At 58.8% G+C, this 57,309-nt stretch carries 53 protein-coding genes, 1 tRNA gene, 1 other RNA gene and 3 pseudogenes (1 of these 58 only partly in view); 29 read left to right on the plus strand and 29 right to left on the minus strand.

Features of this window, described 5'->3' with window-relative positions; all coding sequences use genetic code 11:
* Positions 1-108 precede the first annotated feature (108 nt).
* The 7 genes from pssA to K2Q04_RS14140 form a co-directional block, all read right to left on the minus strand.
* Entirely contained in the window at positions 109-1,041 is a 933-nt protein-coding gene (pssA, locus tag K2Q04_RS14110) for a CDP-diacylglycerol--serine O-phosphatidyltransferase (protein ID WP_291164959.1), read from the minus strand.
* 32 nt (positions 1,042-1,073) lie between these two features.
* Positions 1,074-1,787 (minus strand): phosphatidylserine decarboxylase, encoded by a 714-nt coding sequence (locus K2Q04_RS14115; protein WP_291164961.1) that lies wholly within the window; start codon positions 1,785-1,787, stop codon positions 1,074-1,076.
* 44 nt (positions 1,788-1,831) lie between these two features.
* Positions 1,832-3,298 carry a Do family serine endopeptidase gene (locus tag K2Q04_RS14120; protein ID WP_291164963.1) on the minus strand — a complete coding sequence of 489 codons (1,467 nt, stop codon included), beginning with the start codon at positions 3,296-3,298 and terminating at the stop codon, positions 1,832-1,834.
* Between the two features lie 198 nt (positions 3,299-3,496).
* On the minus strand, positions 3,497-3,682 hold the full coding sequence (locus K2Q04_RS14125) for a DUF2065 domain-containing protein (protein ID WP_291164965.1): 186 nt from the start codon (positions 3,680-3,682) through the stop codon (positions 3,497-3,499).
* Positions 3,679-4,578 carry a protease modulator HflC gene (locus tag K2Q04_RS14130; RefSeq protein ID WP_291164967.1) on the minus strand — a complete coding sequence of 300 codons (900 nt, stop codon included), beginning with the start codon at positions 4,576-4,578 and terminating at the stop codon, positions 3,679-3,681. Before K2Q04_RS14130 ends, K2Q04_RS14125 begins: the two co-directional genes overlap by 4 nt.
* A 1-nt stretch (position 4,579) precedes the next feature.
* Positions 4,580-5,776, minus strand: coding sequence for an FtsH protease activity modulator HflK (hflK, locus tag K2Q04_RS14135; RefSeq protein WP_291164969.1), 1,197 nt, complete (start codon positions 5,774-5,776; stop codon positions 4,580-4,582).
* 241 nt (positions 5,777-6,017) lie between these two features.
* The gene (locus K2Q04_RS14140; protein ID WP_291164971.1) at positions 6,018-6,533 is read right to left on the minus strand and encodes a dihydrofolate reductase; all 516 of its coding nucleotides are present in this window, start codon (positions 6,531-6,533) and stop codon (positions 6,018-6,020) included.
* Positions 6,534-6,677: 144 nt separating this feature from the next.
* Here K2Q04_RS14140 and K2Q04_RS14145 point away from each other — a divergent pair, with 144 nt between their 5' ends.
* Complete coding sequence (locus tag K2Q04_RS14145) at positions 6,678-7,061, plus strand: hypothetical protein (RefSeq protein ID WP_291164973.1); 384 nt, start codon at positions 6,678-6,680, stop codon at positions 7,059-7,061.
* Between the two features lie 7 nt (positions 7,062-7,068).
* Here K2Q04_RS14145 and K2Q04_RS14150 read toward each other — a convergent pair whose 3' ends face one another.
* Together K2Q04_RS14150 and K2Q04_RS14155 are read right to left on the minus strand one after the other, a co-directional pair.
* On the minus strand, positions 7,069-7,863 hold the full coding sequence (locus K2Q04_RS14150) for a thymidylate synthase (protein ID WP_291164975.1): 795 nt from the start codon (positions 7,861-7,863) through the stop codon (positions 7,069-7,071).
* A 57-nt stretch (positions 7,864-7,920) separates the two neighbouring features.
* A complete protein-coding gene (locus K2Q04_RS14155; protein ID WP_291164977.1) occupies positions 7,921-8,673 on the minus strand; it encodes a CPBP family intramembrane metalloprotease in 753 nt (250 codons plus the stop codon).
* A gap of 266 nt (positions 8,674-8,939) precedes the next feature.
* Between K2Q04_RS14155 and ssrA the strand changes: the two genes are divergently transcribed.
* Together ssrA and K2Q04_RS14165 are read left to right on the plus strand one after the other, a co-directional pair.
* Positions 8,940-9,318, plus strand: a transfer-messenger RNA (tmRNA) gene (ssrA, locus tag K2Q04_RS14160).
* A gap of 118 nt (positions 9,319-9,436) precedes the next feature.
* On the plus strand, positions 9,437-10,120 hold the full coding sequence (locus tag K2Q04_RS14165; RefSeq protein WP_291164979.1) for a ClpXP protease specificity-enhancing factor SspB: 684 nt from the start codon (positions 9,437-9,439) through the stop codon (positions 10,118-10,120).
* 93 nt (positions 10,121-10,213) lie between these two features.
* Here K2Q04_RS14165 and K2Q04_RS14170 read toward each other — a convergent pair whose 3' ends face one another.
* A complete protein-coding gene (locus tag K2Q04_RS14170) occupies positions 10,214-11,932 on the minus strand; it encodes a Na/Pi symporter (protein ID WP_291164981.1) in 1,719 nt (572 codons plus the stop codon).
* 220 nt (positions 11,933-12,152) lie between these two features.
* A complete protein-coding gene (locus tag K2Q04_RS14175; protein ID WP_291164983.1) occupies positions 12,153-13,055 on the minus strand; it encodes a LysR family transcriptional regulator in 903 nt (300 codons plus the stop codon).
* Positions 13,056-13,189: 134 nt separating this feature from the next.
* On the opposite strand from K2Q04_RS14175, the gene K2Q04_RS14180 reads away from it, so the two are divergent.
* Positions 13,190-13,963 carry an SDR family oxidoreductase gene (locus K2Q04_RS14180; RefSeq protein ID WP_291164985.1) on the plus strand — a complete coding sequence of 258 codons (774 nt, stop codon included), beginning with the start codon at positions 13,190-13,192 and terminating at the stop codon, positions 13,961-13,963.
* Positions 13,964-14,037: 74 nt separating this feature from the next.
* Here the strand turns inward: K2Q04_RS14180 and K2Q04_RS14185 are convergent, their stop codons facing one another.
* On the minus strand, positions 14,038-14,841 hold the full coding sequence (locus K2Q04_RS14185) for an outer membrane beta-barrel protein (RefSeq protein WP_291164987.1): 804 nt from the start codon (positions 14,839-14,841) through the stop codon (positions 14,038-14,040).
* Between the two features lie 341 nt (positions 14,842-15,182).
* Entirely contained in the window at positions 15,183-15,500 is a 318-nt protein-coding gene (locus K2Q04_RS14190; RefSeq protein ID WP_291164989.1) for a GYD domain-containing protein, read from the minus strand.
* 391 nt (positions 15,501-15,891) lie between these two features.
* On the opposite strand from K2Q04_RS14190, the gene fumC reads away from it, so the two are divergent.
* From fumC to K2Q04_RS14205, 3 genes are all read left to right on the plus strand, one after another.
* Positions 15,892-17,283, plus strand: coding sequence for a class II fumarate hydratase (gene fumC, locus K2Q04_RS14195; protein ID WP_291164992.1), 1,392 nt, complete (start codon positions 15,892-15,894; stop codon positions 17,281-17,283).
* Between the two features lie 188 nt (positions 17,284-17,471).
* Positions 17,472-17,699, plus strand: coding sequence for a DUF4169 family protein (locus K2Q04_RS14200; RefSeq protein ID WP_092869082.1), 228 nt, complete (start codon positions 17,472-17,474; stop codon positions 17,697-17,699).
* Positions 17,700-17,930, plus strand: coding sequence for a ribbon-helix-helix domain-containing protein (locus K2Q04_RS14205; protein WP_291164996.1), 231 nt, complete (start codon positions 17,700-17,702; stop codon positions 17,928-17,930).
* A gap of 31 nt (positions 17,931-17,961) precedes the next feature.
* Here K2Q04_RS14205 and K2Q04_RS14210 read toward each other — a convergent pair whose 3' ends face one another.
* Together K2Q04_RS14210 and K2Q04_RS14215 are read right to left on the minus strand one after the other, a co-directional pair.
* Positions 17,962-18,201, minus strand: a complete 240-nt coding sequence (locus K2Q04_RS14210; protein WP_291164999.1) for a hypothetical protein — start codon at positions 18,199-18,201, stop codon at positions 17,962-17,964.
* A 274-nt stretch (positions 18,202-18,475) separates the two neighbouring features.
* A complete protein-coding gene (locus tag K2Q04_RS14215) occupies positions 18,476-18,931 on the minus strand; it encodes a hypothetical protein (RefSeq protein ID WP_291165002.1) in 456 nt (151 codons plus the stop codon).
* A gap of 411 nt (positions 18,932-19,342) precedes the next feature.
* Here K2Q04_RS14215 and K2Q04_RS14220 point away from each other — a divergent pair, with 411 nt between their 5' ends.
* The 3 genes from K2Q04_RS14220 to infA all read left to right on the plus strand — a co-directional run bounded on the left by K2Q04_RS14220 (position 19,343) and on the right by infA (position 20,681).
* Complete coding sequence (locus K2Q04_RS14220; protein ID WP_291165005.1) at positions 19,343-19,795, plus strand: DUF882 domain-containing protein; 453 nt, start codon at positions 19,343-19,345, stop codon at positions 19,793-19,795.
* Positions 19,796-20,079: 284 nt separating this feature from the next.
* Complete coding sequence (locus tag K2Q04_RS14225) at positions 20,080-20,286, plus strand: cold-shock protein (protein WP_013214405.1); 207 nt, start codon at positions 20,080-20,082, stop codon at positions 20,284-20,286.
* Positions 20,287-20,378: 92 nt separating this feature from the next.
* Positions 20,379-20,681 carry a translation initiation factor IF-1 gene (gene infA / locus K2Q04_RS14230; protein ID WP_092868259.1) on the plus strand — a complete coding sequence of 101 codons (303 nt, stop codon included), beginning with the start codon at positions 20,379-20,381 and terminating at the stop codon, positions 20,679-20,681.
* A 57-nt stretch (positions 20,682-20,738) separates the two neighbouring features.
* Here the strand turns inward: infA and K2Q04_RS14235 are convergent, their stop codons facing one another.
* Complete coding sequence (locus tag K2Q04_RS14235) at positions 20,739-21,950, minus strand: NTP/NDP exchange transporter (protein ID WP_291165010.1); 1,212 nt, start codon at positions 21,948-21,950, stop codon at positions 20,739-20,741.
* Positions 21,951-22,327: 377 nt separating this feature from the next.
* Here K2Q04_RS14235 and phaZ point away from each other — a divergent pair, with 377 nt between their 5' ends.
* Entirely contained in the window at positions 22,328-23,710 is a 1,383-nt protein-coding gene (phaZ, locus tag K2Q04_RS14240; protein ID WP_291165531.1) for a polyhydroxyalkanoate depolymerase, read from the plus strand.
* A gap of 98 nt (positions 23,711-23,808) precedes the next feature.
* On the opposite strand, the gene polA is transcribed toward phaZ, so the two are convergent.
* Positions 23,809-26,793: a DNA polymerase I gene (polA, locus tag K2Q04_RS14245; protein WP_291165013.1), complete on the minus strand. Its 2,985-nt coding sequence runs from the start codon at positions 26,791-26,793 to the stop codon at positions 23,809-23,811.
* Between the two features lie 255 nt (positions 26,794-27,048).
* On the opposite strand from polA, the gene K2Q04_RS14250 reads away from it, so the two are divergent.
* The 3 genes from K2Q04_RS14250 (at position 27,049) to K2Q04_RS14260 (ending at position 29,081) form a co-directional block, all read left to right on the plus strand.
* A complete protein-coding gene (locus K2Q04_RS14250) occupies positions 27,049-27,366 on the plus strand; it encodes a hypothetical protein (RefSeq protein ID WP_291165016.1) in 318 nt (105 codons plus the stop codon).
* A gap of 167 nt (positions 27,367-27,533) precedes the next feature.
* Positions 27,534-27,610, plus strand: a tRNA-Arg gene (locus K2Q04_RS14255).
* Between the two features lie 139 nt (positions 27,611-27,749).
* Complete coding sequence (locus K2Q04_RS14260; protein ID WP_291165019.1) at positions 27,750-29,081, plus strand: tyrosine-type recombinase/integrase; 1,332 nt, start codon at positions 27,750-27,752, stop codon at positions 29,079-29,081.
* Positions 29,082-29,674: 593 nt separating this feature from the next.
* Here the strand turns inward: K2Q04_RS14260 and K2Q04_RS14265 are convergent.
* Positions 29,675-30,352: a hypothetical protein gene (locus K2Q04_RS14265; protein WP_291165022.1), complete on the minus strand. Its 678-nt coding sequence runs from the start codon at positions 30,350-30,352 to the stop codon at positions 29,675-29,677.
* A gap of 1,074 nt (positions 30,353-31,426) precedes the next feature.
* Between K2Q04_RS14265 and K2Q04_RS14270 the strand changes: the two genes are divergently transcribed.
* From K2Q04_RS14270 to K2Q04_RS14300, 7 genes are all read left to right on the plus strand, one after another.
* Entirely contained in the window at positions 31,427-31,876 is a 450-nt protein-coding gene (locus K2Q04_RS14270) for a recombinase family protein (protein WP_366935756.1), read from the plus strand.
* A gap of 309 nt (positions 31,877-32,185) precedes the next feature.
* Positions 32,186-32,497, plus strand: a complete 312-nt coding sequence (locus K2Q04_RS14275) for a hypothetical protein (RefSeq protein ID WP_291165025.1) — start codon at positions 32,186-32,188, stop codon at positions 32,495-32,497.
* Positions 32,494-32,868 (plus strand): helix-turn-helix transcriptional regulator, encoded by a 375-nt coding sequence (locus K2Q04_RS14280; protein ID WP_291165028.1) that lies wholly within the window; start codon positions 32,494-32,496, stop codon positions 32,866-32,868. Before K2Q04_RS14275 ends, K2Q04_RS14280 begins: the two co-directional genes overlap by 4 nt.
* Entirely contained in the window at positions 32,865-33,749 is an 885-nt protein-coding gene (locus tag K2Q04_RS14285) for an ImmA/IrrE family metallo-endopeptidase (protein ID WP_291165031.1), read from the plus strand. Before K2Q04_RS14280 ends, K2Q04_RS14285 begins: the two co-directional genes overlap by 4 nt.
* Positions 33,742-34,539: a thymidylate synthase gene (locus K2Q04_RS14290; RefSeq protein WP_291165033.1), complete on the plus strand. Its 798-nt coding sequence runs from the start codon at positions 33,742-33,744 to the stop codon at positions 34,537-34,539. The genes K2Q04_RS14285 and K2Q04_RS14290 overlap by 8 nt, the downstream gene beginning before the upstream one ends.
* Positions 34,536-36,311: a nucleotide kinase domain-containing protein gene (locus K2Q04_RS14295; protein ID WP_291165036.1), complete on the plus strand. Its 1,776-nt coding sequence runs from the start codon at positions 34,536-34,538 to the stop codon at positions 36,309-36,311. Before K2Q04_RS14290 ends, K2Q04_RS14295 begins: the two co-directional genes overlap by 4 nt.
* 18 nt (positions 36,312-36,329) lie before the next feature.
* On the plus strand, positions 36,330-37,226 hold the full coding sequence (locus K2Q04_RS14300) for a nucleoside triphosphate pyrophosphohydrolase family protein (RefSeq protein ID WP_291165039.1): 897 nt from the start codon (positions 36,330-36,332) through the stop codon (positions 37,224-37,226).
* Here K2Q04_RS14300 and acpS read toward each other — a convergent pair.
* Complete coding sequence (gene acpS / locus K2Q04_RS14305; protein ID WP_291165042.1) at positions 37,210-37,614, minus strand: holo-ACP synthase; 405 nt, start codon at positions 37,612-37,614, stop codon at positions 37,210-37,212. The two genes, K2Q04_RS14300 and acpS, sit on opposite strands and share 17 nt — an antisense overlap.
* Positions 37,615-37,984: 370 nt before the next feature.
* Between acpS and K2Q04_RS14310 the strand changes: the two genes are divergently transcribed.
* Positions 37,985-38,662 carry a hypothetical protein gene (locus K2Q04_RS14310; RefSeq protein WP_291165045.1) on the plus strand — a complete coding sequence of 226 codons (678 nt, stop codon included), beginning with the start codon at positions 37,985-37,987 and terminating at the stop codon, positions 38,660-38,662.
* Positions 38,663-38,890: 228 nt separating this feature from the next.
* Here the strand turns inward: K2Q04_RS14310 and K2Q04_RS14315 are convergent.
* Positions 38,891-38,980, minus strand: a pseudogene (locus K2Q04_RS14315) (recombinase family protein); the annotation flags it as partial.
* A 197-nt stretch (positions 38,981-39,177) separates the two neighbouring features.
* Here K2Q04_RS14315 and K2Q04_RS14320 point away from each other — a divergent pair.
* Positions 39,178-40,122 carry a DUF4365 domain-containing protein gene (locus K2Q04_RS14320; RefSeq protein ID WP_291165048.1) on the plus strand — a complete coding sequence of 315 codons (945 nt, stop codon included), beginning with the start codon at positions 39,178-39,180 and terminating at the stop codon, positions 40,120-40,122.
* Positions 40,123-40,273: 151 nt separating this feature from the next.
* Here the strand turns inward: K2Q04_RS14320 and K2Q04_RS14325 are convergent, their stop codons facing one another.
* The 8 genes from K2Q04_RS14325 to K2Q04_RS14360 all read right to left on the minus strand — a co-directional run bounded on the left by K2Q04_RS14325 (position 40,274) and on the right by K2Q04_RS14360 (position 49,206).
* Positions 40,274-41,032, minus strand: a complete 759-nt coding sequence (locus K2Q04_RS14325; protein ID WP_291165051.1) for an FRG domain-containing protein — start codon at positions 41,030-41,032, stop codon at positions 40,274-40,276.
* Positions 41,033-41,065: 33 nt separating this feature from the next.
* Positions 41,066-42,157 (minus strand): hypothetical protein, encoded by a 1,092-nt coding sequence (locus K2Q04_RS14330; RefSeq protein WP_291165054.1) that lies wholly within the window; start codon positions 42,155-42,157, stop codon positions 41,066-41,068.
* Positions 42,158-42,372: 215 nt separating this feature from the next.
* A complete protein-coding gene (locus K2Q04_RS14335) occupies positions 42,373-44,016 on the minus strand; it encodes an ATP-binding protein (protein WP_291165057.1) in 1,644 nt (547 codons plus the stop codon).
* A 222-nt stretch (positions 44,017-44,238) separates the two neighbouring features.
* Entirely contained in the window at positions 44,239-44,499 is a 261-nt protein-coding gene (locus K2Q04_RS14340; protein WP_291165060.1) for a hypothetical protein, read from the minus strand.
* A gap of 550 nt (positions 44,500-45,049) precedes the next feature.
* Entirely contained in the window at positions 45,050-46,360 is a 1,311-nt protein-coding gene (locus K2Q04_RS14345; RefSeq protein ID WP_291165063.1) for an efflux RND transporter periplasmic adaptor subunit, read from the minus strand.
* A gap of 1 nt (position 46,361) precedes the next feature.
* Entirely contained in the window at positions 46,362-48,029 is a 1,668-nt protein-coding gene (locus tag K2Q04_RS14350) for an efflux RND transporter permease subunit (protein WP_291165066.1), read from the minus strand.
* A 227-nt stretch (positions 48,030-48,256) separates the two neighbouring features.
* Complete coding sequence (locus K2Q04_RS14355) at positions 48,257-48,709, minus strand: nuclear transport factor 2 family protein (protein ID WP_291165069.1); 453 nt, start codon at positions 48,707-48,709, stop codon at positions 48,257-48,259.
* Positions 48,710-48,747: 38 nt separating this feature from the next.
* The gene (locus K2Q04_RS14360; protein ID WP_291165072.1) at positions 48,748-49,206 is read right to left on the minus strand and encodes a hypothetical protein; all 459 of its coding nucleotides are present in this window, start codon (positions 49,204-49,206) and stop codon (positions 48,748-48,750) included.
* A gap of 446 nt (positions 49,207-49,652) precedes the next feature.
* On the opposite strand from K2Q04_RS14360, the gene K2Q04_RS14365 reads away from it, so the two are divergent.
* Positions 49,653-50,483 carry an AraC family transcriptional regulator gene (locus K2Q04_RS14365; protein WP_291165075.1) on the plus strand — a complete coding sequence of 277 codons (831 nt, stop codon included), beginning with the start codon at positions 49,653-49,655 and terminating at the stop codon, positions 50,481-50,483.
* A 165-nt stretch (positions 50,484-50,648) separates the two neighbouring features.
* Here K2Q04_RS14365 and K2Q04_RS14370 read toward each other — a convergent pair whose 3' ends face one another.
* Complete coding sequence (locus K2Q04_RS14370; protein ID WP_291165076.1) at positions 50,649-52,100, minus strand: coniferyl aldehyde dehydrogenase; 1,452 nt, start codon at positions 52,098-52,100, stop codon at positions 50,649-50,651.
* Positions 52,101-52,212: 112 nt separating this feature from the next.
* Here K2Q04_RS14370 and K2Q04_RS14375 point away from each other — a divergent pair, with 112 nt between their 5' ends.
* The 5 genes and pseudogenes from K2Q04_RS14375 to K2Q04_RS14395 form a co-directional block, all read left to right on the plus strand.
* Complete coding sequence (locus tag K2Q04_RS14375; protein ID WP_291165079.1) at positions 52,213-52,815, plus strand: TetR/AcrR family transcriptional regulator; 603 nt, start codon at positions 52,213-52,215, stop codon at positions 52,813-52,815.
* A 461-nt stretch (positions 52,816-53,276) separates the two neighbouring features.
* Positions 53,277-53,519, plus strand: a pseudogene (locus tag K2Q04_RS22235) (LLM class flavin-dependent oxidoreductase); the annotation flags it as partial.
* A gap of 103 nt (positions 53,520-53,622) precedes the next feature.
* Positions 53,623-54,399 (plus strand): LLM class flavin-dependent oxidoreductase, encoded by a 777-nt coding sequence (locus tag K2Q04_RS14385; protein ID WP_291165085.1) that lies wholly within the window; start codon positions 53,623-53,625, stop codon positions 54,397-54,399.
* A 159-nt stretch (positions 54,400-54,558) separates the two neighbouring features.
* On the plus strand, positions 54,559-54,855 hold the full coding sequence (locus tag K2Q04_RS14390; RefSeq protein WP_291165088.1) for an antibiotic biosynthesis monooxygenase: 297 nt from the start codon (positions 54,559-54,561) through the stop codon (positions 54,853-54,855).
* A 418-nt stretch (positions 54,856-55,273) separates the two neighbouring features.
* Positions 55,274-57,309, plus strand: a pseudogene (locus tag K2Q04_RS14395) (catalase) (its annotated part continues 16 nt past the right edge of the window); the annotation flags it as partial.

Below are 57,309 nucleotides of genomic sequence, written 5' to 3' on the forward strand. Positions count from 1 at the left end.
CGGCGAGGACGACATCATGCGCACCGACGACATCTATCATCGCCAGCCCGAAGAGACGAAGTGAGGGGCGCTGGCGGCCGGCGCGCGGAACACGCGTCGCCAGCGCATTTATTTCGTCGGATCAGTCGGGCGGAAGGTGAAGATGCGCCCCGTGCCTTGCTGTGGCGCGGGCGTTTCGCTCGGTTGAGGAGAAGCCGCCTGCGCAGCGGCGGCGGCTGCGTCGCCCTCGCTCCTGTCGCGGAAGTTCCGCCAGCTCACGGGAATGAAGCCGAGATAAATCAGCGTCAGCACGGTCAGCGTTTCGTAGGGGTAGGTGAACAGGAACGCGACGACGCCGATCGCGACGACGAATATCGGCAGCACCCATTCCCGTCCGACGCGCTCGCCGACCAGCTTCCCGGAGTATGTCGGGATCGACGACACCATCATGAACGCGACGAACACCGTGTAGACGAGCACGACCTTCAACGCCCACTGCGTTTTGATGTCGGCTAGGCCGAGCTGGTCGAGATAGACCGGCAGCAGCAGGACAATGGCCGCTGCGGGCGTCGGCATGCCCATGAAGTAGTTCGATTGCCACTTCGGCTTCTCATCGTCGAGCGCCGCATTGAAGCGCGCAAGGCGAAGGGCGGATGCAAGCGCGAAGATCATTACGCAGATCCAACCCGCGCTTTTCAGGTCGCCGAGACCCCAATTGAAAAGCAGAAATGCCGGGGCAACGCCGAAGTTCACAAAATCGGCGAGGCTATCGAGCTCGGCGCCGAAACGGGATGAGGCCTTCAGGAGCCGGGCGATGCGGCCATCGATGCCATCGAGACAGGCGGCGAAAACAATCGCCGCCAGCGCCAGATCGTAACGGCCTTCGATCCCCATGCGGATCGATGTCAGGCCTGCGCACAAACCGAGGAGCGTAAAGAAATTCGGCACCAGCATCCGCACCGGCACGCGCCGGTGACGGAACAGAGACCGGCGCCGTCGCCGGCGCGTTTCGGTCTCGATGAATGGCTCGTCCGCATCCATGGCAGGCTCCTTATGGTCCATGCCTCAAGTTTCAACTGCGGCGCGCGACGACCTCAGGCGTTACGCGCTTCGCGTTCCGGCTCGATCGATTGAAGATCTGCCAAAACCGTCTCGCCTGCAACCGCACGCTGACCAACGCTGACGAGGGCGTTTTTGCCGGGGGGCAGATAAACGTCCACACGCGACCCAAAACGGATCAAACCGAAGCGTTGGCCGGTTCCGAGTGTGTCACCGACCTCGCAAAAGGTCACGATGCGGCGCGCCACAAGTCCTGCGATTTGCACCACGCCGACGTCGCCTTCGGCTGGGGTCTCGATGACGATAAGCCGGCGTTCGTTGTCTTCGCTCGCCTTGTCGAGAGCTGCGTTCAGAAACGCGCCCGGTACGTAGATGGAGCGGACGACGCGGCCTGCGATGGGCGCGCGGTTGATGTGAACGTCGAACACCGAGAGGAATGTCGAAATGCGGGTGCGCGGCTCCGGCCCAAGGCCCATCTCGGCGGGCGGCACGACTTTCTCGATGCCCGAGATCTTGCCGTCGGCGGCGGAGACGACGAGGCCCGGTCTCAACGGTGTGACGCGCGGCGGATCACGGAAGAAGTAGATGACCCATGCCGTGATGCCGGCGCAGATCCATCCGAGCGGCGGATAGAGGAAGAAGAACAGCAACGTTACCGCGGCGGCGATGCCGATGAACTTGTGTCCATCGGGATGCACGGGCGATAGCTGGTCGAAAATCGTATCGAGAATGCCGTGACCTTTGGACACGAATTACCTCCCTCCGAGAATTTCCGCTTCCGATAGCACGCGGGTTACGACAACGGCACTGCGACGAAGCGGAGATCGCCCTTACCGTCCTCGACGCGCAGAAGCACGGCCTTGCGGCCAGCCTTCTTTACCTTTTCGACGCTTTTCGCGACGTCGTCGGGCTCGGAGACGCTGTCCTGCGCCGCTTCGACGATGACGTCACCCGGCTTCAGGCCTTTGCTCGCGGCGGGGCTTTGCGGATCGACCTGCTCGACGACGACGCCTTTGATCTTGTCGTCCAGATTGTACTTCTTGCGAAGGTCGTCGCTCAGAGGCGAGAGCGTCAAACCGATGATGGCCGAGCCCTTGGGATCGGCGTCTTTGCCGAGGTCGTTCTTGAGATCGCTGGCGTTGTCGTCGTCGTCTTCGAGACGGCCGACAGTGACTTGCGCGTTCTGCTTCTGACCTTTGCGAAGAAGCTCGAGGTCGACGGCCTGGCCGACCTCAGCCTGGGCGACCATCTTCGGCAGGCCACGCATCGTCGTCACGTCCTTGCCGTCGAACCGCAAAATGACGTCGCCCGCTTCGAGCCCGGCTTTGGAGGCCGGGCTGCCGGGCGTTACGGCCGCAACGAGCGCGCCTGTGTTTTCGGGCAATCCCAGTGTCTCGGCGATGTCCTCGGTGACGGTCTGGATTTTGACGCCGAGCCAGCCGCGCCGCACTTCGCCGTACTGCTTCAGCTGGTCGATGACTTTCGCGACGGTGTCGGAAGGGACCGCAAAACCGATGCCGATGGATCCGCCGGTCGGCGAGATGATCGCGGTGTTCACGCCGATGACTTCGCCGTTCATGTTGAACAGCGGACCGCCGGAGTTGCCCTTGTTGATCGCCGCGTCGGTCTGCAGATAGTCGTCATAGGGCCCGGAATTGATGTCGCGGCTTTTCGCCGAGATGATGCCGAGCGAAACCGATCCGCCGAGGCCGAACGGGTTGCCGATGGCCATGACCCAATCGCCGACGTCGATGCCGGAGGACGGGCCGAATTTCACGTCCGCAAGCGGCTTCTTCGGCGAGACCTTCAAAAGCGCGAGGTCGGCTTTGGTATCGCGGCCGATGATCTTCTCGACGACGAGCTTCGAGCCGTCATGGAAGTTGATGTCGATCTCCTCGGCACCTTCGATGACATGGTTGTTGGTGACGATCAGGCCTTCCTTGCCGTCGATCACGAAGCCAGAGCCCAGAGACGAGACCTTGCGATCGCCGTGGGGCACGCCGCCGCGTTTGTTGAAGAAGTCATCGAAAAAGTCTTCGAAGGGTGCGCCCTTCGGAACCTTCGGCAGCGGGTTGCCGGCCGGGCCTTTGACGGTTTGAGACGTCGCGATGTTGACGACCGCATCCTCGAGACGCTTGGCGAGGGGAGCGACGGACGTCGGTCCGTTCGTGAAATCTGCCAGAGCGGGTCCCGCCGCAGCTGAGCCCCACAACGCGGCGAAACCAACACTGACAAGAAGCGCCGAACGTTTCTTCATCATTCGCAAAAACTCCAGGGCTGATCGCGTCGTACGCTCGTTCGGCCGGGTGGGCCGGTTCGGCCAGTTCCCGGATTGGCAGGCGTTATTGGCGCAACATCCAAGCGTCAACATGGCAACTTTAGCATACCGTCAAGGCGGGGGGATAAGTTGGTCGTTTCCGCCTTATCCCTTGGATCGTCCCTTGGGTCGTCCCTGGGTTCATCCCCGGGCCAGCCAAACGACAAAAACGCCGAGCGCCACGGCGGCGACGGCGCAGGCCTGGATGCGGCCATTGCTGAAAGTTGAGATTTCTTCAAGGGCCCGCCGCGCCTTTTGAGGCGCGGCGGCCCAGAGAAGGCCCTCGAGGACGAGTGCGACGCCAAGCCCCGCGAGGAGATCGTTCATCGCTGGTCGGCATGGGCCGGCGAGGCCGGCTCCTTGCCGTTGGGGTCCTGGAAGTACCGGAAGAACTGGCTGTCAGGCGTGAGCAGCATACGTGTGTCTTCTGGCTTGATGGCAGCCGTGTAGGCTTGCATCGACCGGTAGAAGCGGAAGAATTCCGGGTCCTGGCCGAAGGCATCCGCGAATATCCGGCTGCGCTCGGCTTCGCCGTCGCCGCGGATTTCATCGGACTTCTGCGTCGCCGTCGCCTTGATGATCGTCACGTCCTTGTCGGCGTTGGCACGAATGCGGTTGCTCTCCGCTTCGCCTTGAGCACGCAGCTCGGTTGCCTCACGAACACGGTCCGCCCGCATCCGGTCATAGACCTTAACGAGGTTTTCCTTCGGAAGGTCGGCGCGCTTGATGCGCACGTCGACGACTTCGAGACCGTAGTCGCGGCCTTCCTTGTTCACCTGCGCGGCGATCTCCTTCATCAGGCTTTCGCGCTTGTCCTTGACGACTTCCTGCAGAGTTGCAGAGCCAAGAACACGACGGATTTCAGATTCGATCAACGGTCCTACGACCTCACGAACGCGATCCTCGTAGCGCACGTTCTGATAGAACTTGAGCTGGTCGGTGATGCGATAGCGGGCGTAAGCGTCGACGATCAATCGTTGCTGATCGGACGCCGTCACTTCCTGCTCGGTCGTATCAAGGTCCAGAATGCGCTTGTCGAACTTTTCGACGGTGTCGATGAACGGCACCTTCCACTTCAGTCCAGGCGTCGTGATGGCCTGCTGCGGATTACCGAAGCGGAGCACCAGTGCCTGCTCGTTCTGGTGCACGATGAAGGCGGAGGCGTAGAGCCCCAGCGCCGCAAGACCTAGAACGGTCAGGATAAAAGCGAAGAACGCTCGCATATTATTTCGCTCCGTCGGGCTGTTGCTGGTCGCGCTTCTGGAGCTGCTCCAGCGGCAGGAACGGGATTACGCCCTGGCCGCCGTTCTTTTGATCGAGAATGATCTTGTCGGCGCCAGACAGAACGCGTTCCTGCATTTCGAGATAGAGCCGTTCGCGTGTGACGTCCGGCGCCTTCTTGTATTCGTCGTAGACTTTCGTGAAGCGGGCAGCCTGACCCGTCGCCTCGGCGATCGTCTGATCGCGGTAGCCTTCGGCGGCGGCAATGATGCGGTCGGCATCGCCGCGGGCACGCGGGGTCACCTGGTCCTGATAAGTCTGGGCCTGCTTGACCAGGGTTTCCTTTTCCTGACCGGCAGCGGCGACTTCGCGGAATGAACTGATGACTTCCTGCGGCGGGTCGACCTCTTTGAGCTGGATCTGATCGATCTTGATGCCAGCACGATAGTAATCGAGCGTCTTCTGCATCAGATTGCGCACGTCTTCCTGTATCTTCTGGCGGCCACCCGTCAGAAGCGGCTGAAGGGCCGACTGACCGACAACTTCACGCATGGCGCTCTCGGCGACCTCACGAACGGTCGTCTCGGGCTGCGCAATGTTGAACATGTATTGCTCGACGCCCGTCTCTCCGGTTGCCGGATCCGATTCAGGGCTGATGCGCCAGAAAACGACGAAACGCGCGTCAACGACGCTGCCGTCGCCCGTCAGCATCAAGCCGCTATCCTGGCCGCCAATAACGCTGCGGCCGGCGCCGACTTCAATCGTACGCTGCTGCGTAACTTTCGGGAGACGAACTTCCTCAATCGGATAAGGCCAGCGGAAATGCAGGCCCGCCGGTTCCCACCGGTCGAACTTGCCGAACCGCATGACGATGCCCTGCTCGTCCGGATTGACGCGGAAGAAGAAGCCGTAGAACGAGACGCCTGCAAGCAGCAGCATCGCGATCAAGAAGAGGAAAGGTTTCGGTACGCCGCCGCCGAAGTTGCCGCTACCGTTGCCGTTGCCGCCGCGCATCACTTGGCGCACGCGATCCTGGCCACGGCGCAGAATTTCATCGAGATCGGGCGGTTCTTTACCACCGCCGCCGCCACCACCGCCGGACGGACCCCAGGGCCCTTGGCCCCACGGGCCACCACCACCGCCCTTGCGGCCGCCATTCCCACCGGGGTTGCCGCCACCGCCTTGACTCGTCCAGGGCATAACTCAGGGCCTCATTGAATTTGAGTTGAAGAGTGAAATCGCGACCCCCGCTTTGGATACGCCGGCAACAGACCGCTGTCGCCGATTGTTAGACATGCACCACAAAGGGTTGAGCCACGTCGTTAAAAGAGATTTCGCGGGAGCTTATAGGGCAGGCCCCGATCGATCGCAAATTCCGCTTTTTTTGGCTAATTCCAATTTGGTGGCTCTGCGCGAGCCTTCAAGTGCGGCGTGGCGCTTCTTACGCCGATGTTTTCAGGCGATCGTAAACGATCAGCGTCGACGAATGGTCGTCGCGAGGGCCATGCGGCAGCGCCTCCTCGCTGACTTTTTGCCATTGGGCGGCGTCGAGCGGCGCGAAATGACGGTCACCGTCAACCACCGCATGAACGCGGGTTAAGTAGATCCGATCTGCGACCGGAAATGCGGCATCGTAGATCGCCGCACCGCCGATAACCATGATCTCTTCGGCGCCGCGCGTCGTCGCGAGGACGCGTCCCAGCGTCAGCGCGTCGCTCACCGTCTCGCACGTCGAGACGCCGGCGACCTCGAATGAGGGGTCTCGCGTGACGACGATGTTATCGCGACCGTCGAGGGGCTTCCCGATCGACTGAAATGTTTTGCGGCCCATGATGATGGGCTTATCCATCGTGAGGCGACGGAAGGTCTTGAGGTCGGATGAGAGCCGCCAGGGCAAGCCACCGTCGCGGCCGATGACGCCGTTCTCAGAGACGGCGACGATAAGTGAAACACGCATCTACCCTACTAACCCCCTCGCGAAGTGAATTGATCAACGCTCACGAATTCTCCCCACACAAATCGAAATTGCGGCGCGTTGCGCAGGATCGCGAATCGCGCTCCGCTTTATTCTCATTCTGTGACTAATGATTGAGCGGACCTTATGAAGAACAATTTGATCGTGATTGCAATGCTTGCGCTTCCTGTGGCCGGGTGCGCTAAATCACCTGATAGCATCTCTCCTGCGTATGTCAGCGAAGTAGGCTATCAGAACTGGAGTTGCGCTCAGCTCAGCGAAGAGGCCGGTCGTCTTTCAACAGCGCTTGCGAGTGCCTCTGTTCAACAGGAAAACGCTCGAACGAATGACACCGTCGGCGTCATTCTTATCGGCCTTCCAGTTTCCAGCCTCTCTGGAGATAATATCGCTCCGGAAATTGCCCGTCTCAAAGGCGAAACCGAAGCCGTGAGGAAAGCATCTATGTTCAAATCGTGTGGATCTCAGAATGCTGCGGCTCGGCCAGCAATCACAACCTCGAGCACGAACTAAACCGCGACTATACCGCTACTGGCGCCTTGATGTGCGGGTGAGGGTCGTAGCGTGTCAGCTCGAAGTCTTCGTATCTGAAGTCGAAGATCGATGAGACGCCGGGATTTATCTTCATCTCAGGGAGCGCGCGCGGCGTGCGCGACAGCTGCAGATCCGTCTGCTCCAGGTGATTGAGATAAAGGTGCGCGTCGCCGAACGTGTGGACGAAATCTCCCGGCTTCAGCCCTGTCACCTGCGCCATCATCATCGTCAGCAGCGCGTAGCTCGCAATGTTGAACGGCACGCCGAGGAACACGTCGGCCGAGCGCTGATAAAGCTGGCAGGAGAGCTTCCCGTCGGTGACATAGAATTGGAAAAGGCAATGGCAGGGCGCCAATGCCATTTTCGAGAGGTCGCCGGGATTCCAAGCCGTCACGATGATGCGGCGCGAATCCGGATTGCGCTTCAGATCGTCGACGACGTTGGCAATCTGATCGATGGTCGCGCCATCAGGGGTTTCCCAGCTTCGCCACTGCTTGCCATAGACCGGACCGAGATTGCCTTCCGCGTCCGCCCATTCGTCCCAGATGCTGACGCCATGTTCCTTCAGATACTGGGTATTCGTCGCGCCTGACAGAAACCACAGCAGCTCGACGATGATCGACTTCAGGTGAAGCTTCTTCGTCGTGACGAGGGGGAAGCCCTCCGACAGGTCGAAGCGCATCTGGTGGCCGAAGACCGAAAGCGTGCCGGTGCCGGTGCGGTCGGTTTTCTTCGCGCCTTCGGTTCTGACGCGGCGCAGCAGGTCGAGGTATTGTTGCATTCGATGAGCACTAATCGATTCTGGCCTGCTGATCGATTCCGGTGGGCATTCGCCTATTTAGCCGAACGATCCCGCGGCCGAGAAAGCCATCAGGAGGATGACCATCGAGTTGTAGGCGCCATGGCAGACGATCGGTGTCAATAGCGATCCGGTGCGCTCGCGAAGCCACGCAAGATAAAGTCCGATCAGCGTTATCGCAGCCAGGCCATAGAGCGAATAATTGGCGTGCAGCAGTGCCCACGTCACCGCGGTGACGACCGCCGCGCCGGTAAATCCCAACGGCGACGGTCTGAGGGCTCCGAAGAGCAAGCCTCGGAAAAGGCATTCCTCGGCGAGCGGCGCTCCGATACCGGCCGCGAGGAGAATGAGCCACCACGTCCGCGACTTCATCATCTCGGTGAAGGGCTGGAGGTCATGCTGCAGTGCGTCCGGATTGAAAACGAAAACGAAGGAGGCGAAGAGCATCGCGAGCGCCATCAGCACAACGATGGAAAGCGCGATCGTCTTGATGCCGCCGGGCGGCATTTCGAAATTCAAAAAGGGCGCGCCCGCAACGCGTCTGCGGCGAGCGTTGGCCAGAAATACAGAAGCGACCGTCACCGCCTGAAAAGCGAAGAGCGATATGGCGACGCGTCCCGTCATGAGCGCTTCGGGTTCGCCGGCCGCGAAGGCGCGAGGTTCCTTGACCTGGCTCCAGACATCGAAGACGGCGGCAGCGCCGTAGCCCGAAGCCGTCGCCAGTACGACGATCGCGACCGCCAGGCAGACGCCGGTCGCCACCCATTTCCAAATCTGAGCTCGACTTTGCACGTGACTTTGCATTCGACGTTGGGGCACTCGATCTTAGGCTCGACCCTGAAGGCAACCCAGGCCTGGGCCCGTGAGCGGGACCTTATCTTGCGACGATACGCTCACTCTATAAATTCTTGGCCGTAGTTCTCCCGCCTGCCGGCGCATCACGTTCAAATCGCGGCGCCGGCTGCCAAAATGGGGGGTCTCGTTCACCAATCGCTCTGTCCAATCGTCGCTCCGCCGATCACAGATTTCTTCGTCGTGGCGAGCACATAGGCGCGGAAACGCTTTTTTTCGAAAGCATTGCACCCTATATTCGTCGTGCTGGCTCTGCCAGCTATGGCGATAAACGCGGTCGTAATAAGCCGATCGGACCCGGGGGCGGTACCCGGCGCCTCCACCATATGCCGCCTTTCCTCGCACATCGGGCGAACAAGGCGGCATCTGCTGGGGGCGAAATAGGATCGACGAAGGCGTAAAGGACTTAGCTTTTGCCCGGCATGATACCACCGTTATCGGGTCATACAGAATAGTTGCCAATGACAACTATGCTGAGGCCGCTCTCGCTGCGTAATGCAGTGCGAATAGCCTGAACTTGAAGCCCTTATCCCTAGCAGGATAAGGCGCGGTCCGGAGGGCACCGGGCAACAGAAGCCCTCCACTTTTACTGCGTCCCTTTAGAATGTCCCTGGCACTCGGACTTGATGGGACGGGACTTGACGGGACGGCAAATCTGATTTCAGAGGTCAGAACGAAGTGTTCGCGAATTGAAGGCTGAGGCATGGCATCGGGGCCGTCCATAGATTACGCAAAGCTACAACAGGAGGCGATGCGAGGCGTTGTGCGCGCGGTACTGCAGCAGGTCGTCAAGACCGGGTTGCCCGACGAGCACCATTTCTACATCTCGTTCCTTACGCAGGCGCAGGGCGTGATCCTGTCGAAGCGGCTCAAGGAAAAATATCCGACCGAAATGACGATCGTGCTCCAGCACCGGTTCTGGGATCTGATCGTTTCGGAGGACCGGTTCGAGGTCAAGCTCACCTTCGACGGCATTCCCGAAAGACTTGTCGTTCCCTTCGCCGCCATCAAAGTCTTCATCGACCCGAGCGTTCGCTACGGGCTGCAGTTCGATGAGGAAGCTAGCGATCGCGAGGCGCCGCCCGCGCCGCGTGCGATCAGCGCCGACGCGACCTATGACGTCGTCGACGTAACGGAAACGCCGCGCACGCAAACTAAAAAGCCGCGCGCGCCGCGCAAGGCCCGCCCCGACAAGGATGCACCGAACGCCGCTCCGGCTTTGGTTGCCGTGAAGTCAGGTCCTTCTTCGGTACCGCCCAATCCGGAACCCGCGTCGCGCGCGGGAGAGGAAGCGGCTAAAGACGGCGACGATAGCGAGGCCGCAACGCAGGCTGCACCTGAAGGCGGCGCCAAGATCCTGAGCCTCGATCAGTTCCGCAAGAAGTAGCGGGAACGCTTCATCGCGAGTGAGAAGGCAGTGAAGCAAACATCGAAAGATCGGTGTTGCAGGAAGCCACTTTGCCGCTGAGCTTATAGTTCTTCAGCCGGGCTCATCCTCGTACTTTCCGTTCGCAGTCGTCTCTGGTTGTGGCCACGAGCCGGGATCGTCCTCCTCGCCACGGCCGACGAGATGTGCCGCCGAACGCCAGGCATGATGCGCGATGCGGTCGAGACGCCGGGCGACGTCGATCCGCGCGAAGGCGTCCGCCGCGGTCAATTTTTCCGGCGCGACAGAGGCAAGCATCCCAGCGCGATAGTCCCGCTGCCGCGCGTCGAGTTCTGCGGCGGCCCCGGCCACGTCAGTGAGCGCCGCGGCGACCTCGGGCGAAACACTCCAGCCGATGGGTTCTGCTCGTGCACTTAGCGCCGTTTCCGATGTGATCGAGCCACCCACTGCCTGTGCCGCGCGCATGGCCTCTCTGCACAGCTCTGCATTGCGTAGGTCATAGGGGGCCTTGGCTAGCTCTCGTTGAAGGCCGCCCTCTGCCAGGACTTCGACAAGGCGCGAGGCGTGTTCGAGTGCGTGCAGTGTGCTTGTCATGCGAAGCCGCTCGTCTTCCGTCTCGGGCGGCTCTTGCAGTTCAGACAAGAAATCCCGCACCTCTTGGAGCGCAGCACCCGACTTCGCAACGTCCGCCTGCGCGACGCTGGCCCTGCCTGAAAGAGCGGCGGAAACCGAGGCGGCGACTGTCGTGAGCACCTGCGCCACGACGCGCCGGGCAGTCTCGACGGCGATCACAGGGCTCGCGAGCGCGCTCGGATCGAGCGCGCGCTGAAGCGCCGTCTGCTTGGAGGGCAGGAGACGCTCGACGACTTGAGTAAACCACTGCGTTGCCGGAAGGAGCACCGCGACGCCCACGACGTTATAGACAGTGTGGTAGGCGGCAAGGAGCGTCATCCCGTCAATCGATGCGGCTAAGGCGTTCATCAATGCCGCCGTGAACGGAAAGGCCACGATTGCGATAAGCGCCGCGATCACCTTGAACAGCACATAAGCGAGGGCGAGGCGCTTCGCCGTCGTGCTGGCGCCAATGGCAGCCAACGCAGAGCTTGTCGCTGTCCCGATATTCTGGCCGATGATCAGCGCCGCGCCCTGTTCCAAGTTCACCGCTCCGGCGTAGAAGGCCGAAATGGTGACTGCGATGGCAGCCGTCGATGATTGCATCACCGCGGTCATGACCAAGCCGATCCCGATCAAAGTCATGAGGCCGGCGAACCCTGAAATCCATCCAACGCCCGGCGCGCCCATGACCGCGGGCAGATCGGACGGATGCAGGACCTCCGCCAAACCGCTCATTCCTTCTTGGAGTGTCGTGAGCCCGTAAAGTACCAGAGCGAAGCCAGCGACAGCGGTGCCCGCCGCCGCAATCCGTCCGCTGCCAAGTAATTTTGCCAGCGCGCCAGCGAAGATCAGCGGCAGCGCGTAAGTTGAGAGCGAAACTCGCACACCGATCAGCGCCACGAGCCAGCCCGTGCCCGTCGTGCCGACGTTGGCGCCGAACACGAGGCCGAGCCCCTGCGGAAATGTAAGAAGGCCGGCGCTGACGAGTCCGATCGTCGTCATCGTCACCGCGCTCGAAGACTGCACGAGCAGCGTGATGACTGCGCCCCAAAAGGCGCCCGACACCGGCGTAGCCGCCGCTTTGCCAAGGACGGTGCGCAAGGCCGATCCCGCCAGCGCCTTCAGACCATCCGTCATGATGGTCATGCCGAGGAGGAACAGCCCAACACCGCCGAGAATGGCAATTGCCGTGGACATGCTCGCCTCGCCTACGCTTCGGTCCGGAGCTCGTCGGAATTAAACCGCCATATAGCCGATAGCCTGGAGTGCTCTACGAAATCAAACGAAGTCCGGAAAGATCGGTTCATTTTCACTTCTGTGACCCTGCAGTCTTGCGGTCCCCTCCTGAAGGCGGCGGAAAGATCCCGCCCTCAACATAGTCGCGCGGGTCGAGCGTCCACGTTCAGATTTGCACCTGCTAGATAGCGATTTCCTTTTTCAGAAGCGCTTCCAGCCAATCGGTAAAGACCTGCAGCCTGCGCGAAAGATGCCGGCGATGCGGATAGACGAGAGTGATCGGCATGGGCGCCGCCCGATGTTCTCGCATCACTTCCACAAGCTCACCTGAAGCGAGATAGTCCTTCACGTCGTAGGCCGGGATTTGAATAAGACCCAGGCCAGCGAGACAGCAGGCGATGTAGCCTTCTGCGCTATTGACCGTCACGCGACGGGCAACCGGGCAAGAACGAACCTCGCCATTCTCTATCCACTCCCAATCATCGACGCGCCCGGTCGACGGCGATGCATAACCCACTGCCCAGTGCTTCTGCAGACTGTCGGGCGAGCGGGGCCTGCCGTGGTCCTTGATGTATGCTCGGCTCGCGACATTGATCAGACGCAGTTCTCCGATCGACCGCGCAATCAAGCCGGAATCTTGGAGGGGGCCGACACGCAGCGCGCAGTCGATATTGTCCTCGACAAGATGGACAGCGCGATCGGTCATGCCGATCTCGAGATCGATGTCACGATAGCGATCGAGAAACTCGGGCAACGCCGGCGCAATGATGATCCGGCCAATGCGGCCCGGCACGTCGACCCGCAATTTTCCCGAGGGAAGCGCGGTGGACTTCAAGAAGAGAGTCTCGGCCTCTTCGACATCCGTGAGCAGGCGCATGCAGCGCTCGTAGAACGCTATACCATCGTGGGTCGGAGAGACCTTCCGCGTCGTGCGGTTGAGCAACCTGGCACCAAGCCGCGTTTCGAGTTCCTGAACGGCTGCGGAGACCGACGATCTCGGCAGAGCAAGCGTCGTCGCGGCGCGGGTGAAGCTCGCGCAATCGACGACGCGCGTAAAGATGCGAAACCGGTCGATGCGGTCCAAAAGCGGCCTCTTCAATTGTTCGCGAATTTTGACATGTCATGCCAGAACGCATGGGTTTATATCGATTTTTTAGACGATATCTTCCGGGCTGGAAAGCGCACCAACGTGGCTGCGTTTGAAGCCAGGAGGGCGCCTTGACTGATCACAGCATCAAAGGAAAGACCGCAATTATCGCAGGCGGCGGGAAAAATCTCGGCGGGTTGATCGCACGAGATCTCGCGGTGCAAGGCGCGAAGGCGATCGCAATCCACTACAACAGTGCCTCGAGCAAAGCCGAGACCGAGGCGACAGTTTCCGCGGTCAAGACCGCAGGCGCCGAATGCGTCGCGTTTCAGGCCGATCTGACATCGGCGGGCGCGGTCGAGAAACTTTTCGCAGACGTCGTACGCTGCGTGGGCCGGCCGGATATCGCGATCAACACCGTGGGCAAGGTTCTGAAGAAACCCATCGTCGAGATCAGCGAAGCGGAATACGACGAGATGAGCGCGGTGAATGCCAAGGCGGCATTCTTCTTTCTCAAAGAGGCGGGCAAGCACGTCGCGGACAACGGCAAGATCTGCACGCTGGTGACGTCTCTGCTCGGCGCCTACACGCCGTTCTATTCTTCTTATGCGGGCACGAAGGCTCCCGTGGAACACTTCACGCGGGCGGCATCGAAGGAATTCGGGTCGCGCGGGATCTCGGTCACGGCGATTGGGCCAGGCCCGATGGACACGCCCTTCTTCTATCCGGCCGAGGGTGCCGAGGCCGTTGCATACCACAAGACCGCCGCTGCCCTTTCGGCTTTCACGCCAACCGGCCTGACCCACATCGAGGACATCGTTCCTTGGATCCGCTTCCTGGTCTCGGACGGCTGGTGGATGACGGGGCAGACGATCCTGGTCAATGGAGGCTACACGACGAAATAGTCTGTCTTGGCTCTCAAAAGAAAAACACCTTGCCGCCGAGACGCGTGTCCCGGCGGCACGTTCACGGCCTCAAACTAGAAGTTGAACCCGATGCCGGCGGTCCCAAGATGGTACGACGTCTCGCCGAAGCGCTCCGTCCAGGCAGAGGTGGGAACATGGGTGTCATACTCGGTGGGCCCGAAAGTCTGATCGACTGAGCCGACGTACAGGTAGCGATACTCGCCGAACACATAGGCGTTGCTGCTAAGGGCGACGCGAACACCGGCCTTCGCTTGTGCCGCGAAGGTCCAGGCAGATGAGTCGGGGCCGGAGTTGAAGTGGTTGATGCCAGCCTCCGCCGGGCTGGTCTGGAGGGAATTCGCGCCGTCGATGGCGACGCGGGCGCCGCCGATGCCGCCACCGATATAGGGCGTCACGCCCTGATAAGACGTCGGAAAGCTGAGAACCAGATTCGCCAGAATAACGGAGCTGCTCATCGGGAAAGCATCGTCAAACGTATGCTCGGAAATCCGGTCAGTGGGATTTTTCAGCGTAGCGCGGCGCGTCCCGGCGTCGAGATACAGACCTTCGATCTCGAAGGCAGGCAGCACTACCGAGCCGCGCGAAAATTCATAACCGATCTGCCCGCCGACGAACCCGACGCCCCCGCTGTCGGTCCGACCCCTGGCATTGACGGCTAGCGGCCCTCCCGCGACCTCGGGAAAGAAGGCCGTGCCGAGTTGCGTGACGTCAGTGGCGGTGCCGAAGCCCCCGCCCCCGAAAACGCCGAGGTAGACACCACGCGCAGGCGCGGCTTGTCCTGGCAACTGCCTATCGGCAGCGACGGCCGGCGCCGCCACAAAACTCGCGATGATCGCCAGCGTCAGCTTGAACCGCATAGTCGCTCCCCTCAGATGACAGGCCCGAATCGAATCTGCTCTGCATGAGATTATTGCAGCTTGAACGCGAGTTCACGGCGTTGTTGGTGTACGGTTCAGGCGTTCGCACATGGCTTGCTGACGCGCTGTCTGCTGGGATTTCCGCGCTCCTGGACTCAGCCTCCAGCATGAGCTCGCGCCGACGTTCGGATCTACACCTGCAAATGTCAGCTCTTGGCTGGACGCTGCCGTGATCGCTAATTGGTCGATGTCTGCTGTCACGCAAAAGAGCGGGCGTCACGATCACGTAAGCCAAGTCGCTTCCTGATCGTCAGTGGATGGTCCTTGAAGAACCCGCCCCTTTACTCCGGCGGGTGGAAGTCAACTTTTCTTCGCACCGCTTGGTCCACGTCTTCCGGAGTCATGAGGACGGTGACCCGAGACTTCACCGTACCGCTGGCCTGGGCGACGATCGCGGTGGCTGCCATGTCCATGTTGCTCGGCAAGTCGAGAACAATGACGAAGTCATCACTGCCAAAAGTGAAATAAAATGCTTCGAGTTTGCCGCCCATTTCCTTGGCGAGCCGTTCTACCATAGCTCGTCGTTTCGAACCGCCCTCCTTTAGCAGGCCCTTCAGACCCTGATCGGTGTAGGAACCCTGCACGAGATACTTCGGCATAGCGTCTCCTCCTCCTTCAAGCTCCTGGCGATGGGCGATTATAAACCCTCAGTTGGAGGCGACATAACTGCCCTTTCCGTCATGCCGGCGCCCAGACAAGCTTCATCGCCGCCGTGGACGCTTGGCGTCGCACCGGCGGGCTGCGCTTATTCCACGTCGTTCTTGGCCGAGCGCGGCGCGACTGCGCCGAAGGCCGGGGATCCAGCGCAAGACTCGTCGAAGATGCAATACCGGGCCTTCGGCAACTTTTGCGCTCGATCCCCGAACCGCTCGCATGCTCGCGGATCGCGGATGACGGGTTGCTTATGAAAATGCTCGACAAAGGGCGCTTCATGCGCGACGAAGCACGAAAATTTTCGTCCACGAACCATCAACGGGACCGAGCAACACCATGAGCAAGACGCGCACCGAATCCGACACCTTTGGCCCAATCGAAGTTGCGGCCGATCGTTATTGGGGCGCGCAGGCTCAGCGCAGCCTCGGTAATTTCAAGATCGGCTGGGAGAAGCAGCCCGCTCCGATCGTTCGCGCGCTCGGTGTCGTGAAGCGCGCCGCGGCCGAGACGAACATGGCGCTCGGCAGGCTCGATCCGAAGATCGGCGAGACGGTCGTCAAGGCTGCGCAGGAAGTCATCGAGGGGAAACTCGACGATCATTTCCCGCTCGTCGTCTGGCAGACGGGTTCGGGTACGCAATCGAACATGAATGCGAACGAAGTCATCTCGAACCGCGCGATCGAGATGCTCGGCGGTGAGATGGGCTCGAAAAAGCCAGTGCATCCCAACGATCACGTCAACATGAGCCAGTCGTCCAACGACACCTATCCGACGGCGATGCACATCGCGTGCGCGGAAGAGGTCGTGCAACGGCTCATCCCGGCTCTGCAGAAGCTGCGCAACGCGTTGAACGACAAAGCGCAGGCTTGGTCGCACATCATCAAGATCGGCCGCACGCACACGCAGGACGCGACGCCGTTGACGCTTGGCCAAGAGTTCTCCGGTTATACCCAGCAGGTTGAGAACGGCATTGCGCGCATCGAGCAGTCGCTCCCGAAGTTGATGGAACTCGCGCAGGGCGGCACCGCAGTCGGCACCGGTCTCAACGCGCCAGTCGGCTTCGCGGAGAAAGTCGCCGAGCGCATCGCGGCCATCACAGGGCTTCCGTTCAAGAGCGCGCCCAACAAGTTCGAGGCCCTCGCCGCGCACGACGCGATGGTGTTTTCGCACGGTGCGATCAACACCGTCGCCGCGTCGCTGTTCAAGATCGCGAACGACATCCGCCTGCTCGGGTCGGGTCCGCGTTCAGGCCTCGGCGAGCTTTCGCTGCCGGAAAACGAGCCGGGTTCGTCGATCATGCCGGGCAAGGTTAACCCGACGCAGTGCGAGGCGCTGACGCAGGTTTGCATTCAGATTTTCGGCAACAACGCCGCGATCTCTTTTGCCGGCAGCCAAGGGCATTTCGAACTGAATGTTTACAATCCCGTAATGGCCTACAACTTCCTGCAATCGGTCCGCCTGATGAGCGATGCTGCGGTGTCATTCACCGACAATTGCGTCCTCGGCATCGAGCCGAGGGAAGACAACATCCGCGGAGGTCTCGAGCGGTCGTTGATGCTCGTTACGGCTTTGGCTCCGAAGATCGGTTACGACAACGCCGCTAAAATCGCGAAAACTGCCCACAAGAAGGGCACGACGCTTCGCGACGAAGCCGTCGGCGGCGGCTATGTGACGGACAAGGAGTTCGATGAGATCGTGCGGCCGGAAAAGATGATCGGGCCCGAGTGATCGCGTCAGTCTCGCGCTGCTCTTCGCAACTTTGCGACGTTCGCGGACAGACTTGCATGACGCCGTCATTGCGACCGAACGGCACTTTCAACATCAAGTGCTGCGTCGCCGTTTGACGGATTTGCGTTGCTGCAGATAAAATGGCTGAAACTCAGGATGCGATTTGCATCCTTTGCGGAGTGCATTTTATGACCGCCGAGATCATCAATCTCAACAAGGTCCGTAAAGCCCGCGAGCGCGCCGACCGGGAACGAGAGGCGCATGAAAACCGGCTCAAATACGGGCAATCGAAGTCGGAGCGGGGCCTTGTCGACGCGCAACATCGCAAGTCTCAGGCCGAGCTCGACAGGGCACGTCGGGAAGACAATCGCGCCGACGAAGACGCCGACGATATCGATCCCAACACCGCCTCGTAAATGAGGCCCGAGAAGCGCTCGTTCTCCATTCAGGGACACAGAACGTCGGTTTCACTCGAGAAGGCGTTCTGGATTGCTCTCAAGGAAGCTGCCGCCGAAGACGGCATGACGCTCGCGAGCTTGATCAATTCCATCGACAGAGGACGCGGGGATGCGGGACTCTCGAGCGCCGTCCGCGTCTGGCTGCTTGACCGCCTGAAGGCGCGCGCGCAGGTCAAGGCCGCTGATTAGCGGCAGCGCGGCGTCGTCCGGCAGCGAAGCCTTATCGGTATCTTCTGTAGCGCTCGCGAAATTCGATATCGGGAGGGCGGCTCGAACCGGTGTCGCACCAAGGGTTGCCGTAATAGCCGTAGCGGCCATTGATCGGCGTGCAGTCACGCACGACGGGCCTATCGTACCAAGGCTGCGGCTTCGGCTTCGTTCTGATGTGCTTCGCCAATGCTTGCGATGCTGGGGCGACCGCGGCAAGCGCCAGGAAAATTCCGATCAGATGGGTTTTCAAGGCAGTTCCTTCGCGAGGGCCGAATTCCTTCGAGGGGCGGGATTTCTTTCGGCCGGGCGCTCTCGATTGGCCGCCTCCGGAACTTAGGTATTCGACAGGGCGGTTGCCAGCCCCTCTCGAGTTGCTGATGCTATGCGTTGACGGAGTTACGTTCGAGGAAACGCGTGACGGTTCTAATAAAGCGGAAAGGCGGGGCCGGGACCTCGAAAGTGCCGCCCCGCCGCATTGCGATTTTGCGATGTTCGCCCGTTAATGCTCCCAGGCCGTCTCGGCGTTAAGGCAGACGACCCCAGCTGAAGAGGCCGTAAAGCCAAGCCGCCATGGCGCCGAATCCGGCAGCAATGCACAATATGGGTACGATCTCGCTAACGTTGCCTTCGAGCAGCGGCGACTGGCGATGCGCGAGATAGGGCATCACGATAAACGCACTGATGAGGCCCGGCCCGAAGAGGCCGAGGATGGCACCGCGAATGGTCATCATGCCCTCCGGCTTCCAGCCGAGGATCAGGCCAAACAGTGCGCCCCAGAGACCGCCGGTCAACGTGTTGCCCACGATCCAGGGCAGTTCGAGCGATGGCACAAGCAGGCTCGGCACGGGGTCCGTGCTCCAGGGCATCGCGTTCCAGCCAGTCCAATATTTCACGAATAGCCAGCTGATCCCTTCTTGAGCGATGACCGCCGCAATCATTCCGGCGACGAAGCCCATCAAAAGACTTCTCAAGGCATTCATGGTTGTTTCCCCTTCCCTGCTGTCCCCTTTGCGCGATGTGCCCCGCGCCCTTCTTGCTACTCTGCTTGCGTCAACTATTCCATGCCTGTTGCTCAATTTACAGATTTCGACTGAAGGCTGTTCGCGAGAAGCAACGGACGCAATGCCATTACAACTCGCCTTATTTTGGCCCATCGGGTAAGGCTTTCAGTACACGCCGCACAAAACGGTGCACTCGTCTTCCGTGACAGGGCACCTCCGGTCTCGTTGAGATCACGGTCGTGAGGCGCACCGGGGGGCTGGCGCTCGCGGTCCCCTGTCCAATCCAATGCTCCGCAGCGCGGGCCTTATGGCTCGTCATAGCCGCTTCACGGGGAAGCAGCGGGCGGTGCGTTTCGACCTTTTCCCATCATTGAACACGAGGGACTTCCCATGAGTAGGGGATCGACTATTGCTGTGCTTTCTCTGGCACTTGCCGCGTTCGTCGCGCCGAGCCTGGCCGAGGCCAAATCCTACAACAGCGGCAAAGGCTACCGCGCCAAGAGCCATACGACCGCCAGCCGCCGCGCATCCGGCGACAGCACCGCTTGTCTGACATCGGAAGCACGCAACCTTCTCGGGCGCATCCGGGGCCAATTCAACAACGTCCAAATCGTCTCGACCTGCCGGCCGGGCGCAAAGATCGCCGGGACGAACTATCCCTCGAAGCATGCTTCGGGACAGGCCATCGATTTCCGCGTGCCGGGCCGCAAAGCCGAAGTGGTTCGCTGGCTGATCGCCAATTATAAGAACGGTGGCATCATGACCTACAACGATATGGATCATATCCATGTCGACGTCGGCGCACGCTTTGTCGCTCTTAACCGTCCGAGCGGCCGGACCTGAAGCTTCGAGGCGGGCCGTGCGGCCCGCCTCAATTTCAATCAGGCGTTGTCCGCGGGATGCTGAAACGGCATGCATTTCAGGGCTCTGTGGCGCATCCTGGGGGCCCCCGCACCGCCTGCGACGATCTTGCCTTTCTTGAAGGAGCAAGGCATAAAGTCGCCATCGAACACGCCTTGGCTTACTCTTCGACAGCGCTACCGCCTGCCCTAAGACGTCTCCATCGCGCGATTTGATTATCTCCGGACATTCTGCCGGGGACTGCATGTTTGCTTTGGAGGCAATTGATGTCGAACGGGACTGTGAAGTGGTTCAACGGTCAGAAGGGTTACGGCTTTATTCAGCCTGAAGAAGGTGGGAACGATGTTTTCGTTCACATCTCGGCAGTTGAAAGAGCAGGTCTTCAGTCGCTCCGCGAAGGCCAAAAGATCTACTTTGAAACCGAGCGTGGGCGTAACGGCAAGATCGCTGCCGTAAACCTCCGTCCGCTCTAAGGTTTTCGAGGCCACTCCACTCATGCGGGGAGCAGCTCGGCTGCTCCCCGCTTTTCTTATCCGGTTATCAAAAAGGAAGTTCGGGAGATCGAATGGCGAAAGAAGAGATGCTCGAGTTCGAGGGTGTGGTGGACGAAGTTCTGCCTGACGCCCGCTGTCGCGTGAAGCTCGACAATGGGCATGAAGTCATTGCCTACACCTCGGGGCGCATGAAGAAGAACCGCATCCGCATTCTCGCTGGCGACCGTGTGACGGTCGAGATGACCCCTTATGATTTGACCAAGGGCCGCATCAACTTCCGTCACAAAGACGGTCGTCCCGGTGGCGGCGGCGCCGAACCTGCAGGCACGGCACGCTCGAGCGGCGGCCCTCCTCGTCGCGGCGGCGGACGCTAATCACGACGGACTGCGCGCTGCCTTCAACCGCAGTGCTCTCCCGCGAGTTAACGGGCTTTAGTCACTAACGGAAAGTTCGGCGGCGCGCTGCTTGTGATTGGCGCCGAGGCGCTCGGCGGTCCAGAGCCAAGCGGCCACCAGTGGAATGGCGATCGCTCCAGTTGCTCCCGCAGCAAATCCGAGCCCGCCTCCGACGATCGAAAAGAGCCATCCCGACATTGCATCGCCGCCGCGAAATACGACCGTGTCGATGAAGTTCTGCACCTTGTATTTGTCGGCTGGCGTGGCGAGCGTGTAGATGACCTTTATCGCGGGATTGGCGAGCGCGAACGAAACGATCCGTTCAGCAACCATGACGGCGGCGACAATCCACAGCGCCGCATCGAACGTCAGTAAAAGCACGCCCAGCGCGCCCGTCAGCGGCAGAGCGAGCAACGCTCCCGTTACGCCGAAGCGGCGCAGAACGCGCGCCGTTCCGAAGACTTCGATCAGGAACGTCACGACGCTGACGGCAAGGTCACGGCCCGAGAAAAACAGCACGCGGTCCGCGCTGTTGTCTATCGATGCCGCGACGAGACGCGCCTGCTCCAGGTAGAAAAACGTTCCGATAATGTTTGTGATGAAGATGAAAAGCGCGATGCGCGCGAACATCGGCGTCGTGAAGACCTTTATCGCGCCGTCGAGTATGCCGCCGCCTGCGGGCTCGGACGCCGTCTTCGCTTCAGCCGGTCTGAGGCGGCGCAACTGCAAGCTCGCCAACATCGACGCGATCAGCAATGCCGCCGAGACAGCCAAGAGATCGACGGGCGGCACTACTCTGACCAGCCCTTGCGTTAGCAACGGCCCCGCGAGAGCACCAGCGGTGCCGCCTGCCGAGATGAAGCCGTAGAGCCGTGTCGCTTCCTCGTGCGACCAGAGCTCCGACATCAGACTCCAGAAGAGCGATACGACGAAGAGATTGAAGACGCTTGCCCAGACGAAGAACGATCCGGCCACCCAATGATCGTCAGGCGATGCTTTGAGCAGGAGCCAGAAGACGATGAGGTTCGCCGAGAAGAAACTGTAAATCGACGGAAGCACGTAACGGCGCGGAAAGCGTGTCGCGACAAATCCGAACAGCGGCACGAGGACGAGCATCACGACGAAGACGACCGTGAAAAGTTCGCGGAGCGAATCCTTGCCCAGCGAGACGCCCATTTCGTCGCGAACGGGACGGATGATGTAGTAAGCAGACAGCAGCGCGAAGAACATCGCGAACGATGCGAGCAATGCAGCGATCTCTCCGGGCGCGACATCAACAAAGCGCCGCAGCCACGAGCCGGAAGAAGTTGTCGATGAGGGGGATCGTTGTGACGGCATGCTGGCCGGAGTTCTCGCAGCTATCGCTCTTATTGTCTTCCCGGAACTAACAGTGGCGAGCGTGCGTCATCGTGATTGACGCGATGCAGCGGAGAAGTACAGGCCAACAGGGTTTCCGGCAGTGTACCTTTAATGCACGGGTGTGCCTTATCGTTAGGCACTCTAACGTTTTCTAGATTGTGACTATGACTAATAGTTCTATACTGACGCAGTGCAGCAACAACAAGCTGTCCGGTGAGTTGGCAGTCAGCGGGAAATCCTTATCAACACAAGGACTTGCGACAGATATGAACTACTACGCCTATGAAATGGCCCATGCGTTCATGTCCCCTGTCCGATTCGGCGTCCAGGCCCTGCGTCAGACACTCGGCTGGCCTCTCAACCCGATGAGCTACACGGCGGCGGGGAAGAACATGATCGCCGCGTGCGAGGTGTTCGAGAACATCACGCGCCGTTATGGGAAACCCGAGTTCGGCATCAAAAGCGTGCAGCTCGCGGGCCTCACGGTTCCGATCCGCGAGGAGGTCGTTCTCGCCAAGCCGTTCTGCAATCTTATTCATTTCGATCGCGACCAGGCCGAGACCGGCAAGCGTTACGATCCGAAAGTTCTGATCATCGCGCCGATGTCGGGGCACTACGCGACGCTGCTCAGGGGCACGGTCGAATCCATGCTTCCCGAGCACGACGTCTACATCACCGACTGGGCCGACGCTCGCAACGTGCCGATTGCGGCGGGCCGATTCGATTTCGATGATTTCGTCGACTACCTGATCGACTTCATGCGTTTCATCGGCACGAACACGCATGTCATGGCGGTATGCCAGCCTGCCGTGCCTGCGCTTGTCGCGGCCGCGCTGATGGCCTCGCGGGATGAAACCTGTCAGCCGGCGTCGCTGGTGTTGATGGGCGGCCCGATCGACACGCGCCGTAATCCGACGAAGGTCAACGATCTCGCGGCAGAGAGATCAATCTCGTGGTTCGAGTCCAACGTCATCTCGACCGTGCCATTTCCGCATGCGGGATTCATGCGGCCGGTTTATCCGGGTTTCATGCAGCTCACGGGCTTCATGACGATGAACCTCGAGCGGCACATGAACGCTCACGTCGACCTGTTCAACAATCTCGTCAAAGGCGACTGCGACAGCGTCAACCAGCATCAGTCGTTCTACGAAGAATACCTCGCGGTCATGGACCTTACTGCGGAGTTCTATCTGCAGACCGTGCAGACGGTATTCCAGGATCACCTGCTCCCCGATAAGAAGCTGATGCACCGGAACGAGCTGGTCGACTGCTCGGCGATCCGCAACACCGCTCTCATGACCGTCGAAGGCGAGCGCGACGACATTTGCGGCCTCGGCCAAACGGAAGCCGCGCACGATCTCTGCGTCAGCATCCCGCACGACGAGAAAGTGCACTACGTGCAGCAGGGCGTCGGCCATTACGGCGTGTTCAACGGCACGCGCTGGCGCACCGAGATTCAGCCGCGCATTCGCGAGTTCATCCGCACGATCAATTACAAGCGGCTGACCGGCAATCAGTCGACGCGCATGCCGAAGCCGTACCGGGTGCTGAAGGATGCTCCGGACGTCGCTCCGGATTGGCGCACGAAGCCGAACGGCACGCTCAACGGCGTCAACGGCAAGCATCCGCCGTCCGCCGCCGGCGAGTGATTAGAGCGTCGGCGGGATAGAATCAGAACCGACGCTCTAAATTTTGGCTGTCGCATCGCTTTTGCACAAAACCGGTTCCCACTTTTGTGCGCGATGCTCTAGTGCGCTTCGTCCCAGTTGTAGGCGGCCTTCGCATCGACGTGGATCGGCACCGATAGTTTGACAGCTGGTTCGCCCGCCGACTCCATCACGCGGCGCGCGACGTCGATAAGCTTTTGAGCATCCGCTTCGGCCACTTCGAAAACGAGTTCGTCGTGAACCTGCAGAAGCATGCGAGCCGAGGACAGCTTCGCCTTTTCGATCGCGCCCGGCATGCGGATCATGGCGCGGCGGATGATGTCGGCCGCTGAGCCTTGTATCGGCGCATTGATCGCCGCCCGCTCGAGGAAACCGCGCATCGACGGGTTCTTCGTGTTGATCTCGGGATAGTGAATTTTCCGCCCGAAGATCGTTTCGACATGGCCGTGCGCATGCGCGTGCTTCTTCGTCGCTTCCATGTAATCGCGGATGCCGGGGAACCGCTGGAAGTAGGTCTTGATGTAGTCGCTGGCTTCCTCGCGGCTGATGCTCAGCTGGTTTGCAAGGCCAAACGGCGAGATACCGTAGATGATGCCGAAGTTGATCGCCTTGGCGCGGCGGCGCACCTCGCCCGGCATATCCTTGACCGGCACGCCGAACATTTCCGACGCCGTCATCGCGTGAATGTCGAGGCCGTCGGCGAATGCCTTCTTCAGCTGTGGAATGTCGGCGACGTGAGCGAGAACGCGCAGCTCGATCTGCGAATAGTCGGCCGAGACGAGCTTCATTCCTTTATCGGCGATGAAGGCTGTGCGAATTTCGCGGCCCTCTTTCGTGCGGATCGGGATGTTCTGCAGATTGGGATCGGACGAGGCAAGACGGCCGGTCGTCGTTGACGCCAGTGCGTAGCTCGTGTGAATGCGGCCCGTCGATGGATCGATGAATTCGGGCAGCGCATCGGTGTACGTCGAGCGAAGCTTCGAGATCTGCCGCCACTCGAGCATCGTATTGATCAGGCGGCGCGCATCGCCGTCGAGTTCCTCATTCGCCGCGAGCTCGTCCAGCAAGTTGGCGCGGGTTTCCCATTGGCCGGACTTCGTCTTCTTGCCACCGGGTAGCTTCAGACGATCGAACAGAAGCTCTCCGAGTTGCTTCGGCGAGCCGAGATTGAACTTGTGGCCGACTAGGCCATTGATCTCTTCCTCGAGCCTGACGGCGCGCTGCGCGAATGCACTAGACAGCCGCGCAAGGATATCGCGATCGACCTTGATGCCTGCGTGCTCCATCGCGACGATGACCGGAACGAGCGGCCGCTCCAGCGTTTCGTAGACGGTCGTTACGTGTTCCGCCGCGAGACGAGGCTTCAGGACTTTCCAGAGCCTCAGCGTCACGTCTGCATCTTCGGCGGCATATTCGGTCGCCTTATCGAGCGGCATCGCGGCGAAGGTCTTCTCGGACTTTTTGGCGCCCGGCGCTTGTCCCATCGCTTGCGCAAACGTCATGCAGGCGTGGCCGAGGTGGCGCTCGGCGAGCACATCCATGCCGTGTGCGTTGCGTCCGCCGTCGAGCGCATAGGAAATGAGCATCGTGTCGTCGAACGGCGTGACGTCGACGCCATAGCGCTTCATCACCAGCGCATCATACTTAATGTTCTGGCCAATCTTCAGGACCGAGGTGTCTTCGAGTAGCGGCCGCAGCACGTCCAATGCTTTAGATATCGCGAGTTGCGGCGGCCGGTTGTCGGCGCCGCCAAAGAGATCGTTGCTTGGCCCCGTGTGTCCGAGCGGCACGTAGCACGCTTCACCCGGTGCAACGGCGAGCGAAATGCCGACGAGGTCGGCCCGCGTCGCATCGAGGTCCGTCGTCTCGGTGTCGAATGCGACATAGCCTGTTTGACCGGCCTTCCTGACCCATTCCTCCAGGCGTGCTCGCGTCGTGATGGTTTCATACTTACTGCGGTCGATTGCCTTGGCGCGCGCGATCGCCGTTCCAGCGGCGACGGCCGCTGCCGGAGTGGCATCCTCGAATGCTTCCTCTTCAGCGAGCGCCTCGATTTTTTCCGATGTCGATTGCGCCTTGGATTTGAGGCTCGCGCCGACCGAGATCGCGAGCGGCGGCGGGGCTTCCGCTCCCAAGCCTTCCGCGATGCGCTTCGTGAGGGTGCTGAATTCCATCGCGCGCAGGAAGCCGAGGAGCGCATCGACCTTGGGATCGCGAACGCCCAGCGCTTCGATCGCAATTTCGAGCGGCACGTCTTCTTTCAAGAGCACGAGCTGACGCGAGATGCGTGCCTGCTCGGCGAACTCGATGAGCTTTTCGCGCCGCTTCGGCTGCTTGATTTCGCCGGCGCGCGCCAGAAGCGTATCGAGATCGCCATAAGTCGAAATGAGTTCGGCCGCCGTCTTGATGCCGATGCCGGGAACACCCGGAACGTTGTCGACGGAATCGCCCGAGAGCGCTTGCACGTCGATGACTTTTTCGGGCGGGACGCCGAACTTCTCGATCACCTCGTCGCGGCCGATGCGCTTGGCTTTCATGCCGTCGAACATCGTGACGCCGGGGCGCACGAGTTGCATAAGGTCCTTGTCGGAGGACACGATCGTAACATCGCCGCCGGCGTTCACGGCCTCTCTGGCGTACGTCGCGATCAGGTCGTCGGCCTCGTAACGGTCGAGTTCGATGCAGGCAACGTTGAAGGCTTTTACCGCGTCCCGGATCAGGGGGAATTGCGGAAGAAGCTCTTCCGGCGGCGGCGGGCGGTGCGCCTTGTACTGGGGATAGATGTCGTTCCGGAACGTCTCCCGGCCGGCATCGAAAATGACGGCAATATGGGTTGGCGCTTCGGACGCTTTCGACTCGCGCAAAAGCTTCCAGAGCATCGCGCAGAAGCCGTGGACCGCACCCACGGGCAGCCCGTCCGAAGGACGCGTCAGCGGGGGAAGCGCGTGGAAGGCCCGGAAAATATAGCCTGAACCGTCAACGAGATAGACGTGGCTTCCCTTGACGATCGGGACTTGTTCTGCCGCGCCAATAATTGAAGACTGCTCAATATCGTTCTGCTGCATCTTTGCTCTTTTTGGCCATGTCTCGGGCGGTTAGGCACGGGCGACTGGAGACTATCGCGGCTGTTCTCAAAACCGCGGGAAGGCGCGTTCCTCGACGAAATCGCGGCCATTATCGCACGCTGGCGGACCAATCTGCCAATCGGGCCGGCCGGTCCGTTGACAGCGCCCTCTGCCCCGTGGCTCATGTCCGCCAACACCTATGTAGGGTGCCGGCTGGGGAAGTTGCAAACCGTCACTTTGGGGAGACTATTTGTCATGCGCACAACCGTCAAATTCATGGCCAGCGTCGCCGCCGTTGCAGCGATAACCTCCGCTCTTGGGGCCGTCGAAGCCCAAGCGCTGCCTCGCTGCCGCGCGCCCGTCGAAGGCGTTGCGACCGCGACCGGCATTCTGGGGACGGGTTCCGAGAAGGCCCGGATCGAGGCCCGCGAGAACTGGAAGAGCACGGTGCGCAACCTCTATGGTCGCCGCTACGCCGACTTCTGGAATGCACAGGGTAAGCAGTGGGACTGCAAAAAGGGCGCGATCCTGCTTGCGAAATGCGTCGTCGTCGCCAAGCCCTGCCGCTATTGAGCGCTAGCGCGCCCGAGGCTTCCTTTGGGGAGGGTCGGCGCAAGCTCATGAGTAAACGCAAAAAATAAGGTGAGGCGCCTAGTCTCACCTTTATTTTCGAGCAGTTACCGCGCCGCAGATGTCTCTATTTGCGGCGCGTCGACGAATGGGCTATCAGTCTCGCCGAAGCACCCGTAGCTCAGCTGGATAGAGTGTCGCCCTCCGAAGGCGAAGGTCGCAGGTTCGAATCCTGCCGGGTGCGCCATACCCAGACGAATTTAACCCCGAATTTGCTGAAGAAACCGTAGGCAGGCTGCCGTGACTGGCCGTTTGCCTAGAGTTTTTGTGCCAGGAATCGGTACCTGAATCGGTACCAATTCCACGGCCTTGGCGAAGGGGTTTCGATGGCAAGGCACGTCGAGCAAGCACGGCCGCAGAAGCGGAATGGGTACTGGTATCTGGTGCGGGTGGTGCCGCAGGAGCTGGCAGAGCTGGACACGCGCGGCAAGGTTGTCGTTTCCACGCATATTCGAATAGCCGATGATCCTTATGCGGTGTCGGCAAGACCGGCGGTGGCGAAGCTTGATCGGGTGCTTCAGGAGTTCTGGGCGGATTTGCGCGCCGGCCGCGATCCATCGGCGCAAAAGACTTTTGAGAAAGCCGTGAAGCGTGCCCGCGATCTGGGCCTCACCTACATCGAAAAGTCCGAGCTCATGCAACTGAGCCTTGATGCGCTGGTGGAGCGGTTGGCGCTGCTCAAGCCCCTGACCGAGCAACAGCACAAGGATACCGCCGAAGTGGTGTGCGGGATGGTGCCTTTCCCGGGGACCAAGATTTCCGAGCTTGTTGATGAAGCCGAAAAATTGAAACAGGCTGAGCTAAACGGGATGTCGCCGAACCAAAGAAAGAAGTGGCGGAAAGCGCGGGAGAACGCCGTCAATCTATTCATCGACGTGATTGGGGGAGACAAGGCCCTTAAAGAAATATCGCGGGACGACGTGTTGGAATATAGGCAATTTTGGACGGACAGGATCGTGTCGGGAGAGGTCGTAACCGATACGGCAAACTCAAATTTGTTCCGCCTCAGCGGGATATTCTCGACCGTGAACAAGTTGAACCGATTGAAGTTGGACGCCGTTTTTGAGGACATCAAGATTGCGGGGCCGGAGTATGAGGCCCGCTTTCCTTATTCGACGGATTTTATTCAGGACAAGTTTCTCGCGGAGGGGATGTTTGATGGTCTCAATGATGAGGCGCGCCGGATTATCTACGTGATTGTGGAAACGGGTCTGCGGTTGTCCGAAGCCGCGAATTTGGATGAGAAGACCATTTTTCTGGATGGGGATATTCCTCACGTGTCCGTTGAGCCCAATGGGCGCAAGTTGAAGACGGCGGAGTCCAAACGAAAAGTGCCGCTTGTCGGCGTGGCTCTTCAGGCGATGAAGGCCCAGCCCAAGGGGTTTCCTCGTTACCGGGACCGCGAGGCATCGTTATCAGCCCTGATCAATAAGGCTTTGGACGCACGGGATATGCGGCCGAGAGGTGCCAAGCAAAGCGTGTATTCTCTGCGCCATTCATTTTCTGATCGGCTGCGCGCTGTTCTTTGCCCTGATAAAACCATCGATCAGTTGATGGGGCACGCGCGCAAGGGCATGCGTTACGGCGAGGGTGTGGACCTTCCGGTGGCGCAAAAGGTTTTGAATCAGATTGTGCTTCGCGGCCCTTCACGGATCTGACATTTCCAGCAGCTGGCGCGCCCTGGCTACTGGGTTGTCTCGCCGTGCTTCGGCAACGGCATGCTCGAGCCGGCGAAAAATGAATGCGTACTCCGCTCCATAGAGGACGACACAGCGGGCAGCTTCTCTCAGGGCCATTTCTAGCCGCTCAAGAGGTATGCTTCGCTCGTCGTCGCTCGTTCGCATAAATGAGCGATGACGTAGGGATTTTAGGGCTTCAAGAGGCCAGTTCGGTCAGAAATCATTGGGCGTATTGGGGGGAAATGAAACGTAGTTGGGGGTAGGTCAAGATTTCGTGAGTGGTTGAAGTTGTAAGAGCCGATCGGCCGAACGATTTTCGTTTCGCTATATCTACTGGATGCTTCAAACGGCCGAGGGAGTCAGCCCCCCTGCGAAAGTGCTCTCGGCCGACTTCACACAATTTCAAAAAATTACGGCGCGATGGACCGCGTGGGGGCACAGAAGGATGTAACTTCTCCGAGGTGAGGTTTGCTTATGTAGGCTATTAAGAGCGTCAACGCGACGACACTCGTTTGGCACCAGAGCGTTCGAGTTCGCGACCACAAACTCCAGCAAGGGATTTAGGGACGCCTTCAACGCGATTCACATGGCTCCTTGTTGTGAGCAACGTAAAACTCTTCCAACCTGATTTTAAGCGGTTCGATTACGGACATGTCGGCCAACGAGATGTAGTGGCTTCGATTTATGAGGAGCCGCTCAACTTCTCTTTTGCAGTATCTCACGGCCTGGGCGCGTCTCAGATTTCCTTTGCCGGCTTTTTCCACCCGCTCCTCGCAGTAATCAAAAAATTTCGCTCCCCAAACTATTCGCGACTGCAGGTCAATGGCGATATCAAGGTCACCATAGTCAGTCATTCCAGGGTCTATGTAACTTCCGAACAAGAAAGCTCTCTTGACATAGAAGGCCAGCTTGCGGTCCGAATTAACCGATTCAATTCGCTCACGAAACTTCCGGAGAATGGCATCTGCCTTCGGCTTGCCGATCCTTGCAACCGCTTTGGTATAGGCAAACTGGTCTCCCGTAGGGGTGAGAGCAAATGCAGGCTCACTTAGGAGCTGAACTGTCGGATCAACCCTAATCAGACCCTGACCCAATAGCTTCTCCACGATGGTGATCGCCGCACCCTCGGTCACATTAAGGTGCTTTACTAAAAGCAAATGACAAAAAGAAGTACGATTAACGTATCTCAAGAAATCCCGTATTTCGAGCATTGTTACGCCGGCAATAACATCGCTCCAATTGACGCGCATGCGCCGTCTCCTTCGCCTAAATTCATTACGAAGGGGCTTACCGATCAACATAAGATTTTTCTTTTTAGTAGCGGGAGACCCCCGTCAAACCCAATTAAGATTCGCCCGTTCGAGGGATTCGCGTCAATACGTTTTGAACTCGCGACGCTCAGAATTACGAAATTGCATAAGCGCCGATGGAATGCACGACAGCACAATTAGTTTCCCCTCGGTTCACTTCGAGTCCCCTACGGGGCGCCAAACCTTTGGGGTATGGTGCAACCCCGCCTGAATTTCACCTTCCTTTCGAGTCCTCTTCTGGGCACCAATTGGGGTGTGAAAATAGAAAACAACATTATAATCAGTGCGTTAGCTGGTGTTTTAGATATCGAACAAAAGGGACTCGAACCCCTCATGTCCGAGCCCTTTTAAGAGGGGCCGATCGCACTGCCTCAAATCGGTCTTCAATCAAATTGGCAATATTATTCCGAGATTCCAAAATAAGGATTTTGCGCTCTAAAAAAGCGGATAGAACTTGTCATTATCGGCAAAATAAACTTTCGCCCCATATCGCAAAAACACGGATTATATTTCTTCGTCTTTCGAAATAGCTATCTCCAAATTCCCCTGCCGTGTGTATAGCATTAGGATTCTATCCGCTTCGGCCATGGGATCTTCCCGCTTTGCCTTTTCCAATTCGGCTTGTAAACGATACATCAGTGGTGCGTGCCTCGGGCCATGAAGCTTGACCACGTAGGCGACGAATATCAGGGCATCCTCAATTTCTGCGACCGTAAAGCTGGTTTGGAGAACTGCACTTGTAACAGGGTGCTCGCAAGTGCTTCTCGAACGCTGATACCGTTTCAATCTTGTCACTCCACTTATGATGAGACGATCAACCGTCTGCGGAGCTTTTCAAAAAAGGGTCCTTTTTTGTGCAGCGAAGTTGCATGATGGTTAGCGCGCTCTAAGCTAGGAAACGGGCGGTTCGCGTCCTGAGAGAAGCGACGCCTAAGCAACGAGCAAAAGGGACCCCTTTTGATAGGTTTTCCACACCATCATTTCCCTGCAATTTGCGTAAGCGGGCGGCTGTGAATGTTTATTGGCTACGCGCGCGTATCAACGGATGAACAGAGTATTGATTTGCAACTCGACGCCCTTGAGCGGGCAGGATGTCAACGTATTTTCAACGATAGTGGGTTTTCCGGAGCGTTGAAAAGCAGGCCTGCGCTGGATGAACTACTTGCATATCTGAAGCCTGGCGACACGCTGGTGACTTGGCGCCTTGATCGGCTCGGGCGCAGCCTTTCGCATTTAATCTTGCTGGTGAACGATCTAGAGGTTCGCGGCATAGCGTTTAAATCGCTGTCTGAGGCCATCGACACCAGCACCGCGGGCGGGCGCCTTCAATTTCACATGATGGGTGCATTAGCCGAATTCGAGCGCGCACTCATCAGTGAGCGAACAAAGGCAGGTATGGCGGCCGCTCGACTCAGAGGTGTTCAGCTGGGTCGCCCCAACAAACGGCGGTTGCTCAAAGTATAGCCGCCGCTAAGAAAATGAGACCGCTTAGTCCCATTTGCGGAAATTGTCCAAGCTATGGTCGGCAAGGCCGATGCTGCTGCCGACCACGTCTGTTTACAGAGTTATCGCGTCAAGATGTCGGTGGTCCCCGATGTCTCGAAGGCTCCGTGGACCTCAATGTCGAGATCACGCTTTTCGCTCGTCAACCCCAGGTTAGTCTTGGCACGATGTCCGACCCGCGACGCAGGCGCGATCGTGGGTCAATGATCGGACTATTGACAGCGCCGCCGTGTGTGGTAAGAAATTCTTACTTGTGGTAATGAGGCGGTCATGACGCGCGAAGAGGTCAAACAGAAGCTTGTGAACGTGCTGACTACGATTCAGACGAACAGCGGCTTGCCCTGCCCGCCGCTTGACGGATCGGTGAAACCGGCCGAGCAGCTGGAAAAATTCAACAGCAAGGTCTGGCCGGCGGCGATCGGCATGCTTTCGGCCGAGCTGAATTACGACATCGATGATGACATCAACATCTTCGCCTCAAAAGACGGAACGGTCGCCTACACGATCGATGAAGTTGCGGACATGGCCTGCAAGCTGGCGAACGACACTAAGACCACGAAGAAGAAGGAAGCGGCGCAGTGAGTGAAACGGATGGCAAAAAACGCGCACAGACCGCGAAGCGCATTAGCGAAGCGCGAAAATCGGCGGGTCTTTCGCAGGGGCAGGTGGCCAAGCTGATGGAACTACATCGGCCAACGATCTCGGAGATCGAAGCGGGAAACCGCCGCGTCACGGCCGAAGAACTGTCTACGTTCGCAAAGCTCTTCGATGTGACGGTCGGGTGGCTGCTGGGCGAAGCTTCGGACACCATCGAGACCGATGATCCGCGCGTCCAGCTTGCCGCACGGGAACTGAAGAAACTGAAACCCGAGGATCTGGACCGCCTGATGCGCCTCCTAGCAAGCATGCGTTCGGATGAAACGCCTAAGGCCAAGCGCGGAGGCAAATCATGATACCGCAGCTCAAATCAATTGGCTGTGTCGATAAGAAGGCCCTCACGCAGATGGCGATGAAGGCAGCCGTCAAGACCCGCGCGCGGGGAGGGCTCGATCAGATCAGCCCCGCCTGCATTTTCGATCTGTGCGAAAAGCTTGGCGTTCCCGTGCGCTTTACCGACATCAACATGGAAGGCATGTATAGCGGCGGCGAGGCGCCGCGAATCTTCGTGTCGTCGCAGCGGCCGCTCGCGCGCCGGGTCTTCACCTGCGGGCACGAGCTTGGCCATCACGAATTCGGGCACGGCACGACAATCGACGAGATGAAGGAAGAGGCGGCAGCGCTAAAGGACGAAAATCCCGACGAGTTTCTGGTCAACGCGTTCTCGAGTTTCGTCCTCATGCCGATCATTGGCCTGCGCGGTGCCTTCGCGCGCCGCCGCACCGATATGCACACGGCCACGCCAGCGCAGATGTTCGCCGTCGCGAACAATTTCGGCGTCGGCTACGCTACGCTGGTCACGCATCTTGCATACGGCGTCCTGGAGATCGCGGTTGGCCGCGCTCGGGAGCTGCTGAAAGCCACTCCGAAGTCCATCCGGAAGAGCTTGCTCGGCGACGATAGCGCTGACCCATTGTTGATAGTGGACCCGTTCTGGCTCGCAAAGCCTATCGATGCCGAGGTCGGCACGTCGATTCTGCTGCCTGCGGGCAGCGCCGCCGGGGGCGACATCCTACAACCGGCAGGTACGTGCGCGACCGGCGACATTTACAAAGCCGTTCGACCGGGTCTGGGCCGCGTAGGCCTTGGCGCCGGGAACGAGCATTTTGTGCGAGTATCGAAGAGAGGTTACGCCGGTCTCGCGAGATACCGGCACATGGAGGACGATGATGTCTAAGTCCATTGACGCGGACGTGCCCGAAGTGATTGAGGGCGCCAATCTTTCCTGGGCATGGGCCGATGCCATTCGCAAGATCCAGGGCAAGCGCGGCCATACGCTCTCGCCCTTGCTCATCAGCATTCACGGATTCGATGCAGCGGGCTATCCGGTTGAAGACCCGGCTATGCGTCAGGATCTCGATGCGCTGCTCGCCGCCCAAAAAGAGTGGGATATCGAAACGGTCGCCTTCACGATCTTTCCCGAGCGGCTTTACCAGATCGCGGGCGGCGACCGGGCCAAGCTTTTTGACATCTATCGCCGCACCTTCCCGAAATACCAGGCTATGAACCGGCAGCTCAACGGCAAAGGCCTGTATTTCGAGCGACTGACAATGTTCGGCCGCGGGCCCTCCAACGGCAATCAGCTCGAGTTCATCATCGACCAGTTTTCGGGGCGCAAGGGTGTCCGGGATTCGATGCTTCAGGCGTCGATCTTCGATCCCGAGCGCGATCACAGCAGCAGCGCACAGCTTGGCTTTCCGTGCCTTCAGCATGTCTCCTTCGTGCCGACGAACGATGGCATGGTGACCAACGCCTTTTACGCCACGCAGCAGCTCTTCAATAAAGCCTACGGTAATTATCTCGGCCTCGCGCAGCTCGGCCGCTTCGTCGCCAAAGAGTGCGGCATGAAGCCAGCCAGACTCAACGTCTATGTCGGCGTGGCGAAGCTTGAAGGAATTGCAAAGTCGGACCCGAGGCTGGTCGCACTTGTTGATGCCGCCGGAACGCGAATGCAGGCGGCCGCATGAAAACTTCGAAGTCTTCACGCAAGAAAACGCCCCGGAGGCCGACACCGCACCCGGCCATGACTTGCCGCGGCCAGTTGATCGTATTCGAGGGCCCGGACGGTGTCGGCAAGTCGACTTTGGCAAAGATGGTCGTGCAGACCTTGAACGCCCAGGGCCGCAGCTGCCGCCTCATGTCATTCCCGGGCCGGGAAGATGGCACTCTCGGGCAACTCGTCTATCGTCTGCATCACAACGCGGCTGCGCTTGGCGTTCAATCGATTTCGGAAACGGCCCGGCAGGCCCTGCACGTCGCCGCCCACCTCGACGTCATGGAAAGAGTCATTCTGCCGGCGCTCGCGTCCGGCGAGCACGTGATCCTCGACCGCTTCTGGTGGTCAACGCTGGTATATGGCAAGGCCGGCGGTATCGAAAGCAGCACATTGAAGGCCTTGATCGAGCCCGAGATCCGTCTTTGGGGCGACCAGCCCATGACACTATTCCTGATTGATCGCGACACACCGATCGATCGCGATGAGGATGCCGGTTACTGGCAGAAGCTCAGGGGCTTGTACGCCGGGCTGGCTAAAGAAAGCATCAGCGCGCATCGCGTGGAGTCCATTTACAATACCGCAACCCTTACCGACGCAATGTCCGAAATTTTGGCGCGGCTACCCGAGGCTGTCCGTTCAAAAGTGAAGACAGGACAGCGGAAGGCCGCGGATCAGATTTCCATGGCGTTTCACCCGGCGAAACAGAGCGCGCAGAAGGCCGAAGCGCCTACCGTTTTTTCAAGACTTGGACCCGCAAAGCCAACCGTCGTCTTCGATACGTATTGGCGTTTTGCGGTAGAGCGACAGGAGGTCTTCTTCCGCCGCCTGCAGGGTCTGCGACGCCCCTGGACGGCCGATCCGATTATCGAGGAGCACAAGTTCACCAACGCCTACCGGGCATCGGACCGGGTCAGCCAGTACCTGATCCGCAACGTCATCTATCGCGATGACCTCTCATCTGCCCCTGAGGAAGTTTTCTTCCGTATCCTGATCTACAAGCTCTTCAATAAGATCGAGACATGGGGGCTGCTCGAAAAGGCGCTCGGAGCGATCACATACGAGGACTATAGCTTCCGGCGGTACGATGCCATTCTCTCTAAAGCGCTATCGCGCGGTGAACGCATCTACTCGGCGGCCTACATCATGCCGCCCGGAAGCCGCGCGTTCGGCCACTCGGCGAAGCATCAGAACCATCTGAAACTGCTGGAATCGATGATGCGCGACGACTTGCCGTCTCGGCTCGCCGCTGCGCGGCGCATGCAGGATGCGTTCGAACTGCTGCTATCATATCCGACCATCGGCGATTTTCTCGCCTATCAGTTTGTCACCGACATCAACTACAGCGAAATTACAAACTTCTCGGAAATGGATTTCGTCATGCCGGGGCCTGGCGCGCTCGACGGTATCCGAAAGTGCTTCTCGAATCTCGGCGGTCTGAACGAGCCCGAAATTATAAAGCTCGTTGCGGACCGGCAGGCTGACGAACTTGCGCGGCTCGGTTTACAGTTCCGGTCCCTCTTTGGACGCAGGCTGCAGCTCATCGACTGCCAGAACCTCTTTTGCGAGGTCGATAAATACGCGCGCGTCGCACATCCGGAGATCACGGGCCTCACTGGTCGCACGCGCATCAAGCAGAAATTTTCGCCGATCTCCAAGCCGATCAACTTCTGGTTCCCGCCAAAATGGGGAATCAACGATGCCGTTGCCGAATTTTCTCCACAGACAAGAAAACCCGCAGCATAAATAATCGAGGGATACTTTATGGATTTTGACCGATATCAGGATGTAGCGCAGGGGACGGACCGTGTTCCAAGCTCTGCCAAAGGCGAAGGCGATCTCAGTGTGATCGTGCCGTTGCTCGGCCTCGCCGGCGAGGCCGGCGGTCTTCTCAGCGAATATAAAAAATTCCTGCGCGACGGACCCGCCCACAAGCTCTTCAAGCAACGCGTTGGCGAGGAGCTGGGCGATATTCTCTGGTATGTCGCGAACATTGCCCGGAAATTCGACCTGCGGCTCGGCGAGATCGCCGAAGACAATCTTGCAAAGATCAAGGATCGGTGGGGAACGGCTGCTGCGCAGTCGCAGCTTTTTCCCGAAGCCTACGATTACGACAGCGGGTTCCCGCCAGACGAGCGGTTTCACCGCCAAATGGATATCGAGCTTCGCGTCACCACGAAAGGCGGCAAGGAAGTGATCCAGCTGCTTGTCGATGGCAAGCAATGCGGCGACGACCTGCGGGATAACGCATACACCCCGGATGGCTACGGGTTTCATGACGTCATCCACTTCGCCCACCTCGCGGTTCTCGGCTGGTCGCCGGTGCTGCGAAAGCTTCTCGGGTGCAAGCGGAAGAGCCACGAGCTGATCGACGAGGTCGAGGATGGCGGCCGGGCAGGGGCCATCGAAGAAGGCCTTGCCGCCGTCGTCTTCGACTGCGCCCGCAGCCATGATTTCTTCGGGGGCGTCAAGTACGTCGACTACGAGCTTCTTCGCACGCTCAAGAGCGCGGCCCAGCATCTCGAGGTCCGACGTTGCTCTCTCGCCGACTGGCAGTCGGCCATCCTGCAGGGTTACGCGGTCTGGCGTCCGATCGCTGAGGCGAGGGGAGGCAAGTTCCACGTCGATCTCGATGCCCGCACCGTCAGTTTGAGCAAGTAGGAATATCGGGGCCGACGGCGACCACACTCGCGATAGCGAGCGTGTTCGAATGCGAGAGGCTGACGAGGAAACTCGATATGCCTTTTTCCCTCGTTATGCGCTCGACCTCGCCGGAAACGATGATCGACGGAGCGCCGTTTGGTGCGCTGCGAAGCTCGATGTCTTTCCAGCTGATCCCCGTCACCCAGCCGGTACCAAGCGCTTTCAAGACGGCTTCCTTCGCGGCAAACCGCGCAGCCAATCGCTCAGTGCGCCGGTCGGCGTCGCCGGCTTTGTCGAGCTCAAGCTCGGTGAAGCACCGGCGGGCCATGTCGGCGGTGGGCTCTCGCAGAAGCCGATCGAATTCCGCAAGTTCAACGATATCGATGCCATGGGCAAGCACACGCATTATTGGATTTCCAGGTTCAAGGACTTAAGCCAGAAATTAGACGAGTTATCCGCTTTTGTTGCCGCGTCTGTAAACGCGTGCATGGCGCATTGCCGTCTTTGGACTAAGACCGAACAGAGAGATTCCAAAAACTGACTTACGGAGCAATGTTTAGAGAGTTCATAGGAAGGGGCGGTCCCAATGCTGAGCCGACAATCAGTTGGACGCTTTTCTCAAGAAAGTGCCCGCAGGAGACGGATGCGCCAAGTTTGTCTTTCGCGTCGATAATTCCGACGGTTACTTGGCCGCCATGTCGCCCTCGCCTATCAATGCTCGCCACACTCACTTGTCTGTATTATAATCTTTACAAGTAGTGTCGTGTGGGGTCATCATGGTCCAGTTCGTCGTAAAGGGTCCGTTTTCTGTTCCTTTAAGGAGGGGGGTGTCTGGCGGACGGCTCATCCATCAAGAAAGGCTGGTCGACATCCTCCAAGAGAGCGAGGATGTGAGCAAACCTGGCTGTTATGTCTTTTCCTGCGCCTCCGGCCGAGGCAGTTTGCCCGTCTATGTAGGGAAAGCATCGAAGAACATCTTCAAGGAAGCGTTCAACGACCGCAATATCAACGGGCTGAATGAATATCTGAGCAATAGGCGCAAGGCGAAGATCGAATTCTTCGCAATCCATCAAGCGAATGTGCGCGGCCAGATTGGTAATGAAGCATGTATTGAAGACATAGAAGATTGGCTTATCGGTTTTGCCAGTCGCCGCACCACGCAGCTTCTGAATATTCATGGCGCGCGTCCAACGAAGTGGTCGATTGCGGGTGTGGCCAACCACGACGGAAAGGGCCACCCCGGCACGTCTGTGCTATCGTTCAAAGCGATGATGGGCATGACGACCAAGAGGCCGAAGGGCACCCCTCGAATCTCCATCGGTGAGGACGCCGAGATAAACCCCGAAGTCGTCGTCAGCGCGAGCCCGGAAACAGAAGAGGCAATCCAGATTGAAGAGGAGGTGAGTAACGGCGGGGATACTTTGCCGGAAAACTCGCCTGAGTTGCCGACATAACGGCAGGTTCGGCGGCCTTTCCTCGATAATCACGTATCCGTGCCGCCAGCTCATCTTTACAATCATCGCCCTTATCCTCGCCGCCCCCCTCGGGATGGAGCTTCGTGCCCATGGCGCAGAGTTGGGGCATCCGTAGTCTTGTCCGCTTAAAAATCGACTGCAGACATATTCTAAGCATACGCATTCGACGCTTATCGACTTTGAGCCAAATTCCGCTTTCTCGGCACCTGAGAAACCCTGATCGGACAAAATGCGATGACATCCCGCGCGTTGAAGCGCGTCAACTTGCAGATCTAAATTCTGTTCGTCGGTGGAGACACGAGCGTATCCGAGCCCGCGGAGCGATCAACTCATCAACATCACCGCCAGCGCTGCCTTGAGCGGAACCAACACGCTGCACGCGGTCATCGTCGAATCACGATAAGGGCACGACCAACAATGAGCCTCCGCAACTCGGGGCTTTTTCGTCTGAGAATCAGACACAATGCGAAGCATTCATCGCGAAGGTGATTGCCATGAGCAAAAAATCATTGTCGGAGCGGGTGGGTCTAAACGCGGTCGAGCGGATATTCCTCGAAGAATTTGAATGGTTTTTCAGGGAGAAGCCCATCCTCGACTGGGGCATCGATGCCGAGGTGGAAGTTGTCGAAGACAGCAAGCCCACCGGCAAACTAATTGCGCTGCAGATCAAAAGCGGAAGCTCTTATTTCAAGAAGAAGGGGAGCGACTACGTCTACTATGGCGAGATGCGCCACCTCGAATATTGGTCCCAGCACTGCCTGCCCGTGTATATCATCCTGCATGATGAAGACACCGGGCTCACCCTTTGGCAGAAGATCGATCGCCCTCTCTGCGAGGAACACAAGAAGGGCTGGTCGATCAAAATTCCCGCTACCAACGTCCTCAACAAAGACGCCAAACCTTTCATCGAGGCCGGGTTGCCCGAGAACGAGGAAGGAGCACGGCGTCTCAGGTTCGCCCTCGACATAGATCTCATGGAAAAAATCGGCGATGGCCCCGTCACCATCATTTGGCAGGACTGGGTGAACAAAGGTCTTGGCTTGCGCAATCCCAAAATCTACCTCGGAGATTACGACCGCACCTTTGACGACCGCGAGCCGGACATGGAATTTCCAATGTGCTGGATACCCGGTCATGACGTCGGGTTTGTCATGTCCCTTCTGATGCCTTGGCTTGAATACATCTACGGTGAGGAAGTGGAATCTGATGCGGAAGTTGAAGAACACGTCCTTCTAGGAAAGCTCACTGGCGCGGCGAAGGGATATTTGGCGGCTGAGAGATTTTTCAAGAATGGTCCTGATCAGAAAACACCTGAGTTACCCAGGCGCGGATTTGGCGACGATCCTGAAGACGAAGACCTGATCCGCGAGCGCCAAGAGTGGTGGGAAAACATGCGCGACGTGGACGTCAGCAAAGAGCCCATCGACGATACGTTTTGATGGGCGGCGAGCTGTGTTAGAATCAGAACATGGGCGGAGCGGCTTGGGTTCGACTATTCCCGCTAGGCCTGCCGCAAAGATGGGTCGCTTTATCCCGCTGGCGGACGGCGTGGAGGTCTGCGTCAGCGTGAGCAAGCGCCGACACTAATTATTATTGCTTGCAGTGCACGGATTTGAGCCATTCCGCTAGGTGATCAAGGTCGCCGAAAACAGTGAACTGATTGACGCCGGCGAGTTCCAGTTCTTTCTTGATCCGTACCTTTGCGGCCGCAGGAATTTTATACGCACGCAACGTGCTATTTGTATCATTGGTCAGCTCTCGTGCTTCCGGTGTATGGAACGTGAAATATCCGCGCTGCCTGGAAATGCGTTGATCGGCGTGATCGGGCCTTATAGGGATGATGTAAGGAGGAAATTTTCGTTTGTGCCAGTTGGTGATGATTTGAATGGCTTTGCGAACCTCCTCGTTTCGTGACGTCGCGACGCCTTCGAACGTTTCTTCCGCCTGCTGGTTCACCGAGAGCATGTAAGAGTCCATGAAAAACAACTTACCATCCGCCGTCGGCTCATGCTCCGTAGCGAAATAGAGCGCCGCCAAGGGGTCGGCCGACCAGTCGAGCAGGCGGGTTGGCATCCGGTAGTGTTGCTGCAGGAAGTAAAGATCGACGTCGTCCTCGCCTCCCTTTCGAAGACCCGCAGACATGATTCGAAAATCTTGAGACAAGTGTCGCTCGGTGGTTAAGAGCTCTTCCTCGTTGCTGCTCTCCTTAAGCCGATAAATTCCGGGCACCAGTTTCCAGTCGGATCTGGCATGACCGCGAAACCACCTTCGCAGGTGCTGCCGACGAGCGGGGATAGGCGTTTTACCGATTTCAGTCAGGAGAACGCTGATACTTGTTATTTCGGTCACACCAACACCTATGCCCTAACGCACAAGGCATTCTTACGCCCGACGGAAAGTCTTTGACGTCCCACCAACGATCCCGCGCCTGCGCTTCTCCTCACGGACGAACTCAAGCAACCGATCTTGCCAACCGTCGGAATGCACGATCCGATGATACGGAACATCGCGGAGTCTGAGTAGATCAATACGTGACCGGCGAGACGTTACGCTCCAATCCTCGAAAAGAATCCAAATTGCGTTTCCATATCTGACGTTTTCAAAGACAACAAGATCGTCCGCAAACTGAGCACCAATATAGCGGTTCATCCCACCGGCCCCGCGTAGATAGCGTAACGGCTTCGTCTTCATGAAGAGCTCGGTGCGCTGCCGAATGACCTCGTCCAGGTCGGGCGAGGCGCTGCGGCCCGAACCGCGAAAGAACCGTTCGACTTCTAATGCGGTGCCGGGTGGGAAGAACTCCCAACTCATCTCGATAGATGCAAGAAGATCGACGCTAGATGCGTCTGCCACGAGCAATCCGGCAGCACCGACGTTTTCTTGAAGAATGTTGAGCGCGAACAGCAAGTCCCGCTCGAAGTCCTCTGAAGCTCGATCGAGAGGCCAATCCAGGGAGAAGCTGATGACGGCAGCCTGCGGTGACTTCTTCAAGAGCTTAACGTGGATCGCGAACAGCGGGGCTTCCACGTAATCGTACTGGTAGCACTCGCGGTCCCATTCCATTGTGTGGGAGCCATTGCCCCAGTCGCCGTAGTTAGGGGTCTCGATGCTAAAAGTCCGCGTGACCATCGGCAGATCGTCTCGACGGATCTCCCATCCCTCGCGATTTCGTCGCGAAAAAATCCCCATTTCAGCAATCGGCACCACGCGCTCTTTTAGGATGATGCCGCCAGCGGCTAATCCCAGGCCAAGATGACGGTACGTTCCCGCTTCGAGGTCCGAGTTTGAGATCGTCTTCACAACGCCGACTACAAACCGTTTATCGGGGCTTTCTTTCAACTGTTCCCGTACGGAGTCTGGGATCTTGCGAAGATTCCGCTTCCAGGGAACCTCTCGATATTTCACCATGTTGTCACCTAGTCTATCGCGCCGCCCCCCATGGTCCCGATGCATCGATTCCGTCGCTGTGGTCAATGCTGACAATCTTGGGTCGGATAAATTCGAGATCCGTCGAATTGTGCCTCTGGCCCAGAGTCTGAAGGACTTCCCTTTGGGAAGTCCAGCTAACGCCCAGGACAGGTTCTTAAGCCCTCAGTTGGGCGATAGAAAACGCTGGAATTACAAAGCGTTGTCAGATTCTATCGGACAACCTATCGTCCAGATGCAACGGATAAGGTTCGATTTGTCCTTTAGGAATTGTGGACTGCACGATACCGGCGCCACCGTTTTTCCCCCTCAAACGCCACGGTACCGTCCGCAACGAGAGTGTCCAGCGCACGCTTGATTTGCTTGGCGTTGATCTCGGCGCCCACCCGGCGATTGATTTCGCCGGCCGCCGAGTTCGGGTAGCGCCGAAGATCCTCTTCGATAAGCGCCCTCAGCCGATGCGGCTCGATCCTGCCCAGTGTGGTCGGAACGGCTATGTCGAGACGACGCATCACATCCGACGCCACGAAATAGCGGGTCGCCTTGGTTCGGCCGGCCGTCCCCACCAAACCAAAACCCTGCAGTCTGCCGAGCCAAGGGCGAAGCTCGTCGACGTCATCGAGCATGAGAGCGCCAACTAACTGCTTCGCGGTCATGTGCTCCGCCTGTGCCAGCAATCCCAAGCAAATCATTTCCCGCTGCTTGAGATGGTAGCTCTGGTTGGCCTTGCCGAGGAGGTCGATAATCGAAGGCTTCAAGATGCGGCGGCCGATCGTCACCTCAACGCGGTCCTGGACCTCCCGTAGATGCGGCACGTCCCGTCCCTGGCCCAACAGCACCTCGTACATGGTGTCGAAGCCGGAGCCCTCGCGATCCATAAGCTTCAGATCGTGGAATACGCGTGCCAGTCCCTCGTTTCGCCGCACCGTGACATGGAGCACCGTTGCGGGCGTAACGCCAATGGGAAGCGGTCCGGGATTCTGAACCTCTAGGCGATCGGGAAAAGACTTCAGAAAGATGTCGCCGCGCTGTGTGTAGGGCCGGTGGACCAATGCGTTGACCAACAATTCGCGCACAACCGTCTCGTCATAAGCGGGTACCAACTTACGGAAAAGGCCGTCAGGAAGCTCGTAGGTCTCCCGAAAGTCCGGAACCTCGGTCCAAATGGCATCAACAAGCTCGATCGGTGATAGACTGAAATCATCCCATACCAATTTGTTGAGCTTATCGTCGTGCTCATCATACTTGATGAACTGCACGACTGGCGCTGTGCCCAAGGCGGCACGGTCCTGCCGCCGCCCGATGCAGAGGATGCCAAGATTGGTGAGCAACCGGCCGTCAGCAAAGGAGTAGTGCTCGAGCAATTCGTCGTCGGTTTTCTCCTTAACAGAGGATTTTACACGATCAGAGGCACGGATACGGCCTATTAGTGCAGAGAGCTTGGCTGGATCGACTTGTGAGTGCGGAATGCCGGCGGAGGTCAATGATTCCCACGACACAGTGGCGCGATCGCTCAGGAGGCGCAGGATTTCATCGCCGACGATGGGGCGATTGCGGTCCCCTTCACGCAAATAATATTTACCGCCGCTCGTCGAGGGAACTGACGTGGAACGCGGAATAATCAGTTCTATGTAGGCGCCCCCGTTATCTGATACATGGAGCGATGCCTCCAGCGAAACGTTTACGGCAAGCTGCCCAATGCGTTGGGTGATGCCCGTTGGCAAGTTGGGGGCAATAATTTGATTGGCTGGCGGTTTGTCATCACCGTCCTCGATTCCGATATAGATGGCCCCCCCGTTAGCGGTCGCGAAGGCTACGCAACTCTCCGCCAATCCGTGCCAGTCAGCACTTCCGCCCATCACTTTGCGTAGGGATTTTTTCTCGAAATGGTGATGCTCGCCCGCCATGCCGGAAATGTAAGCGACCGAGCGAGTCGCAGCCAGCGCTTGCTAGCCTTCCGCGCGAAGGGTGTGCCATCATAGCTTCCGGCCGGTTTGGGAATCATTTGTGAAAGACTATAAAATCGGGAGAGAAGGCCAACCCAGGTTTGGGCAACTAATCATTTTGATTCCTCAGGGTCTTTGAAGTCCTTCCCGGCGCTCCATCTCTGTCAGGTCAGCTTATCGGATTCACGGTGTTTCACCGGGCTGGCGATGAGAGGCCACGCCGCCTCGATCGTAACCAGGACACCCTTCTGGTGGTTGAGCACCGCGCCCGCCAATCGAATAAAAACGGACATTTCCTCGCAGCCCTATTTTTGTTATTGAAATGGTGTTTTTGATGGTGGTGTAAATCGTGACAGGAATTGTGCCAGGAATTAATTCGGTGCGGTTCTGGAAATGCAGTAATTTCGGGGCTTTTTGACTGTTTTTCGTTCCGGTTTGACGCATGCCGGGTGCGCCATTAAAAAAGCTAAATACCTTCAGTCCTTGATGCGGCACCGGACCGGACGAAGATGAGAACTCTTGACCCCACTCGCGGTACGCTTGATCGAATGCGCCCGTAAGGTCTCAGGTCAAGCGTGGTGACAAAAGGACAGCCCAACGCTTCGATCGCTTTCTGGGCCCGCAATTGCAAGCCATGCCGCGCTACTGTGTAGGCCAGAAATACGACGACGGATTTTGCTTTGTCGAGACGCTCTGCGATAAGCTTCATCGCCTTTTGCAACGCTGCTTCATTTGATTGTCGCACGATCGGCTTCACGTCCGCCGGCACGACTGAGGAGCGGGCGTAATCCGACGGAACGGCGATATAGGCAGGCTGATTGTTGCGGCGCGCCTCCGCGAGGACGCGCTCCATTTCGACGAGAGGCCTGATGATTATGCACCTGAGGCCCTGGGCAAGCGTGTCTTGAGATATTCCGCCAAGAACGTTCGCAAGCCGGTTGAGTTGTCTAAGCGTGTTCTCTAGCCGTGCCTCAAAGCAGATCACGCATCTCAATCACGTGCGATTTTTCGTTGGCCTCGACGCTGGCTCACTAGCGGTCTTATCGGATTCGTCGGACCGCGCGTCGACTTTACTTCCTTGAGCCAAATCCACCGATGGATTGAGAACCACCAAATCGCCCTTCTTAACCCCTTCGCGCACCTCGACTATGGTCCCAAAGTCACGCGCGACGGAAACTTTTTGCAGTTTGACAGTTCCGCCTTCAACGACCGCTACGTGCAGGCCGTTCCGATCAAATATGATCGCTTCCGCTGGCACCAAGAGGGAAGGATCCTTGCGCGGAATATGAAGCTCGACGGTGCAATAGACGCCGGCAGACATTGCTCCGTCCGAATTGGGAACGTCAATTTCCGTCAACAACGTCCGGGTAATCGGGTTCAACGCATCGGCAATGCGTGTAACCTTTCCCGGAAATGCACGATCCGGAATTTCCGGAATCCGCACGACGGCGTCAACGCCAGGCCGCACCCCAAAGGCTTGGTCTTGGGGAACGTAAACCTGGGTCCTTATAATGTCGGTTTGAATGAGATTGAACATGAAGGTGCCGCTCGTCGCGTCGGCCTGCACCAGGCTTCCAACATCGATGTTGCGTTGAGTGACGACTCCATCAAACGGCGCGACGACACTCTGATAGTCCTTCTGTTGCTGAAGAACCTTGATCGTCGCTTCCTGCGCTGCGATGCTTTGCTCAGCGACTCCCACACCGGCGATCAGCGCCTTCAGATTCTGCTCATCGATCGAGCCTTGCTGTTGCGTCACCCAGCCTTGAGCAACCACAGGCTTGTCTCGATCCCAAGTGATCTTGGCGAGGTCCCGGTTCGCCACGTTCTGGCGCAGCGTAGCTTTGTCCTGCTCGAGCGTGGCCTGCGCCTGCGCGATTTGATGGTCGAGTTCGGGGGCGACGATTTCCGCTAGCAGCTGGCCCTTCTTGACGCGATCGCCGATATCAACGTTGCGTTTGCCGATATAACCGCTGGCGCGGGCAAAGATGTTAGCGGTTGTGAATGCCAACGTCGTCGCTGGCAACGACACCGTATTGATGTCGCTGCTGGCTTTCACCGGCGCCACCCGGACCTTCGGCACAAAATTTTGGTGGCGCTCGGACGTAGCCAAAGTCTGTTGCCGCAGCGCACGGGCATTGATGCCGCCAACGACCAAGGCGCCTGTCAGAAGTAAGAGAACAGCTAGTCCGAGCCATAGACCGCCACGACTTTTCGGTGCCGGGGTCGCGACATCCGGCTGGCCTCTATTCTCGCGTCTCTCATCCGTTGGCGGGATCGATAGCGTGTCGTTTGAATCGGTCACGTCAGACCTGCCTTTCAAACACTCCCTGGGCGGGCTTTCCGTCATTACACTTGCGGAGCTTGGCAAATAGGTACGGAACAACAAGCAGAGTGGTAGGGGTCGCAAACAAGAGGCCGCCGATTACGGCACGGGCCAGCACTGCGTTCTGTTCGTCGCCTGCGCCGCCGATCGCCATCGGAATCATGCCGACGATCATTGCCGCCGCAGTCATAAGCACTGGGCGAATACGCGTTCGCCCGGCATCGATCGCAGCCTCGCTCGCGGGCTTTCCTGCAAGCTGCTGCTCGCGGGCGAACGTGACAAGCAGAATTGAGTTCGCCGACGCCACGCCGACGGCCATGATCGCGCCCATCAAGGACGGAACGTTAAGCGTCGTTCCAGTAATGAACAGCATCGTAAGGATGCCGCAAAACGTTATGGGGAGCGCCAAGATCACGACGAAGGGATCGCCGAAGTTCTGATAATTTATGACCATCAAGAGGTAGACGAACACGGCCGCAAATAGGAGGCCGATGCCGAGATTGTGGAACGAGTCCTTCATGCTTTGGATCTGTCCAACCACTTGGATCGTATTCCCTGGCGACAACTGGCTCTGAAGCTCCGTGACGATCTTATTGATGTCAGCCGCGACGCCACCGAGATCGCGACCCTCAATGCTCGCGTAAACCTCGTAAACCGGTTGGATATTGGTCTGGTTGCTGTTGGTCGGCACCGTGTCGCGCTTGAATGTCGCCACGTTGCTGAGCAGCCCCGGGATCAGGGCGCCCGCAGCCGTTACCGCGGAGGAAACCGGAGTGTTGGCCAGGTCATTCAACGACGCGACCCGCGGCTCCGGCGTCTGCACTGCAAGGTAGTATGGAATACCGGATTTCGGATCGGTCCAAAAATTCGGAGAAACCTGTTCGGAGGAGCTCAAACTGATATTGACGTTGGTCGCGACCGTGTTCGCATTCAGGCCAAGCTGCTGAGCCCGGGCCCGGTCGATAGTCGCGTAGAACGCCGGCGCATAAACCTCTTGCTGCAGATGCGCATCAACGACGCCAGGAATGGCCGCCATTCGCCTCCGCAATTCCTCAGCGACGTGGAGGTTCGTCATTCGGTCGTAGCCGACCGTCCGCACATCAATTTGAGCCGGAAGACCGAAATTGAGAATCTGAGTGACGATATCGGCAGGCTGGAAATAGAAGACGTCTTCCGGAAACGCGGCGGGCAGCACCTCACGAAGTTGGCGGATGTAGTTGGCAGTCGGGGCGTGACCATCTTTAAGTGCGACCAGGATGACGCCGTCCCGAATCTTGTTCTCGACCGCCTGGAATATGCGCTCGGTCGTTTCAATTCTCGTACCGGCGGGGGCTCTGACATGCAGCTGAATTTGCCCGCCATCAATAATTGGAAAGAAGTCGCGTCCGACCATCAGGAACATCGCGACTCCGAGACCGAGTATGGAAATGACAGCGATCGGGACTATGAATCTTCTCTTCATCAGCGTCGTCAGCAGCGCCACATACCCGACGCGCATGCGCTCGAAGCCGCGATCGAAGGCTGCCTGAAAGCGGCGCGCCCAGCTTCTGCGGCCTTCATCAGCTCCGCGATGTTCGCCTTTTAGGAGCAGCCCGATCGTGATGGGCGTCAGCGTACGCGAGAGCCTCATCTGGACGTGACTGCTCAATTCCGCTGATCAAATTCATTTCAAAAGATATCCATTTACGAAAATTTACTTCGGATGCTGTCCTGTTGCGTCCTCTTGAAAAATGGAATTTGGAGAAGAGATGATGCCAATACCAGTACTACTGAACATCAGCTCGCAGGCTGGTGGTTGGAGCTGATCCCGAATGGCCCGATGACGAGGCTAATGGCCGTAGCCAAACGGCGCGACCATCTTCACAAAGCAAGCTGTCAATCTTCGATCTTCGGTGCTCCGGCTTCGGCGACACCCGCAGCCTCCATGGTGCGCATAGCGTCGATCATGATCTGCGTGTCAAGATAGGCGTGAAGGACCACGACCTTGCCCCATCGGATTTGTATGGCGTGTGCGCCATCATTCACGTAGGGCGCACCATTCGCCAATGTCGCGAAGTCACGCCACTCTACCAAGACTGTCGTGTTCCACGGCCATCCGCTGACGGCCATGTGCTTTACTTTAAATCTCAAACCCGGGAGGACGCGAAGCAACCGCTTAAGCCAGAGGCGAATGCCTGCAGGAGTGTGTCGCGTGCCTCCAAGACTATGATCTCCAGGAAAGATGTGCTCGAATCGATCCGCCATGCCGGCCACGGCATAGTCGACGTCGCCGCGCCCTAGCGCGTCAAAGAGCTTCTCGACATTCCGACGAACGATCGAGTGATACATTGGCTGTTCCTAATATCTCAGTTTCTTGAGGAGGACGATCAGAGGCGCCCTTCGCCAATCTTCCGCACCACATCGGCCGCAAACAGGGGTGTTTCCCTCCGCACGTGCCAGCGAAGGAATACTGGAAGGAGACCTAACTTTGCGACGAGGTTCAGCAGCGGTGGCGCTCGTACGACAACAGTGCATCTGAAGGCAGCGCTCCGCGATTCCCGCGGCTCCACTTCCATGATCCAGATGACTTCTATTTTCGCTGGAAGGAGATGCATCACGTAAACGCGTGTGTCCCGCGACCGCAGGACAACGCGATGCGGCTCAAACTCATCGGCAAGATAGTGATGCACCAGCAGGTGCCCGCCGACATTCTCGACGTTTACCGTTCCGAAGACGCCGTTCTCGCGGAAATAGCCCGCTGCGCGATGCGCTGGCGAACACGCTTGATAATCGCGGTCGGAAAATATCTGCAACCAGGCGGTCAGATCGATCCGATCTGGGGCCACCTCAATTCTGGTTTCGGACGAGGCTCTCACAGTTTAGCCACTCTCAATGCACCAAAGATCCAACCTATCCATGGCGCCGCGCCATTCCGCTTCGGGCTAGCATCCCGGCTCGCGCGCTGTCTTACAAAATCTTGCTCTTTTCGGTGCGCTCCAGCTTCTCACCTGCCGCCGTGCACTGAACGCGGCGCGCTACCGACGCATTCCGGCGCCCGGCCATTGCGAAACCCCTGCTTGCTCTGATTGCGGCTGGTCCAGGCACCGTCCTTGCGAAAACATCGAGTATAAGCGATTACACGATGACCATTGACGTCTGCGGGGAGGGCGCCGATCTGAGTACAAGTTCGCATGTATCGCCGCAAATGCCTCCACCCGCCGACGAAACCCCAGGCTTGCCCATCTGCGCGCCCAATCGGTCTTGCACCGCCCCAAGATATCTTGAGAGCGATGTGATCGCGCCAGACCGCATTGTTGCGGTGCATGAGAATTCAACGCTGAAAGCGTCCTTCTGGCGTTCCACCGTCGAAGAGAGCGTGCAAATCGGCGATCCGGATTTCATCAGCATCGCTCTCAATCTTGGCGGCGGACGCGTCTGGCGGAACAGTGAGCGCGTTCCGACTGAGGCGGGCGAGATTGCGATGCAGCCTTTCGAGGGCGCCAGCTGGCGGTTTGACCGAGGCGTATCGTTCGTTCACCTTTACGTTCCTTTCGCACTGGCCGGCTCGGTCTGCGAAAGCCTGTTCGAACGCGAACTTACACTTGCCCAACTTCGGATGTCGTCCGCGACGAAAGATCAGGACCTTGTCCGCACCGTCAGTTCCATTCAGGCCCAACTCGCTTGCTTCACCCCGACGACGCTCCTTCTGGACAGCTGGGCGCTTCTCCTCGCAGAGATCCTCGTTTGTCGTCTTTCGAGCCACGCGGAACGGCGTCCACGCTCTTCGTTCGGTAAACTTGCCGATCGCCGTCTTGCGCGCGTCGCCGACTACATCGAGGCCAATATCGAGAATGACCTGGATCTTGCCTCGCTAGCCGACGTCGCCGCGACGAGTCCCTCTCATTTCGCGCGGCGTTTCAAGCAAACGTTAGGCGTGAACCCCCACGCCTACGTTTTGTCACGACGCTTAAGCCGAGCTGAACTCATGCTCGTGTCACGCGACAAAAGCATCTCGCAGATCGCAGCCGCATGCGGCTTTTCCAGTCAATCGCACTTTACGACCGCATTCCAAAGCAAGGCCGGCGTAACGCCCGGCGCCTATCGGCGCGATCGGCAGTCTTAGAATCCAGCTCGACGCCGACGCAATGCCCGCTTGCGGCATCGATTTCTATAGGTCGTTGCGGGCATCTGCCAACCGGCAGCCATTATTATCCGACACTGGATTATCTGACACTGGGCGATCAAGGCAGCGCCGCCTCGATGTGGCCGCGCTGCCTTATCGTGACGATCATCGCGTCAGGTACCATGTCACGAGGCGCGTCAGGGTACCGAAGGGCGGCCGCAAGGCGCCCGTCATATTCCAGCGGCTCTGTTCGAAGATGCCTTTCGCGTGACTGAGCGACCTGAAGCCCTCTATGCCGTGATAAGCGCCGATGCCGCTCGCCCCCACGCCGCCGAAGGGGAGGTCGTCCTGCGCGAAGTGCAATATCGTGTCGTTAATCGTCACGTTGCCGGATGTCGTACGCTCGAGCACCTTGGCGCGGTCGGCGCCGTTGGCGCCGAAGTAGTAGAGCGCCAGCGGCCGGGGCCCAGCGTTGATGTGGGCGATGGCGTCCTCGATTTTCCGGTAGGCGACGACCGGCAGCACCGGGCCAAAGATCTCCTCATTGAGGACATCCATCTCGACGGTGGCCCCGAGGACCACGGTTGGCGCTAGCGTGTGCGGCCGCCGTCGTGCGCCTTCCGGCTTTGCGCCGACCTCAATCACGCGCGCGCCATTGGAGCGGGCGTCATCGAGAAGCGCGTTCAGGCGGGCAAAGTGGCGCTCGTTGATAACGGACGTGTAATCTTCACTCGCCGGTCCCTCCGGGTAGCGCGCCTTGACCGCCTTGTCGTAGGCGGCGACGAACGCCTCCACGTCGTTTTCCTGAACGAGCACGTAGTCGGGCGAGACGCAGAGTTGTCCCCCGTTCGCGAGCTTGCCGAAGGCGAGGCTCGCTGCCGCGCGGTCGGGAGCGAAGCCGCCCTCGATGACGACGGGTGATTTGCCGCCGAGTTCCAGCGTGACGGGTACAAGATTGGCGCTCGCTGCCTTCATCACCGCCTTGCCGACCGGTGTCGATCCCGTAAAGACGATGTGGTCGAACGGCAGCGAGGAGAACGCTGCGCCGACCTCAGGACCGCCCGTCACGACCGCGACCTGCTCAGCGGGGAAGATTTCGGCAAGCATCCGCACCAGAAGATTGCTGGTAGCCGGCGTGAGTTCCGACGGCTTGATCATCGCACGGTTCCCGGCCGCAATCGCAGTTGCGAGCGGCATGAGCGACAGTCCGACCGGAAGATTCCACGGCGACATGATGCCCACGACCCCGAGCGGCTGATAGGTCACGCGGGCGCTGGCGGGTGCGAAATGCATCTCCACGCGCCGCTTCTGCGGGCGCATCCATCCGCGAAGGTTGCGGCGCAGATAGTTGATACCCTGGACGATCGCCATCCCTTCCAGGATCGCCGTATCATTTGCGGAGCGCCCCTTGAAGTCGTCGTGCAGCGTCTTCTGGAACTCCGGCAAATAGTTGCGGATCGCTTTCTTCAACTTCGCAAGGTCGGCCTTGCGGGCGGCGAGCGATGGCGGCCCATCGCGCAGGAATGCCGCGCGTTGGCGAGCAAGAATAGCGTCCATGCTCGGGGAAACACGATTGGCGGACTGGAAGGCGTCGGTGCTGGATACGTGGGCATTCATGGCTTGATCTCCTATGTTGACAGTGGCAACTTGTGGGACCATGTAGAAGCTCAGTGTTGACGCTGTCAACATATGTTTTCATTGTCTACATCACGAACGCGAGAGCAAGAATATGCAGGAGAAGAGCAATCGCCCCTACCACCATGGGGATCTGCGGCGGACCGTCATCGAGACGGCGCAGCAGATGCTGCAAGAGGAGAAGGGCTGGCAGTTCACGCTGCGCGAGGTGGCGCGCCGGGCCGGCGTCAGCCATGCCGCGCCGTACAAGCATTTTCCCGACAAGAGCGCGCTTCTGGCGGAACTCGCGGCGCTCGGCTTCGACCAACTGCGCAGCGAGATCGCCGGCGCGCTCGAGCGGCCGTTGCGCTCGGCGCGGGCCGAGTTCGTCGCCGCAGCGAAAACCTACGTCCAATTCGGCACGGCCAACCCTTCACTCTATCGACTGATGTTCAGCGGCGATGTCGACAAGGCGGCACATGTGAAGCTGGATGAAGCAGGCGCTGGCGCATTTGCGGAGCTGACCGGCATCATCGAGCGCGGCCAAGCGAGCGGTGCGTTCAAGAAACATCCGGTGCGTGGACAGGCAGCGGCTGCATGGGCGCTCGCGCACGGCTTCACGATGCTGACAATAGACGGTCAGCTGATGGCGGAGAAGGTGGGCGCCAAGCCGCTCGATGCCGCGCTCATGTCCATGCTCGAGGGGCTAGAGACCTAAAACGGCGCCGGCGGCGCCGCATCGACCAATCGACTCCCGGACGTGGACATCTGCGACGGTGCCGAGAAGAGGCGTCGCCATCACCATTTAACTTCCGCTCTTGGGAGTGAGCGATCGTTCTGACGGTCGGGCCAGATTGTCTGTCATGGCCCGCTATTGGCCCTAAGCGGACCTCAATACCGGCCGATCTCACTTCAGCTGATGAACGGAAATCGCGCTTCCGGAGTGGGATAGCATCTACCGATCAACGTCAACGACGAAGCAGAAGTTCTCATCTTCATCATCTCGGGCGCGCCAACCTCTCGTTGAAATAGCAGGAACTTTTCAGGCGTTGTTCCCGACGTAGAAGCGGAACAAGCGCGATACTGCTGCGGATAAGTTGACGAAACCGGTTACAGTCGGGCAAGCCAGTCGGCCCAGATCGGCTATGACGTGGCGACCATTTCCGTTGCACCCAATTTATGTTCGAACCGCCGTACCTTCTCGCGCGCAGGCTTTCGACCTTGGATCATCTCACCAAGGGCCGCGTAGCTTGGAACGTCGTGTCTTCTTATTTGAACAGCGCCGCCCTCAATATCGGCATGGACAAGCAAATCGGTCACGACGAGCGCTACGACATCGCCGAAGAATACATGGAGGTAATGTACAAGCTCTGGGAAGGTTCGTGGGAAGATGGCGCCGTTCACCGCAACAAGGAAACGGGCGTCTTTACGGATGGCAGCAAGGTCCATCCGATTCAGCATAACGGAAAGTACTTCAAGGGTCCCCGGCTTCCACTTGTGCGAGCCGTCTCCGCAGCGCACTCCGGTGATTTTCCAGGCTGGCGCATCGGGGCGCGGCCGCCAATTCGCGTCCAAGCATGCCGAAGGCATGTTCATCCTGACGACGAACGTCCGGCAGGCGCGGAAGATGACGGACGACATCCGCAATCAAACCGAAGCACAGGGTCGTTCTCGCGACTCAGTGAAGATCTTCATGCTGTTGACCGTCATCACTGGTGCGACAGACGAAGCTGCGCAGCGGAAGTACGAGGAATATCTTTCGTATGCGAGCCCCGAGGGCATGCTTGCGCCGTTCGGTGGCTGGACCGGTATCGACTTCTCGAAGCTCGATCCAGACGAACCGCTCAAGGCCATGGACAACGACAGTCTTCGCACAACACTCGAGTCGCTCACCAGCGGCAGCGACAAGGCGTGGACGGTCCGGGATGTCATCAAGAACCGCTGCATCGGCGGCCTCGGACCCGTGCTCGTTGGTGGACCGCAAAAGGTTGCCGACGAACTGGAGCGTTGGGTCGACGAAGGCGGAGTCGATGGCTTCAACCTCGCCTATGCCGTGACGCCCGGAACGACGACCGACTTTATCGACTATGTCGTGCCCGAACTGCGCAAGCGCGGCCGCGTGCAGACGTCGTACAAGGAAGGCACGATGCGCGAAAAGCTCATCGGCACGAAGGACGGCAACGTCGAGAGCACGCACCCGGCTGCTCAGTACCGGACTGCATACGTTGGCAAAGAGAGCGTTGCCAGCAAAACGATCGAGTCAAAGTTCTCGGACGTCACGAAGGTCCCGGAAACAGTCTAAGTCTAGCGCTTCGACACATCTGACCAGCGAGGCGGGACCCAGCGGTTCCGCCTCGTATTGCATCACGATCAGCGAATGCCGCTGACGAAACAACATGCCACGACCGGCGTATCCGCCTTCACTGCTCGAGCGCCTGGTCGCAACAGGAGGAAAGACCCAATGGCCAAGCTTGCACTCTACGTTCGTCTCGAAGCGAAGCCCGGAAAAGAGACTGCTCTTCAACAGTTCTTGGAGAGCGCGCTTCCGCTCGCCGTCAACGAGCCCGGCACGCCAGTCTGGTTTGCACCGCGTTTCGGCCCAAGCACATTCGGAATATTCGACGCCTTCGAGACCGAAGAAGGCCGCCAGGCTCACCTCAACGGCCCGATCGCGGCGGCGCTCATGTCGAAAGCAGACGAACTCCTCGCGTCCGCACCGAAAATTGAGCAGGTGGATGTGCTCGCGGCCAAACTCTGAGGCTCATCATGGCGAAGAAGCGCCATAGGCAAGGATGGCAGCGAACCCACCAGCGCCGTGTGGCGAGGACAGAGAACGCGACTTCCCGATCCGCCGCACCGTCACGGGACACCGTTTCGGCATGGAACGAATGAAGGTCCGGCGTTAGGCGCCGGACAAGACGCGTTTGCAATTCACAGTCGATCAGATCGCATCGAGGAGGGTCAGTCCAAAATTCCCGAGTAGCGGGCCGGAACGGAATCTCCATCGACGCTGTTGGGCACATTGCACCCACGGCAACGGTATAACGGAGAGTTTCGGTCTTCTCCGACTGGAGGCGCGTATGGCTACCGGAAAGCAACGTCCCGTCAAACGAAGCGCTTCTCAAAAAGGCCTGACGCCTGCCTCCAATCCGGCCGGCCCACACAAGACTGGTGTCGGGAAGGGAGGAGAGATTCACCAACAATCCACCAGCTCCGACATTTATCTTACGACCCAGCAAGGAATCCCGGTTGCGGACGACCAGAATTCGCTAAGGGCCGGAAGCCGCGGCCCGACGCTTCTGGAAGACTTCCATTTTCGCGAAAAGATCTTTCACTTTGATCATGAACGCATTCCCGAGCGCGTTGTCCATGCCCGCGGCTACGGTGCGCATGGATATTTCGAGCTCACCAAATCTCTTTCAAATGTCACGCGCGCAGACATCTTCCAGAGGGTCGGCGAAAAAACCGAAGCATTCGTTCGCTTTTCGACGGTCGCCGGCAGCAAGGGATCATTCGACTTGGCGCGCGATGTCCGCGGGTTCGCCGTCAAGCTCTATACCAAACAGGGTAACTGGGACCTCGTCGGCAACAACATTCCGGTATTCTTCATTCAAGACGCCATCAAGTTCCCCGACGTCATTCATGCCGTGAAGCCCGAGCCGGACAGAGGATTTCCTCAAGCCCAGTCGGCGCACGATACGTTCTGGGATTTCATCTCGTTGACCCCGGAAAGCCTGCACATGGTCATGTGGATCATGTCGGACAGGGCCATTCCGCGATCATTCAGGTTCATGGAAGGCTTTGGCGTACACACGTTCCGCTTTCTCGACGAAAAAGGCCGATCTACGTTCGTCAAGTTCCATTGGAAACCGAAGCTCGGTCTGCAGTCCGTCATGTGGAACGAAGCCGTCAAAATCAATGGCGCGGATCCCGACTTCCACCGGCGCGATCTTTGGGATGCGATTACGAACGGCAATTTCCCTGAGTGGGAACTCGGCGTTCAGCTATTCGACCAAAAATTCGCGGACAAGTTCGCATTCGACGTTCTCGACGCCACAAAGCTCATTCCGGAGGAAGTGCTTCCGGTGCAAATCGTCGGCCGTCTCGTCTTGGACCGGGTCGTCGACAATTTCTTTGCCGAGACGGAGCAGGTCGCGTTCTGCACCCAGAACATTCCGCCCGGCATCGACTTCAGCGACGACCCGTTGCTGCAGGGGCGCAACTTTTCCTATCTCGATACGCAATTGAAGCGTTTGGGCAGCCCAAACTTCACGCATCTCCCCGTCAACGCACCGCGCTGCCCGTTTGCCCATTTCCAGCAAGATGGTCATATGGCGATGCATAACCCAAAAGGGCGAGCCAACTACGAGCCCAACAGCTGGGGCGAGGAAGGCGGACCGCGCGAAACTCCATCGTTGGGATTTCGGAGTTTCGCCGAACCGGTCGATGGTCCGAAGCAGCGGTTACGACCGGAAAGTTTTGCCGATCACTATAGCCAAGCGCGCATGTTCTATCGGAGCCAGACTGTACCTGAGCAGAAGCATATCGCCGATGCTGTGGTGTTCGAGCTGAGCAAGGTCGAGCAGCCGCATATACGCGAGCGCATGGTCGCGCACCTTCTGACCATCGATAAAGCTCTGGGTCGAAAAGTTGGAGAAGGCCTCGGGTTGAATCTTCCTGCTCCCGCCGTTCCCGCAAAGAAGCCGATCGATGCCGGCACGTCCGAGGCTTTGAGCATCGTGGCACGCGGCCCCGGCACATTCGCGGGCCGAAAGCTTGGCATCCTCGCAACATCCGGCGCCGACGCGAAGACGTTCAAGGCGCTCGTCAGTGCCGTCGAAAAGGCAGGAGGTGTCTGCGATCTGGTGGTTCCGAAGATTGCGGGCATCACTCTTTCCGACGGGACCGAGGTCGCGGCGAAGCAAAAGATAGACGGCGGGCCTTCAGTGCTCTTCGATGCGGTCGCTGTCCCCACGAGCGAGGAAGGCATTGGGCCGCTGCTGAAAGATGCGCCGAGCCAGGACTTCGTGCGCGACGCCTTCGCACACTGCAAGTTCATTGCATTCACGCCGGACGCGAAACCGCTGCTGGAGATGTGCGGCATAACCGACGACGTTCTCGATGAAGGGTGCATAGAGCTGACGCCGGCGAACGGTGCGGCGTTCGTCAAGGCGTGCGGCAAACTTCGGTTATGGGACCGCGAGGCCAGCAT

The organism is Hyphomicrobium sp. (genome assembly GCF_019753045.1).
Taxonomy (GTDB): Bacteria; Pseudomonadota; Alphaproteobacteria; order Rhizobiales; family Hyphomicrobiaceae; genus Hyphomicrobium_B.

Bases quoted from the DNA above. Each gene is read 5' to 3' on its own strand.
- pssA (WP_291164959.1), bottom strand. From the start codon at position 1,041: ATGGACCATAAGGAGCCTGCCATGGATGCGGACGAGCCATTCATCGAG.
- K2Q04_RS14120 (WP_291164963.1), bottom strand. From the start codon at position 3,298: ATGATGAAGAAACGTTCGGCGCTTCTTGTCAGTGTTGGTTTCGCCGCG.
- K2Q04_RS14125 (WP_291164965.1), bottom strand. From the start codon at position 3,682: ATGAACGATCTCCTCGCGGGGCTTGGCGTCGCACTCGTCCTCGAGGGC.
- K2Q04_RS14130 (WP_291164967.1), bottom strand. From the start codon at position 4,578: ATGCGAGCGTTCTTCGCTTTTATCCTGACCGTTCTAGGTCTTGCGGCG.
- hflK (WP_291164969.1), bottom strand. From the start codon at position 5,776: ATGCCCTGGACGAGTCAAGGCGGTGGCGGCAACCCCGGTGGGAATGGC.
- K2Q04_RS14140 (WP_291164971.1), bottom strand. From the start codon at position 6,533: ATGCGTGTTTCACTTATCGTCGCCGTCTCTGAGAACGGCGTCATCGGC.
- K2Q04_RS14145 (WP_291164973.1), top strand. From the start codon at position 6,678: ATGAAGAACAATTTGATCGTGATTGCAATGCTTGCGCTTCCTGTGGCC.
- K2Q04_RS14150 (WP_291164975.1), bottom strand. From the start codon at position 7,863: ATGCAACAATACCTCGACCTGCTGCGCCGCGTCAGAACCGAAGGCGCG.
- K2Q04_RS14165 (WP_291164979.1), top strand. From the start codon at position 9,437: ATGGCATCGGGGCCGTCCATAGATTACGCAAAGCTACAACAGGAGGCG.
- K2Q04_RS14170 (WP_291164981.1), bottom strand. From the start codon at position 11,932: ATGTCCACGGCAATTGCCATTCTCGGCGGTGTTGGGCTGTTCCTCCTC.
- K2Q04_RS14185 (WP_291164987.1), bottom strand. From the start codon at position 14,841: ATGCGGTTCAAGCTGACGCTGGCGATCATCGCGAGTTTTGTGGCGGCG.
- K2Q04_RS14190 (WP_291164989.1), bottom strand. From the start codon at position 15,500: ATGCCGAAGTATCTCGTGCAGGGTTCCTACACCGATCAGGGTCTGAAG.
- fumC (WP_291164992.1), top strand. From the start codon at position 15,892: ATGAGCAAGACGCGCACCGAATCCGACACCTTTGGCCCAATCGAAGTT.
- K2Q04_RS14200 (WP_092869082.1), top strand. From the start codon at position 17,472: ATGACCGCCGAGATCATCAATCTCAACAAGGTCCGTAAAGCCCGCGAG.
- K2Q04_RS14205 (WP_291164996.1), top strand. From the start codon at position 17,700: ATGAGGCCCGAGAAGCGCTCGTTCTCCATTCAGGGACACAGAACGTCG.
- K2Q04_RS14215 (WP_291165002.1), bottom strand. From the start codon at position 18,931: ATGAATGCCTTGAGAAGTCTTTTGATGGGCTTCGTCGCCGGAATGATT.
- K2Q04_RS14220 (WP_291165005.1), top strand. From the start codon at position 19,343: ATGAGTAGGGGATCGACTATTGCTGTGCTTTCTCTGGCACTTGCCGCG.
- K2Q04_RS14225 (WP_013214405.1), top strand. From the start codon at position 20,080: ATGTCGAACGGGACTGTGAAGTGGTTCAACGGTCAGAAGGGTTACGGC.
- infA (WP_092868259.1), top strand. From the start codon at position 20,379: ATGGCGAAAGAAGAGATGCTCGAGTTCGAGGGTGTGGTGGACGAAGTT.
- phaZ (WP_291165531.1), top strand. From the start codon at position 22,328: ATGAACTACTACGCCTATGAAATGGCCCATGCGTTCATGTCCCCTGTC.
- polA (WP_291165013.1), bottom strand. From the start codon at position 26,793: ATGCAGCAGAACGATATTGAGCAGTCTTCAATTATTGGCGCGGCAGAA.
- K2Q04_RS14250 (WP_291165016.1), top strand. From the start codon at position 27,049: ATGCGCACAACCGTCAAATTCATGGCCAGCGTCGCCGCCGTTGCAGCG.
- K2Q04_RS14260 (WP_291165019.1), top strand. From the start codon at position 27,750: ATGGCAAGGCACGTCGAGCAAGCACGGCCGCAGAAGCGGAATGGGTAC.
- K2Q04_RS14265 (WP_291165022.1), bottom strand. From the start codon at position 30,352: ATGCGCGTCAATTGGAGCGATGTTATTGCCGGCGTAACAATGCTCGAA.
- K2Q04_RS14270 (WP_366935756.1), top strand. From the start codon at position 31,427: ATGTTTATTGGCTACGCGCGCGTATCAACGGATGAACAGAGTATTGAT.
- K2Q04_RS14275 (WP_291165025.1), top strand. From the start codon at position 32,186: ATGACGCGCGAAGAGGTCAAACAGAAGCTTGTGAACGTGCTGACTACG.
- K2Q04_RS14285 (WP_291165031.1), top strand. From the start codon at position 32,865: ATGATACCGCAGCTCAAATCAATTGGCTGTGTCGATAAGAAGGCCCTC.
- K2Q04_RS14290 (WP_291165033.1), top strand. From the start codon at position 33,742: ATGTCTAAGTCCATTGACGCGGACGTGCCCGAAGTGATTGAGGGCGCC.
- K2Q04_RS14295 (WP_291165036.1), top strand. From the start codon at position 34,536: ATGAAAACTTCGAAGTCTTCACGCAAGAAAACGCCCCGGAGGCCGACA.
- K2Q04_RS14300 (WP_291165039.1), top strand. From the start codon at position 36,330: ATGGATTTTGACCGATATCAGGATGTAGCGCAGGGGACGGACCGTGTT.
- acpS (WP_291165042.1), bottom strand. From the start codon at position 37,614: ATGCGTGTGCTTGCCCATGGCATCGATATCGTTGAACTTGCGGAATTC.
- K2Q04_RS14310 (WP_291165045.1), top strand. From the start codon at position 37,985: ATGGTCCAGTTCGTCGTAAAGGGTCCGTTTTCTGTTCCTTTAAGGAGG.
- K2Q04_RS14320 (WP_291165048.1), top strand. From the start codon at position 39,178: ATGAGCAAAAAATCATTGTCGGAGCGGGTGGGTCTAAACGCGGTCGAG.
- K2Q04_RS14335 (WP_291165057.1), bottom strand. From the start codon at position 44,016: ATGGCGGGCGAGCATCACCATTTCGAGAAAAAATCCCTACGCAAAGTG.
- K2Q04_RS14340 (WP_291165060.1), bottom strand. From the start codon at position 44,499: ATGCGTCAAACCGGAACGAAAAACAGTCAAAAAGCCCCGAAATTACTG.
- K2Q04_RS14355 (WP_291165069.1), bottom strand. From the start codon at position 48,709: ATGTATCACTCGATCGTTCGTCGGAATGTCGAGAAGCTCTTTGACGCG.
- K2Q04_RS14370 (WP_291165076.1), bottom strand. From the start codon at position 52,100: ATGAATGCCCACGTATCCAGCACCGACGCCTTCCAGTCCGCCAATCGT.
- K2Q04_RS14375 (WP_291165079.1), top strand. From the start codon at position 52,213: ATGCAGGAGAAGAGCAATCGCCCCTACCACCATGGGGATCTGCGGCGG.
- K2Q04_RS14390 (WP_291165088.1), top strand. From the start codon at position 54,559: ATGGCCAAGCTTGCACTCTACGTTCGTCTCGAAGCGAAGCCCGGAAAA.